Source organism: Streptomyces sp. NPDC054872 (assembly GCF_053610705.1).
On record NZ_JBSGYY010000017.1, the window covers coordinates 1 to 56933 of the forward strand.

The 56933-nt window shown below is 70.3% G+C and carries 48 protein-coding genes, 1 tRNA gene and 1 pseudogene (1 of these 50 running past the window's edge); 28 read left to right on the forward strand and 22 right to left on the reverse strand.

Annotation, left to right across the window (positions count from 1 at the left end):
* The first annotated feature begins 498 nt into the window (after window positions 1-498).
* Window positions 499-843, forward strand: coding sequence for a WhiB family transcriptional regulator (locus tag ACWGIH_RS21795; protein WP_167828965.1), 345 nt, complete (start codon window positions 499-501; stop codon window positions 841-843).
* A 69-nt stretch (window positions 844-912) separates the two neighbouring features.
* Here ACWGIH_RS21795 and ACWGIH_RS21800 read toward each other — a convergent pair whose 3' ends face one another.
* Entirely contained in the window at window positions 913-2340 is a 1428-nt protein-coding gene (locus ACWGIH_RS21800) for an ArsA family ATPase (RefSeq protein WP_453444537.1), read from the reverse strand.
* On the reverse strand, window positions 2337-3317 hold the full coding sequence (locus tag ACWGIH_RS21805) for an ArsA-related P-loop ATPase (RefSeq protein ID WP_453444539.1): 981 nt from the start codon (window positions 3315-3317) through the stop codon (window positions 2337-2339). The genes ACWGIH_RS21800 and ACWGIH_RS21805 overlap by 4 nt, the downstream gene beginning before the upstream one ends.
* A gap of 82 nt (window positions 3318-3399) precedes the next feature.
* On the opposite strand from ACWGIH_RS21805, the gene ACWGIH_RS21810 reads away from it, so the two are divergent.
* The 4 genes from ACWGIH_RS21810 (at window position 3400) to ACWGIH_RS21825 (ending at window position 5964) form a co-directional block, all read left to right on the forward strand.
* Window positions 3400-3561 carry a DUF4177 domain-containing protein gene (locus ACWGIH_RS21810; RefSeq protein ID WP_003975360.1) on the forward strand — a complete coding sequence of 54 codons (162 nt, stop codon included), beginning with the start codon at window positions 3400-3402 and terminating at the stop codon, window positions 3559-3561.
* Window positions 3558-4028: a RidA family protein gene (locus ACWGIH_RS21815; RefSeq protein WP_363210529.1), complete on the forward strand. Its 471-nt coding sequence runs from the start codon at window positions 3558-3560 to the stop codon at window positions 4026-4028. The genes ACWGIH_RS21810 and ACWGIH_RS21815 overlap by 4 nt, the downstream gene beginning before the upstream one ends.
* Window positions 4029-4139: 111 nt before the next feature.
* Window positions 4140-5006 (forward strand): NUDIX hydrolase, encoded by an 867-nt coding sequence (locus ACWGIH_RS21820; RefSeq protein ID WP_453444541.1) that lies wholly within the window; start codon window positions 4140-4142, stop codon window positions 5004-5006.
* Between the two features lie 127 nt (window positions 5007-5133).
* Window positions 5134-5964: an MBL fold metallo-hydrolase gene (locus tag ACWGIH_RS21825; protein WP_453444543.1), complete on the forward strand. Its 831-nt coding sequence runs from the start codon at window positions 5134-5136 to the stop codon at window positions 5962-5964.
* A gap of 163 nt (window positions 5965-6127) precedes the next feature.
* On the opposite strand, the gene ACWGIH_RS21830 is transcribed toward ACWGIH_RS21825, so the two are convergent.
* Window positions 6128-6802, reverse strand: a complete 675-nt coding sequence (locus ACWGIH_RS21830) for a Crp/Fnr family transcriptional regulator (protein WP_453444545.1) — start codon at window positions 6800-6802, stop codon at window positions 6128-6130.
* A gap of 311 nt (window positions 6803-7113) precedes the next feature.
* Here ACWGIH_RS21830 and nth point away from each other — a divergent pair, with 311 nt between their 5' ends.
* The 3 genes from nth (at window position 7114) to ACWGIH_RS21845 (ending at window position 10235) form a co-directional block, all read left to right on the forward strand.
* Window positions 7114-8061 carry an endonuclease III gene (gene nth / locus ACWGIH_RS21835; RefSeq protein ID WP_453444546.1) on the forward strand — a complete coding sequence of 316 codons (948 nt, stop codon included), beginning with the start codon at window positions 7114-7116 and terminating at the stop codon, window positions 8059-8061.
* Window positions 8062-8320: 259 nt separating this feature from the next.
* Window positions 8321-8983 (forward strand): NUDIX hydrolase, encoded by a 663-nt coding sequence (locus ACWGIH_RS21840; protein WP_453444750.1) that lies wholly within the window; start codon window positions 8321-8323, stop codon window positions 8981-8983.
* A gap of 49 nt (window positions 8984-9032) precedes the next feature.
* Entirely contained in the window at window positions 9033-10235 is a 1203-nt protein-coding gene (locus tag ACWGIH_RS21845; protein ID WP_453444548.1) for a MarP family serine protease, read from the forward strand.
* Window positions 10236-10362: 127 nt separating this feature from the next.
* Here the strand turns inward: ACWGIH_RS21845 and ACWGIH_RS21850 are convergent, their stop codons facing one another.
* The 6 genes from ACWGIH_RS21850 to ACWGIH_RS21875 all read right to left on the reverse strand — a co-directional run bounded on the left by ACWGIH_RS21850 (window position 10363) and on the right by ACWGIH_RS21875 (window position 18327).
* Window positions 10363-10551 carry a hypothetical protein gene (locus ACWGIH_RS21850; RefSeq protein ID WP_453444549.1) on the reverse strand — a complete coding sequence of 63 codons (189 nt, stop codon included), beginning with the start codon at window positions 10549-10551 and terminating at the stop codon, window positions 10363-10365.
* Window positions 10552-10702: 151 nt separating this feature from the next.
* The gene (locus ACWGIH_RS21855) at window positions 10703-11650 is read right to left on the reverse strand and encodes an alpha/beta fold hydrolase (RefSeq protein WP_453444551.1); all 948 of its coding nucleotides are present in this window, start codon (window positions 11648-11650) and stop codon (window positions 10703-10705) included.
* Window positions 11647-12153, reverse strand: a complete 507-nt coding sequence (locus ACWGIH_RS21860; RefSeq protein ID WP_453444553.1) for a phage holin family protein — start codon at window positions 12151-12153, stop codon at window positions 11647-11649. Before ACWGIH_RS21860 ends, ACWGIH_RS21855 begins: the two co-directional genes overlap by 4 nt.
* Before the next feature lie 98 nt (window positions 12154-12251).
* Complete coding sequence (gene nhaA / locus ACWGIH_RS21865) at window positions 12252-13661, reverse strand: Na+/H+ antiporter NhaA (RefSeq protein WP_453444555.1); 1410 nt, start codon at window positions 13659-13661, stop codon at window positions 12252-12254.
* 249 nt (window positions 13662-13910) lie between these two features.
* On the reverse strand, window positions 13911-15884 hold the full coding sequence (gene acs / locus ACWGIH_RS21870) for an acetate--CoA ligase (RefSeq protein WP_453444556.1): 1974 nt from the start codon (window positions 15882-15884) through the stop codon (window positions 13911-13913).
* 79 nt (window positions 15885-15963) lie between these two features.
* Window positions 15964-18327 (reverse strand): bifunctional SulP family inorganic anion transporter/carbonic anhydrase, encoded by a 2364-nt coding sequence (locus ACWGIH_RS21875; protein ID WP_453444557.1) that lies wholly within the window; start codon window positions 18325-18327, stop codon window positions 15964-15966.
* 399 nt (window positions 18328-18726) lie between these two features.
* Here ACWGIH_RS21875 and ACWGIH_RS21880 point away from each other — a divergent pair, with 399 nt between their 5' ends.
* A complete protein-coding gene (locus ACWGIH_RS21880; protein WP_453444559.1) occupies window positions 18727-20007 on the forward strand; it encodes a hypothetical protein in 1281 nt (426 codons plus the stop codon).
* 28 nt (window positions 20008-20035) lie between these two features.
* On the opposite strand, the gene ACWGIH_RS21885 is transcribed toward ACWGIH_RS21880, so the two are convergent.
* The gene (locus ACWGIH_RS21885; RefSeq protein WP_453444561.1) at window positions 20036-21016 is read right to left on the reverse strand and encodes an ATP-binding protein; all 981 of its coding nucleotides are present in this window, start codon (window positions 21014-21016) and stop codon (window positions 20036-20038) included.
* Window positions 21017-21117: 101 nt separating this feature from the next.
* Here ACWGIH_RS21885 and ACWGIH_RS21890 point away from each other — a divergent pair, with 101 nt between their 5' ends.
* Window positions 21118-21933 carry an oxidoreductase gene (locus tag ACWGIH_RS21890; protein ID WP_453444563.1) on the forward strand — a complete coding sequence of 272 codons (816 nt, stop codon included), beginning with the start codon at window positions 21118-21120 and terminating at the stop codon, window positions 21931-21933.
* 329 nt (window positions 21934-22262) lie between these two features.
* Here the strand turns inward: ACWGIH_RS21890 and ACWGIH_RS21895 are convergent, their stop codons facing one another.
* Window positions 22263-23102, reverse strand: a complete 840-nt coding sequence (locus ACWGIH_RS21895) for an HAD family hydrolase (RefSeq protein WP_453444565.1) — start codon at window positions 23100-23102, stop codon at window positions 22263-22265.
* A gap of 519 nt (window positions 23103-23621) precedes the next feature.
* On the opposite strand from ACWGIH_RS21895, the gene ssd reads away from it, so the two are divergent.
* From ssd to ACWGIH_RS21930, 7 genes and pseudogenes are all read left to right on the forward strand, one after another.
* A complete protein-coding gene (ssd, locus tag ACWGIH_RS21900) occupies window positions 23622-24782 on the forward strand; it encodes a septum site-determining protein Ssd (RefSeq protein ID WP_453444567.1) in 1161 nt (386 codons plus the stop codon).
* On the forward strand, window positions 24779-25954 hold the full coding sequence (locus tag ACWGIH_RS21905; protein WP_453444569.1) for a TadA family conjugal transfer-associated ATPase: 1176 nt from the start codon (window positions 24779-24781) through the stop codon (window positions 25952-25954). The genes ssd and ACWGIH_RS21905 overlap by 4 nt, the downstream gene beginning before the upstream one ends.
* Window positions 25951-26796, forward strand: coding sequence for a type II secretion system F family protein (locus ACWGIH_RS21910; RefSeq protein ID WP_453444571.1), 846 nt, complete (start codon window positions 25951-25953; stop codon window positions 26794-26796). Before ACWGIH_RS21905 ends, ACWGIH_RS21910 begins: the two co-directional genes overlap by 4 nt.
* Complete coding sequence (locus ACWGIH_RS21915) at window positions 26793-27578, forward strand: type II secretion system F family protein (RefSeq protein WP_453444573.1); 786 nt, start codon at window positions 26793-26795, stop codon at window positions 27576-27578. The genes ACWGIH_RS21910 and ACWGIH_RS21915 overlap by 4 nt, the downstream gene beginning before the upstream one ends.
* 72 nt (window positions 27579-27650) lie before the next feature.
* Window positions 27651-27854, forward strand: a complete 204-nt coding sequence (locus tag ACWGIH_RS21920) for a DUF4244 domain-containing protein (protein ID WP_453444575.1) — start codon at window positions 27651-27653, stop codon at window positions 27852-27854.
* A 133-nt stretch (window positions 27855-27987) separates the two neighbouring features.
* Entirely contained in the window at window positions 27988-28323 is a 336-nt protein-coding gene (locus tag ACWGIH_RS21925) for a TadE family type IV pilus minor pilin (protein ID WP_453444577.1), read from the forward strand.
* Window positions 28320-28661 (forward strand): annotated as a pseudogene (locus ACWGIH_RS21930) (Rv3654c family TadE-like protein); the annotation flags it as partial. The gene ACWGIH_RS21925 and the pseudogene ACWGIH_RS21930, both read left to right, overlap by 4 nt.
* 318 nt (window positions 28662-28979) lie before the next feature.
* Here the strand turns inward: ACWGIH_RS21930 and ACWGIH_RS21935 are convergent.
* Complete coding sequence (locus ACWGIH_RS21935; RefSeq protein ID WP_453444579.1) at window positions 28980-31439, reverse strand: DEAD/DEAH box helicase; 2460 nt, start codon at window positions 31437-31439, stop codon at window positions 28980-28982.
* Between the two features lie 80 nt (window positions 31440-31519).
* Between ACWGIH_RS21935 and bldG the strand changes: the two genes are divergently transcribed.
* The 11 genes from bldG (at window position 31520) to ACWGIH_RS21990 (ending at window position 47772) form a co-directional block, all read left to right on the forward strand.
* Window positions 31520-31861, forward strand: a complete 342-nt coding sequence (bldG, locus tag ACWGIH_RS21940) for an anti-sigma factor antagonist BldG (RefSeq protein WP_003975386.1) — start codon at window positions 31520-31522, stop codon at window positions 31859-31861.
* A 114-nt stretch (window positions 31862-31975) separates the two neighbouring features.
* Window positions 31976-32413, forward strand: a complete 438-nt coding sequence (locus tag ACWGIH_RS21945) for an ATP-binding protein (protein ID WP_453444581.1) — start codon at window positions 31976-31978, stop codon at window positions 32411-32413.
* A 329-nt stretch (window positions 32414-32742) separates the two neighbouring features.
* Entirely contained in the window at window positions 32743-35151 is a 2409-nt protein-coding gene (locus tag ACWGIH_RS21950; RefSeq protein WP_453444583.1) for a sodium-translocating pyrophosphatase, read from the forward strand.
* Window positions 35152-35350: 199 nt separating this feature from the next.
* Window positions 35351-35932: a small secreted protein gene (locus ACWGIH_RS21955; protein ID WP_363210554.1), complete on the forward strand. Its 582-nt coding sequence runs from the start codon at window positions 35351-35353 to the stop codon at window positions 35930-35932.
* Between the two features lie 134 nt (window positions 35933-36066).
* Window positions 36067-37599 (forward strand): DUF7059 domain-containing protein, encoded by a 1533-nt coding sequence (locus ACWGIH_RS21960; RefSeq protein WP_453444586.1) that lies wholly within the window; start codon window positions 36067-36069, stop codon window positions 37597-37599.
* Between the two features lie 307 nt (window positions 37600-37906).
* The gene (locus ACWGIH_RS21965; protein ID WP_453444588.1) at window positions 37907-38104 is read left to right on the forward strand and encodes a hypothetical protein; all 198 of its coding nucleotides are present in this window, start codon (window positions 37907-37909) and stop codon (window positions 38102-38104) included.
* 286 nt (window positions 38105-38390) lie between these two features.
* Complete coding sequence (topA, locus tag ACWGIH_RS21970) at window positions 38391-41222, forward strand: type I DNA topoisomerase (RefSeq protein WP_453444590.1); 2832 nt, start codon at window positions 38391-38393, stop codon at window positions 41220-41222.
* Between the two features lie 142 nt (window positions 41223-41364).
* Window positions 41365-44592 carry a dTMP kinase gene (tmk, locus tag ACWGIH_RS21975; protein WP_453444592.1) on the forward strand — a complete coding sequence of 1076 codons (3228 nt, stop codon included), beginning with the start codon at window positions 41365-41367 and terminating at the stop codon, window positions 44590-44592.
* 142 nt (window positions 44593-44734) lie between these two features.
* The gene (locus ACWGIH_RS21980; RefSeq protein WP_453444594.1) at window positions 44735-45940 is read left to right on the forward strand and encodes a DNA polymerase III subunit delta'; all 1206 of its coding nucleotides are present in this window, start codon (window positions 44735-44737) and stop codon (window positions 45938-45940) included.
* 107 nt (window positions 45941-46047) lie between these two features.
* Entirely contained in the window at window positions 46048-47595 is a 1548-nt protein-coding gene (locus ACWGIH_RS21985) for an alpha/beta hydrolase (RefSeq protein ID WP_453444596.1), read from the forward strand.
* A 103-nt stretch (window positions 47596-47698) separates the two neighbouring features.
* A tRNA-Thr gene (locus tag ACWGIH_RS21990) sits at window positions 47699-47772 on the forward strand.
* Between the two features lie 47 nt (window positions 47773-47819).
* On the opposite strand, the gene ACWGIH_RS21995 is transcribed toward ACWGIH_RS21990, so the two are convergent.
* The 10 genes from ACWGIH_RS21995 to ACWGIH_RS22040 all read right to left on the reverse strand — a co-directional run.
* A complete protein-coding gene (locus tag ACWGIH_RS21995; protein ID WP_453444598.1) occupies window positions 47820-49205 on the reverse strand; it encodes a tyrosine-type recombinase/integrase in 1386 nt (461 codons plus the stop codon).
* Between the two features lie 65 nt (window positions 49206-49270).
* A complete protein-coding gene (locus ACWGIH_RS22000) occupies window positions 49271-49474 on the reverse strand; it encodes a helix-turn-helix domain-containing protein (protein WP_453444600.1) in 204 nt (67 codons plus the stop codon).
* 468 nt (window positions 49475-49942) lie between these two features.
* Window positions 49943-51418: an ATP-binding protein gene (locus ACWGIH_RS22005; RefSeq protein ID WP_453444602.1), complete on the reverse strand. Its 1476-nt coding sequence runs from the start codon at window positions 51416-51418 to the stop codon at window positions 49943-49945.
* Between the two features lie 3 nt (window positions 51419-51421).
* Window positions 51422-52276 (reverse strand): bifunctional DNA primase/polymerase, encoded by an 855-nt coding sequence (locus ACWGIH_RS22010; RefSeq protein ID WP_453444604.1) that lies wholly within the window; start codon window positions 52274-52276, stop codon window positions 51422-51424.
* Window positions 52277-52363: 87 nt separating this feature from the next.
* Window positions 52364-52816 carry a hypothetical protein gene (locus ACWGIH_RS22015; protein ID WP_453444606.1) on the reverse strand — a complete coding sequence of 151 codons (453 nt, stop codon included), beginning with the start codon at window positions 52814-52816 and terminating at the stop codon, window positions 52364-52366.
* Window positions 52817-53019: 203 nt separating this feature from the next.
* Window positions 53020-55143, reverse strand: coding sequence for an FtsK/SpoIIIE domain-containing protein (locus tag ACWGIH_RS22020; protein WP_453444607.1), 2124 nt, complete (start codon window positions 55141-55143; stop codon window positions 53020-53022).
* 89 nt (window positions 55144-55232) lie between these two features.
* Window positions 55233-55400 carry a pRL2-8 gene (locus ACWGIH_RS22025; protein WP_453444609.1) on the reverse strand — a complete coding sequence of 56 codons (168 nt, stop codon included), beginning with the start codon at window positions 55398-55400 and terminating at the stop codon, window positions 55233-55235.
* A 2-nt stretch (window positions 55401-55402) separates the two neighbouring features.
* On the reverse strand, window positions 55403-55729 hold the full coding sequence (locus ACWGIH_RS22030; protein WP_453444611.1) for a hypothetical protein: 327 nt from the start codon (window positions 55727-55729) through the stop codon (window positions 55403-55405).
* Window positions 55730-55820: 91 nt separating this feature from the next.
* Window positions 55821-56726: a DUF2637 domain-containing protein gene (locus ACWGIH_RS22035; RefSeq protein ID WP_453444612.1), complete on the reverse strand. Its 906-nt coding sequence runs from the start codon at window positions 56724-56726 to the stop codon at window positions 55821-55823.
* Window positions 56723-56933 carry the 3' portion of a DUF6284 family protein gene (locus ACWGIH_RS22040; RefSeq protein WP_453444614.1) on the reverse strand. Its footprint extends 53 nt past the window's final position, so 211 of the gene's 264 nt are visible here — the last part of the coding sequence; its start codon lies off the right edge, out of view; it ends in the stop codon at window positions 56723-56725. Before ACWGIH_RS22040 ends, ACWGIH_RS22035 begins: the two co-directional genes overlap by 4 nt.

Sequence of the window (56933 nt, forward strand, 5' to 3'; positions counted from 1 at the left end):
TGCCTCCAGGCAGGCGAGCTGTTCGACGAACAGACCGCATACCCCACCCCAATCTCCGCCACCGCTTGACGAGTTAGGGCGCTGAGGTGTCTACGTTCTGATTCGCCGGACACGCCTCAATGCCTTGGCCTAAGCTGCTCTCAACTGTCACAGCAGTGCGGTTCGGCAACAACCCCTCCCTCGGTCCCGAATCCCGAACGGGGTCCCCCCTCCGCTCATCCGGATGGCCCGGGGAAGCGCCCGAATTCGCCTCATGCGGCATTCGATGCCCGTTGTGACTCAGCTGAAGTGCCCGCATTTGCCGGGTTAATCACGCATGTCGCCAGCTCACTCCGTCGGGTGATCTGCCGCTTACGCATAGTCCGTTCGGGCCATTCAAGATTGGGCCCGAAGGGGGTGTTGCGCTGTGCCCACCTTCCGTAACGTCCTCAACTGGCGGCGGTGAATATGCCGCTGCCGCCGTGGGGGAGCCTCGATTCGGGAGAGGACGGCGCCGGTATGGGCTGGGTAACCGACTGGAGTGCGCAGGCGGCCTGCCGCACTACCGATCCAGATGAACTGTTCGTTCAAGGAGCAGCGCAGAACAGGGCCAAGGCGGTGTGCACCGGATGCCCGGTGCGCACGGAGTGCCTGGCCGACGCGCTGGACAACCGCGTCGAATTCGGCGTGTGGGGTGGCATGACTGAGCGGGAGCGCCGCGCACTGCTGCGCAGGCGTCCCACGGTCACCTCGTGGCGCCGTCTGCTGGAGACGGCGCGCTCCGAGTACGAGCGTGGCGCGGGCCTGCTGCCCGTGGACTTGGAGGACGACGAGACGTACGAGAGCTACGCGGCAGTGGGTTAGCGCCCGTCAGCCGCGTGGCGGTGGGGGAGCGCCCCCACCGCCTGCGTGGCAGTGGGTGAAATCTGCTGCTCAGGCAGCTCCGGCCGAATCACCATCAACACCGGCCGCGAGCCGTTCCCCGATGGCCCGAAGGCCTGCCAGGTCGTGTACGTCGCCCGGCAGCGCCGTCACTTCGGCCACTGCCACCTCGGGGTGAAGCGCGGTGAAGCGATCGCGCGTGCGCTGTTCGCGTGCGAGCAGCTGCATGCGTTCCGCGTGCAGTCGCAGCAGACCGGCGGTCAGCTGTGCCACGGGCTGCTGAGCGTCATGAGGTTCGACGGAGGCTTCGGCGGAGGCGTCAGAGGCCTCTTCGGCTGCCGAGGCGTCTTCGGCGTCAGGGGTCTTTTCGGAAGGTGTGTCAGAAGGTGCGGGGGTCTCGGAACTGCCGGGGGCCTCGTGGGAGTTGCCGGGAGCCTCGTGGGAAGCCTCGCGGGAGCTACGAACACCTTCCTTCCCGTCCTCCTGATCCACAATGCGGCTCTCTTCAAGATTTTCCGCGGCGGCAAGCGCCCGCTCGGCCGAGAGCTGAGCGGCGCCACTGCTGTGCACCCTGTTCAGCACGAGACCGGCGAGCGGCATGTCGTCGGCCGCCAGGCGCTCCACGAAGTACGCCGCTTCCCTCAGCGCGTCGCGCTCCGGCGACGCCACCACGAGGAACGCCGTACCCGGCGCCTGGAGCAGCCGGTACGTGGCGTCCGCGCGGGTGCGAAAGCCGCCGAACATGGTGTCCATCGCGGCTACGAACGTCTGGACGTCCCGCAGCAGTTGACCGCCGAGCAGCTTGCCCAGGGCCCCCGTCATCATCGACATCCCGACGTTCAGGAACTTCATCCCGGCCCGGCCGCCCACCTTCGCGGGGGCCATGAGCACCCGGATCAGCTTCCCGTCCAGGAAGGAGCCGAGGCGCTTCGGCGCGTCGAGGAAGTCCAGGGCGGAACGCGACGGCGGCGTGTCGACGACGATCAGGTCCCACTCGTCACGGGAGCGCAGCTGCCCCAGCTTCTCCATCGCCATGTACTCCTGCGTGCCCGCGAAGCCCGCCGAAAGCGACTGGTAGAAGGGGTTGCCGAGGATCGCGGCCGCGCGCTCCTTGTCCGCGTGCGCCTCGACGATCTCGTCGAAGGTGCGCTTCATGTCGAGCATCATGGCGTGCAGCTCGCCGTCACCGGAGGCGCCCTCGATGGCCTTGACCTGGCGCGGGACGTTGTCGAGCGAGTCGATCCCCATGGACTGCGCGAGCCGGCGCGCCGGGTCGATGGTCAGGACGACGACCTTGCGGCCCCGCTCGGCGGCACGCAGGCCGAGCGCGGCGGCCGTGGTCGTCTTGCCGACGCCTCCGGAGCCGCAGCACACCACGATGCGGGTCTTCGGGTCGTCGAGCAGGGCGTCCACGTCGAGCGTGCGGGCCGGGTCCAGGGGGCGTGTCGTGTCCGGGTGTCGTGCCGGGTCCGAGGTCATGCGATCCCTTGCTTCCGCAGTTCCGCGGCGAGTTCGTAGAGCCCCGCCAGGTCCATTCCCCCGGCCAGCAGGGGGAGTTCGTGCAGGGGGAGGCCGAGATCGCCCAGAACGGCCCGCTGGGAGCCCTCCAGGGCGTGCCGCTCGGCGTACTCGGCGGCCTGCTCCAGGAGCGGGTCCACGAGGCGTTCGGCGACGCCGCCGCGGCGGGCCCCGCCGAGCCCGGCGGCGGACAGGGTCTTGGCGATGGCGGTACGCGGAGCCCGGTCGAGCCCGAGTTCCAGGGACGCCTCGTCGAGGAGCGCGGGCCGCACCATGTTCACGATGACGCGCCCCACGGGGAGCTTGGCCGCGCGCAGCTCCGCGATCCCGTCGGCGGTCTCCTGGACGGGCATCTCCTCCAGGAGCGTCACCAGGTGGACCGCCGTCTCCGGAGACTTCAGGACGCGCATCACGGCCTGCGCCTGATTGTGTATGGGGCCGATCTTGGCCAGGCCCGCGACTTCGTCGTTCACGTTCAGGAAGCGCGTGATGCGGCCCGTGGGCGGCGCGTCCATCACCACGCAGTCGTACGCGTAACGCCCGCTCTTGTCTTTGCGGCGTACGGCCTCGCAGGCCTTGCCGGTCAGCAGGACGTCCCGCAGACCGGGCGCGACGGTGGTGGCGAAGTCGATCGCGCCGAGTTTCTTGAGCGCGCGTCCCGCGCCCCCCAGCTTGTAGAACATCTGGAGGTAGTCGAGCAACGCCAGTTCAGGATCGATGGCAAGGGCATACACCTCCCCGCCCCCGGGAGCGACGGCGATCTTCCGCTCCTCATACGGCAGCGCTTCGGTCTCGAAGAGCTGCGCGATGCCTTGTCTGCCCTCCACCTCCACGAGGAGGGTGCGCTTGCCCTCCGTCGCGAGGGCGAGCGCGAGTGCGGCGGCCACCGTGGTCTTGCCGGTACCGCCCTTGCCGCTGACGACCTGGAGCCTGCTCACACTTCCGAGCCTAACCAGTCGCCGTCCGGGCTAAGCAGGAGGCCACCGTGAGCAGTGCCTCACAACGGCTACAGTCGGCCATATGACCAAGTGGGAATACGCAACCGTGCCGCTGCTCGTCCATGCCACGAAGCAGATTCTGGACACCTGGGGCGAGGACGGCTGGGAGCTCGTCCAGGTCGTGCCCGGGCCGAACAACCCTGAGCAGCTCGTGGCCTACCTGAAGCGGGAGAAGCAGGCATGAGCGGCAACGTCGAGGCGAAGCTGGCCGAGCTCGGCCTGACGCTGCCCGAGGTCGTGCCGCCGCTCGCCGCCTACCAGCCGGCTGTCCAGTCGGGTGTGTACGTCTACACCGCGGGCCAGCTCCCGATGGTGGAGGGCAAGCTTCCGATGACCGGCAAGGTCGGCGGAGAGGTGACCCCCGAGGAGGCCAAGGAACTGGCCCGCACGTGTGCGCTGAACGCGCTCGCCGCGGTGAAGTCCGTCGCCGGTGACCTCGACCGGATCGCCCGCGTCGTGAAGGTCGTCGGCTTCGTGGCCTCGGCCCCGGACTTCACGGGCCAGCCCGCGGTGCTCAACGGCACGAGCGAGCTGCTCGGCGAGGTGCTCGGCGACAAGGGCGTGCACGCCCGCAGCGCCGTGGGTGTGGCGGTCCTGCCGCTGGACGCGCCGGTCGAGGTCGAGATCCAGGTGGAGCTGACCGAGGCGTAGCAGTCCGGCCTCTACGGAGGCTGATCTCTTCGGCTCGCTGCCTGATCGCTGCCTTCTGGCACCCGATAGTTGCCTCTCGAACATCCGCCCACCAGGGGATAGCCTCCGCCCATGGCTAATGGGCAGTGGTACCCCCCGGAGTGGCCCGACCGCATCCGTGCGCTGAGCAGCGGCGAACTGACGCCCGCCACTCCGCGCCGGGCGGCCACGGTCATGCTCCTGCGGGACTCCGTGGCGGGCCCCGCCGTGCACATGCTGCGCAGACGCGCCTCCATGGCCTTCGCCGGAGGCGCGTACGCGTATCCGGGCGGGGGCGTGGACCCGCGCGACGACGACCGCCTCGTGCGCTGGGCGGGACCGTCCCTCGCGACGTGGGCGGCGCGCCTCGGTGTGGACGAGCCGGGCGCCCAGGCGATCGTGTGCGCCGCCGTGCGCGAGACGTTCGAGGAGGCGGGCGTACTGCTCGCCGGGCCGACCCCGTCGAGCGTCGTCGGCGACACCACGGGCGACGACTGGGAGGCCGACCGCGAGGCGCTGGTGGCCCGCGCGCTCTCCTTCGCGGAGTTCCTCGACCGCAGGGACCTGGTCCTCCGTAGCGACCTGCTTGCCGCCTGGGCGCGGTGGATCACTCCGGAGTTCGAGCCGAAGCGCTACGACACGTTCTTCTTCGTGGCGGCCCTCCCGGAGGGGCAGCGCACGCGCAACGCCTCCACGGAGGCCGACCGGACCGTGTGGATCGCTCCGGGGGAGGCCACGGCGGGCTACGACAAGGGCGACCTCCTGATGATGCCGCCCACCATCGCGACCCTGCGCCAACTGAGCCCCCACGGGTCCGCCGCGGAGGCCCTGGCCGCGGCTCCGGAGCGCGACCTCACCCCGGTCCTCGCGCAAGCGCGTTTCGAGGACGGCGAGTTGGTGCTGAGCTGGCCGGGCCACGAAGAGTTCACCAAGCACATCCCCACGAGGGGTTCCGCGTGACCACCGACGAGGGACCCCGCACGACCATCGACGAGGGACCCCTCGCGACCATCGACGAGGGACGACCCCTCGTGACCACTGCCACGCCTGATCGGCCTGCCACGAACCGGACGGGAGTCACCCCCGCATGACCGAAGCCGCCGCCCTTCCCGGGCAGCCCCGGGGCGGAGTCCTCAGCGGTCCCGCCACCGCCCGCGCGGTCAACGTCCTTGCCCCCAACGCGTCCGCGATGACGCTGGACGGGACCAACACCTGGATCGTGTCCGAGCCGGACTCCGGGCTCGCGGTCGTCGTCGACCCGGGGCCCCTGGACGACGGGCACCTCCGGCACGTCATCGCCACGGCCGAGAAGGCCGGGCAGCGGGTCGCGCTCACTCTCCTCACGCACGGCCACCCGGACCACGCGGAGGGGGCCGCGCGCTTCGCCGAGCTGACCGGCACCAAGGTCCGGGCCCTCGACCCCGCGCTGCGTCTTGGCGACGAGGGGCTCGGCGCGGGTGACGTGATCACGACGGGCGGCCTCGAACTCCGGGTGGTCCCGACGCCGGGCCACACCGCTGATTCCCTCTGCTTCCATCTCCCGGCCGATCAGGCGGTCCTGACGGGGGATACGGTCCTGGGGCGCGGTACGACGGTCGTGGCGCACCCTGACGGCCGCCTGGGGGACTATCTGGACTCCCTGCGGCGCCTGCGGTCCCTGACGGTCGACGACGGCGTGCACACGGTCCTGCCGGGCCACGGTCCGGTCCTGGAAGACGCCCAGGGCGCCGTCGAGTTCTACCTGGCCCACCGCGCGAACCGCCTGGCCCAGGTCGAGACGGCTGTGGAGAACGGCCACGCGGCCCCGTCGGACGTGGTCGCCCACGTCTACGCGGACGTGGACCGCTCCTTGTGGCCGGCAGCGGAACTGTCGGTAAGAGCGCAACTGGACTACTTGCAGGAACACGGCTTGATCTAGCCGCAACCGGCCCAGCCCACAGGGGCCATCCCACACCGCGGGGCAATCGGGTGGGTGGGCGGGAAAAGCTTGTGCGGAAGCACGGATGGGGCCCAGCCTCAAAGAGGCGGGACCCCATCCGCGTACGAAACAGCGTCAGCGAAGCAGCGTCAGCGCAACCGCGTCAGCGAGACCGCTTGGCCAGCCGCTCCACGTCCAGCAAAATCACCGCGCGCGCCTCAAGCCGGAGCCAGCCGCGCCCGGCGAAGTCCGCCAGAGCCTTGTTGACCGTCTCGCGGGACGCGCCGACCAGCTGGGCCAGCTCCTCCTGCGTGAGGTCGTGCACGACGTGGATGCCCTCTTCGGACTGCACGCCGAAGCGGCGCGACAGGTCGAGAAGGGCGCGGGCCACACGCCCGGGCACGTCGGAGAAGACCAGATCGGACATCTGGTCGTTCGTCTTGCGCAGGCGCCGCGCGACGGCACGCAGCAGCGCCGCGGCCACCTCGGGCCGTGCGTTCAGCCACGGCTGAAGGTCACCGTGGCCCAGGCCGAGCAGCTTGACCTCGGTGAGCGCGGAGGCGGTGGCCGTACGCGGACCCGGGTCGAACAGCGAGAGCTCACCGATGAGCTCGCCGGGGCCGAGCACCGCGAGCATGTTCTCGCGCCCGTCGGGTGAGGTGCGGTGAAGCTTCACCTTGCCCTCGGTGACCACATAAAGGCGGTCTCCGGGGTCACCTTCATGGAAAAGCGCATCCCCGCGCGCGAGCGTCACCTCACTCATGGAGGCGCGGAGCTCCGCGTCCTGTTCGTCATCGAGCGCCGCGAAGAGCGGGGCGCGCCGCAGAACGTCGTCCACGAGTTCTCTCCTTGTCGACCTGCATCAGGGGACCGCGGTCCCCATTTTGCCGGACCGTCCAAACAGTGTGATCAGTCACAAGTCTGCCGCACTGGCGTCGCATGCTGTGCGGGAGGGGGCCAATTGGGGGCCGATCCATGGGGTCCAGGGCGGATGTCAGTGTCGGGCTCTAGGCTGGCCGGGTGTCCAAAAAGCCGGTGAGAGCACAGGCCAGGAGTACCGGGAAGGCTACAGCCCAACCGAATTCCGCTGTGGGCGAACATACATCCACTGAGCCAGAGAATGCGACAAAAGGGACAAGGGTGCCACCGGTGAGCAAGCCTTCGGAGCAGAATCAAGCCACCGTCGCCGCGGCGAAATCCACCCCGGCCAAGAAGACGCCCGCAGCCAAGAAGGCACTCGCGGCCAAGAAGGCGCCCGCCGCCAAGAAGGCCGTCCCCGCCAAGAAGGCTGCTCCGGCCAAGAAGGCTGCTCCGGCGAAGCCCAAGGCCAAACCCGAGTCCCACGCAGCCCTCGTCCGCCGGGCCCGCCGCATCAACCGTGAGCTGGCCGAGGTGTACTCCTACGCCCACCCCGAGTTGGACTTCGAGAACGCCTTCGAGCTGCTCGTCGCCACGGTCCTCTCCGCGCAGACGACCGACCTGCGGGTGAATCAGACGACCCCGCGCCTCTTCGCCGCGTACCCGACCCCGGAGGACCTCGCGGCCGCGAGCCCCGAAGAGGTCGAGGAGTTGATCCGGCCGACCGGGTTCTTCCGGGCGAAGACGAAGTCGATCATGGGGCTCGCCACGGCCCTCAGGGACAACCACGGCGGCGAGGTTCCCGGCCGCATAGAGGACCTGGTCAAGCTGCCCGGCGTAGGACGCAAGACCGCGTTCGTCGTGCTCGGGAACGCCTTCGGAGTCCCCGGCATCACCGTGGACACCCACTTCGGGCGGCTCGTCCGACGGTGGAAGTGGACCGAGGAGACCGACCCGGTGAAGGTCGAGGCCGCCGTCGCCGACCTCTTCCCGAAGAGCGAGTGGACGATGCTCTCGCACCGCGTGATCTTCCACGGCCGCCGGATCTGTCACTCCCGCAAGCCGGCCTGCGGCGCCTGCCCGATCGCCGATCTCTGCCCGGCGTACGGGGAGGGCGAGACCGACCCGGAGAAGGCGAAGAAGCTCCTGAAGTACGAGATGGGCGGTCTGCCGGGCCAGCGCCTCAAGCCCCCGCCGGACTACCCGGGGAAGGCCGCACCCCCGCTGGGCGCCGCATGAGCGAGGAACCAACCGAGGGTCCACAGGCGTTGTCCACAGTTGGACGGGGGTGCCGATGACGCACGCGAGCGACACGAGTGAGACAACCGACACGAGCGATACGCACATGAGCGACGGGAACGGCTTCCGCAGGCCCGGCCAGGGACTCGGACAAGAACTGGGACAAGACCTCGGGCAAGAACTGGGGCAAGGACTCGGGCGAGAACTCGGCCAGGAGCGCGGCCACGGACCCAGCCCCACAGGCAGCCCCATCGGACACGTGCGCCTCAGTACCGAAGGCCTCCCCGCCTGGCTGGATCCGGTCGCACAAGCGGCCGAGACGGTCCGACCGACCCAACTCAGCCGTTTCCTGCCCCCGGAGAGCGGCGCCGGACGCCAGTCCGCCGTACTGATCCTCTTCGGAGAGGGCACACGCGGCCCCGAGCTGCTCCTGATGGAGCGTTCGGGGAGCCTGCGCTCGCACGCGGGGCAGCCCGCCTTCCCCGGCGGCGCCCTCGACCCCGAGGACGGCGATCCGCTCGACGACGGCCCCCTGCGCGCCGCCCTGCGCGAGGCCGAGGAGGAGACGGGACTCGACCCCCGGGGCGTCCAGCTCTTCGGCGTGCTGCCCAAACTCTTCATCCCGGTGAGCGACTTCGTGGTGACCCCGGTGCTCGGCTGGTGGCGCACACCCACCCCCGTGGGCGTCGTCGACCCGGCCGAGACGGCCCGCGTCTTCACGGTCCCCGTGTCCGATCTCACGGATCCCGACAACCGCGCGACGACGGTTCATCCGAGCGGCCACCAAGGCCCGGCCTTCCTCGTCGAATCCGCTCTGGTCTGGGGTTTTACGGCTGGAGTGATCGACAGAATCCTGCACTTCGCAGGCTGGGAGCGCCCCTGGGACCGCACCAAGCAGGTGCCGCTCGACTGGCGCGCATGACAAGGTTGCGGGGACGTGGCGACCGCGATGCGAGGCGAGGATTGAATCGGTGAACGTGCTGGACATCCTTTTGGTGGTCGCCGCCGTATGGTTCGCGGTCGTCGGTTACCGCCAGGGATTCGTCGTCGGCATCCTGTCGGTGATCGGGTTTCTGGGCGGCGGACTCGTCGCGGTGTACCTGCTGCCCGTCATCTGGGGCGCCCTCACGGACGACGAGGGAGCGGTGAGCACGACGGCCGCCGTCGTGGCCGTGGTCATCGTGATCGTCTGTGCCTCCATCGGCCAGGCCTTCACCACACACCTGGGCAACAAGCTCCGCCGGTACATCACTTGGCAGCCGGCCCGTGCCCTGGACGCCACGGGCGGCGCGCTGGTCAACGTACTGGCGATGCTCCTGGTCGCCTGGCTGATCGGCTCCGCCCTCGCGGGCACGACACTGCCGACGGTCGGCAAGGAAGTACGCAACTCCAAGATCCTGCTCGGCGTTTCACGCACGCTGCCCGACCAGGCGGACACCTGGTTCGCGGACTTCTCGTCGGTCCTCGCGCGCAACGGCTTTCCGCAGGTCTTCAGCCCGTTCTCGAACGAGCCCATCACCGAGGTCCAGGCCCCCGATCCCAAGCTCGCCAAGAGCGAGGTCGCCACGAAGGCCCGGCGCTCCATCGTGAAGGTTCAGGGCGAGGCGCGCGGCTGCGGCAAGGTCCTCGAAGGCACCGGCTTCGTCTTCTCCGAGCGCCGCGTGATGACCAACGCGCACGTGGTCGGCGGCGTGGACGAGCCGACGGTGCAGATAGGCGGAGACGGCAGGACGTACGACGCGAAGGTCGTGCTCTACGACTGGGAGCGCGACATCGCCGTACTGGACGTGCCGACGCTCGATGCGCCCGCGCTGCAGTTCACGTCGAAGGACGCGGCCAGCGGTGACAACGCGATCGTCGCGGGCTTCCCGGAGAACGGCCCGTACGACGTCCGCCCCGCGCGCGTGCGCGGTCGCATCACGGCCAACGGCCCGGACATCTACCACCGGGGCACCGTGCGCCGCGACGTGTACTCGCTCTACGCGACCGTCCGCCAGGGCAACTCGGGCGGCCCGCTGCTCACGCCCGAAGGCAAGGTCTACGGCGTGGTGTTCGCGAAGTCGCTCGACGACCCGGACACCGGTTACGCCCTCACCGCCGACGAGGTCCGCGAGGACATCAAGGCAGGCCGCACCGCCAACCAAGAGGTCGACAGCGAGGGCTGCGCGCTCTAGGCGGGCGCGCAGTCGGGGGAGCAGCCGGATCGGTCCGGATCAGTCGTGCGTACCTCTGGTCCAGCCGCGTACGTATGGTCCAGCCACGTACGCCTGGCCCGGACCCGTACGCCTCGCCAGGCCGCGTTCAGTCGCGCGTATGCCTCAGCCGCGCCGTGACCCAGCGGGCCCTGCGGCGCAGGATGCGGGGGATGCCGATGCCTTGAGCGGGGCCTTCATGGCCCGGATCATGGGGACCGCCCCTCTCACGGCTGTTCAGCGCGATGGCTGAGCGGCGGTTGCGTGCTGCGTCACTGTAGTCGTGCGTCCAGCCCATACCCCGACGTGTGCCCGTGCCCCAAGGTCGGTAATCGCGCTCACGGGCCCCAATTGGCCTATGCGGGAGGCAATTGGCCGTTCGAAGAACAGGTGTTCCCACGGCCTTCCTCCGGGCCCTTCCCCGACCCTGATTCAGGGCGTCGTACGGCCTACCGGTCCGGCTCGGGATCCTTCAGCCAGTTGACCAGTTCGGTGGAGAAGGCCACGGGGTCCTCCTCCTGCGGGAAGTGCCCCAGACCGTCGAACAGCCGCCACCGGTAAGGCGCTTCGACGTACTCGCCGGAGCCGGCGGCGCTGCGCGTGCGCATCACGGGGTCCAGCGAGCCGTGCAGATGCAGCGTGGGAACGCGCACGGGGCGCTTCATGCGCCGGTTGAACTGGATGCCGTCGGGACGGGCCATCGACCGCACCATCCAGCGGTACGGCTCGACCGAGCAGTGCGCCGTCGACGGGATCGTCATGGCGCGGCGGTACGTCTCCACCGACTCGTCGTCCGGCAGCCGCGGCCCCGACCAGTCCCGCACCAGACGCCCCACCAGAGCGGCGTCGTCGGCGACGAGTTGACGCTCAGGCACCCACGGCCGCTGGAAGCCCCACACGTACGAGGCAGCGGCGGTCTGCTTGCGGTCCGAGAGCATCGCCGAACGCCAGCGCCGCGGGTGCGGCATCGAGGAGACGGCGAGGCGGCGCACCAGCTTGGGCCGCATCACGGCCGCCGTCCACGCGAGGTAGCCGCCCAGGTCGTGTCCGACGAGCGCGGCATCGGGCTCGCCGAGCGACCGCACGACACCCGTAATGTCGAGCGCGAGGTTCGCCGGGTCGTAACCCCGCGGCGTACGGTCGCTGCCGCCCACACCCCGCAGGTCCATCGCGACCGCCCGGAAACCCGCGTCGGCGAGCGCCACCATCTGGTGCCGCCAGGTCCACCAGAACTGCGGGAAGCCGTGCAGCAGCAGCACGAGCGGCCCGTCACCCATCTCGGCGATGTGGAAGCGGGCGCCGTTGGCGGCGACGTCCCGATGGGTCCACGGTCCTTCGATGCGTACGAGTGACGCCGGTTGGGCCGGATGGGGGGCGGGCGTGCCGGGGTCCGTCATGAAGACGAGCGTGCCACAACCGCAGGCTTCTCAGTGCCACGGTCGAGGGTGGCGCCCACGGCGGGCGCGGGACCCACCGAACGCGGGTGCGGCTTCACGTTCTGCAGTACGGCAGCCGTCTGCTTGGCCGAAGCGGCGGCCTTCTGCGGCCCCTTGCCCTTCTTGGCCTTCTTGGCGAAGACGACGCCGATCAGCGCGAGCACGCCCGCGACCAGCACGTTCGCCGCGAAGGAGAGCACGAAGCAGATGGCCATGTTCCAGCCGCTCCAGGTACGGATGCCGTACGCCAGGGCGAAGCTCAGCATCGGCAGCGAGAAGAGCAGCACCGCCCCCGCGGCGGCGAACGCGCCACCGCCGACCGCACCCCGCTTGACGTCCTGCCGCAGCTGGGCCTTGGCCAGCGCGATCTCGTCGTGCACCAGCGCCGACATCTCGCTGGTCGCCGTGGAGACCAGCTGGCCGAGGCTGCGTTCGGTGCCGACGGGCCCGTCGGGTGCGCTCATCGCTTCTCCCCTTCTCCGTAAGCCTGCGTAAGCCTGCTCACATACGTCTGTTCCGGTACGACCGCTCAGCTCAGTCTGCGCAGTCAAGTCTGCTCAGATCATGCCGGACCGTCGTCTTCGGCGCGTGCCCCGGCCGACACTTCGGCAAGCCTGCGGTGCTCGGCCGCCTTCTTCTCATAGATCGCGGCCATCCGCAGGTGGTACTCCGGCTTGTCCTGTTCGTACACGTCCGGGATGCCGTCGAGGTCGTCGTCGCGCTCCTCGTGCTCGTACAGCGCGCGGTAGCGGGCGTTGCGCACCTTGAGCAGGATCCCCGAGAGCACGGCCGCGATGAGAGAGCCCATCAGGACGGCTGCCTTGATCTCGTCGGTGAGCAGCGGGTCCTCGGTGAAGGCGAGTTCGCCGATCAGGAGTGAGACGGTGAAGCCGATGCCGGCCAGCGAGGCGACGGCGAACACGTCCGGCCAGGCGAGATCCTCGTTGAGTTCGGCCTTGGTGAAGCGGGCCGCGAGCCAGGTGCCGCCGAAGATGCCGACCGCCTTGCCGACCACGAGACCGAGCACCACACCGAGCGTCTCGGGCTGGCTGAACACGTCCCCGAGCGCGCCTCCCGACACCGCCACACCTGCGCTGAACAGCGCGAACAGCGGTACGGCGAGTCCCGCCGAGAGGGGACGCACCAGGTGCTCGATGTGCTCGCCCGGTGAGTGCTTCTCGCCCTCGCGGCGGGTGCAGCGCAGCATCAGGCCCATCGCGACACCGGCGATCGTGGCGTGGATGCCGCTGTTGTACATCAGGCCCCAGATGACCAGGGCCAGCGGAACGTAGACGTACCAGCCGCGTACGTCCTTGCGGAGCAGCAGCCAGAAGACCGCGAGGCCGATGACCGCGCCGCCGAGCGCCGCGAAGTTGAGGTCGCTGGTGAAGAACACCGCGATGATCAGGATCGCGAAGAGGTCGTCGACCACGGCGAGCGTGAGCAGGAAGGCGCGCAGCGCGGACGGCAGGGAGGTGCCGATGACCGCGAGGACGGCGAGCGCGAACGCGATGTCGGTGGCGGTCGGCACCGCCCAGCCGTCGAGCGAACCGCCGCCGGCCGTGTTGACCAGGACGTACACGAGAGCGGGTGCGGCCATGCCGCAGAGCGCGGCGATGACGGGCAGCGCGGCGGCCTTCGGGTCGCGCAGGTCGCCCGCGACGAGTTCACGCTTGAGTTCGATGCCGGCGACGAAGAAGAAGACGGCGAGCAGTCCGTCGGCGGCCCAGTGCGCGATGGAGAGGTCGAGGCCGAGGGCGGAGGGCCCGATGTGGAAGCCACTCACGGACTCGTACGATCCGCCGGCGGTGTTCGCCCAGATCAGCGCGGAGACGGCGGCCACGAGGAGGAGGACGCCACCGACGGTCTCGGCACGAAGCGCGTCCGCGACGAAGTTCCGCTCGGGCAGCGAGAGCCGGCCGAGAACCTTGCGGTTGTTGCGGGGTGCGTTGCTGGGTGCGGGCGCGGCCACGGGGGTCGACCTCCGGTCGGTAGGCAGGACAAAACACTTGCCGACCAGACTTCCCGGCGCACCCAGATACTTCGTGTCTTCTTGTCGAGTCGTCTTCTTGTCGCGTTGTTGACGCGGTCCTTAGCGTACCTAACGTGTACCGGGGGTGCGCGAGACCTATCCGGTGATCTTCACCTTAGGCGCAAAAGGGCCACCCGGCGCGGTGCCGGGTGGCCCTTTGGTGCGAGGGGCACGAGGCGCCCCCGCGGATCAGTCCTCGCTCGGCGCGGCCGGCAGCTTGGTCTGGATCAGGTCCATCACGGAGGAGTCCGTGAGGGTGGTGACGTCGCCCAGCTCGCGGTTCTCGGCGACGTCGCGGAGCAGGCGGCGCATGATCTTGCCGGAGCGGGTCTTGGGCAGCTCGGCCACCGGGAGGATGCGCTTGGGCTTGGCGATCGGCCCGAGCGTCGTGCCCACGTGGTTGCGCAGGTCCGCGACGAGGCCCTCGTCGTCGGCGTCGGCCGTGCCGCGCAGGATGACGAAGGCGACGATGGCCTGCCCGGTGGTCTCGTCGGCGGCGCCCACGACGGCCGCTTCGGCGACCGAGGGGTGCGAGACGAGGGCGGATTCGACCTCGGTGGTGGAGATGTTGTGCCCGGACACGAGCATCACGTCGTCCACCCGGCCCAGGAGCCAGATGTCGCCGTCGTCGTCCTTCTTGGCGCCGTCACCGGCGAAGTACTTGCCCTCGAAGCGCGACCAGTAGGTGTCGATGAAGCGCTGGTCGTCGCCCCAGATGGTGCGCAGCATGGAGGGCCACGGCTCGGTCAGGACGAGGTAGCCGCCCCCGCCGTCCGGCACCTCGCGCGCCTCGTCGTCGACGACGGTCGCCGCGATCCCGGGCAGGGCGCGCTGGGCGCTGCCCGGCTTGGTCTCGGTGACGCCCGGCAGCGGCGAGATCATCATCGCGCCGGTCTCGGTCTGCCACCAGGTGTCCACGATCGGGCATGTGTCGGCGCCGATGTTCTTGCGGTACCACATCCAGGCCTCGGGGTTGATCGGCTCACCGACTGAGCCGAGGACCCGCAGGCTGGACAGGTCGAACTTCGCGGGGATGTCGTCGCCCCACTTCATGAACGTACGAATGGCCGTCGGCGCCGTGTAGAGGATCGTGACGCCGTACTTCTGGACGATCTCCCAGAAGCGCCCCTGGTGCGGGGTGTCGGGGGTGCCCTCGTACATGACCTGCGTCGCGCCGTTGGCCAGCGGGCCGTAGGTGATGTACGAGTGCCCGGTGACCCAGCCGATGTCGGCGGTGCACCAGTAGACGTCGCTCTCCGGCTTGAGGTCGAAGACCGCGTGGTGGGTGTACGCGGCCTGCGTGAGATAGCCGCCCGACGTGTGCAGGATGCCCTTGGGCTTACCCGTCGTACCCGAGGTGTAGAGGATGAACAGCGGGTTCTCGGCGTCGAAGGCCTCGGGGGTGTGCTCGGCCGACTGGCGCTCGGTCAGCTCGTGCCACCACACGTCGCGGCCCTCGGTCCACGCCACGTCCTGGCCGGTGCGGCGCACGACCAGGACATGCTCGACGGAGCTGTCCTCGCGCGCCACGGCGTCGTCGACGGCGGGCTTCAGGGCGGCGGGCTTGCCCCTGCGGTAGCCGCCGTCGGAGGTGATGATCACCTTGGCGTCGGCGTCCGCCACGCGCTTGGCGATGGCGTCGGCGGAGAACCCGCCGAAGACCACGGAGTGCGCGGCACCGATGCGGGCACAGGCCAGCATCGAGACGACGGCCTCGGGGATCATCGGCAGGTAGACGGCGACGCGGTCGCCCTGCCGCACGCCCAGCTCGGTCAGCGCGTTGGCTGCCCGGCTGACCTCGTCCTTGAGCTCGGCGTAGGTGATGGCCCGGCTGTCGCCGGGCTCACCCTCGAAGTGGATCGCCACACGGTCGCCGTTGCCCGCCTCGACGTGACGGTCGACGCAGTTGTACGCGACGTTCAGCTTGCCGTCGGCGAACCACTTCGCGAACGGCGGGTTCGTCCAGTCGAGCGTCTCGGTCGGTTCGGTGGCCCAGGTCAGCCGGCGGGCCTGCTCGGCCCAGAAGCCGAGCCGGTCAGCCTTGGCCTGTTCGTACGCCTCCGCGGTGACGTTGGCGTTGGCCGCCAGGTCGGCCGGCGGCGCGAACCTTCGCTCTTCTTTAAGAAGGTTGGCCAGGCTTTCGTTGCTCACGACATCTCCCATTCCCAGGGTGTCCGTTGTGTCCAAAGCCACAGCTCATCAGACCCGAACCCCTGGTGACAAGAGCTTGCCGAAAATTGGTTTAGACCTTTACTCGGCTCGGCGGCTCCTCGCGGGGTTCTCCCTGGTGCGGCGACGGCGTCACCTGGTCGAATACGTCGTCGGGGCTGTCGGTCAGCAGATAGGCCTGCGCCTCGCCGACATGGAAGTACATGCCATGCAGTTCGAGGGAGCCCTCGGCCAGGCGCCGCGCCACGGACTCGTGGCCACGCAGATGCGCCAACTGCTGGACCACATTGGTCAGGCAGAGCTGTTCCACCGCGTCGGCGGGCGCCCGCCCGGCGAGCCGCGCCCAGCCCTCCTGTTCGTGGGCCGCCATGCGCTCCAGGCTCGGCATCCCGTGCCGCAGCCACCGCTTCAGGGGTGTCTGGGCGCCCCCGGCCGGAGTGCTGAGCAGCGCCTGCATCGCCCCGCATCCGGAGTGCCCGCACACCGTGATGGACCGCACCTTCAGCACGTCCACCGCGTACTCGATCGCCGCGGCCACCGAGTCGTCGCCGCCCTCGGCGCCCGGCAGCGGCACCAGATTGCCGACGTTGCGGACGACGAAGAGGTCGCCGGGGCCGCTCGACGTGATCATCGAGGTCACGAGCCGTGAGTCGGCGCAGGTCAAGAAGAGCTGCGAGGGCTGTTGCCCCTCGCGGGCGAGCCGGGCGAGCTCCCCCCGCACGTGCGGCGCGGTGTTCCGCTGGAACGCGCTGATTCCGCTCGCCAGTTGATAGCCGCTGGGCCCTGTCTCGCCCTGCGGCGCCTCCTGGGGGCGGTCGCAGTGGTGATTGCGCCACGCCGTCCAGGGCCGGCAGCAGGAGTGCGACGAACTGGCGGGCTCGGCGATCCGCGTGCCGGCACGCCCGGTCACCTCGACGGCGCCGCCCTGCGCGGTGTGCGCGTCCTGCCAGCACTGAAGGGCTTCGTACGCCGCGTGGTCCATGAACGATCCGTCCAGCTCGATGACGGCCGAAGCGCCGTGCGGCACGAGATGCAGCGCCCGGCTGAGGCGCGGCACGGCCAGGAAGGTCAACTGCCCTCGCACGCGCACGTGATGGACGCCGTCCACCTCGGTGTGCGTGATCCGGGTGCGGGCGAGGCGGTGCAGCGCGACGGCCACGGCGACGGCGACGCCGATGGCCACGCCTTCGAGCACCCCGAGGAAGACCACGCCGAGCGTCGTGGTCGTGTACACGAGGATCTCGCGGTGGCGGGTGATGGTGCGGATGTGGTTCAGGCTCACCATCTGGATGCCGACCGCCATCACCAGGGCGGCGAGCGCGGCAAGCGGGATCAGCTCCAGGAGGGGCACCAGGAGCAGGGCGGCCACTACTACCCAAACGCCGTGCAGCATCGTGGAGTTCCGGCTGACGGCGCCCGCGCGCACATTGGCCACGCTGCGCACCGCGACCCCGGCGACGGGCAATCCGCCGAGTGCTCCGGAGACGGCGTTGGCGGCGCCCTGGCCGAGCAGTTCGCGGTCGAGGTCGGAGCGGACGCCGCCGGCGCGCGGGTCGCGCCGCGCGGAGACCAGCTTGTCCACGGCGACGGCCCCGAGCAGTGATTGCACGCTGCAGACCAGCGTCACCGTGAGGACGGCGGCCACGAGCCCGAGGGCGGGGCCCTCCGGCAGACCGACCAGCGCGTGACTGCGCCACGACGGCAGTTCGACCTTGGCCACGTTCAGTCCGGCGACCACGGCGACGGCCGTTGCGACGGCGACGGACACCAGGGGAGCCGGTACGACACGCAGGGCCTTGCCCGTACGCCCGGGGATGCGCGGCCAGAGGAGCAGCAACGCCAGGGTCAGCAGACTGATCGACAGCGCGGCCGGATGTACGTCGGCCAACTGGGCGGGCAGCCCACGGAGGTTGTCGAGCACGGAGCTCTGCGGGGTGCCGCCGAGCACGATGTGCAGCTGGGCGACGGCGATGGTGACACCGATGCCGGCGAGCATGCCGTGCACGACGGCCGGGCTGACGGCGAGCGCCGTGCGGGCCACGTGCAGGCAACCGAGGGCGAGTTGGCAGAGCCCGGCGAGAACGGTGATGGCGCAGGTGGTCCGCCAGCCGTACTGGTGGATGAGGTCGGCGGTGACGACCGTGAGCCCTGCGGCGGGTCCGCTGACCTGCAGCGGCGCCCCACCGACCCATCCGGCGACCAGGCCGCCGACCGCGGCGGCGACGAGGCCCGCCTGAAGCGGCGCGCCGGTGGCGAGCGCGATGCCGAGGGACAGCGGAAGGGCGATCAAGAAGACGGCGATCGACGCGGAGACGTCGGCGCCGGCGATGCGGAACTTACGGACTCTGCGGAACTTGCCGGGCGGCGGCGCGTGGGGCTCGTGGTCGCGTGAGGCGTGGGCCGAGTCGGTGGCATGGGTGGGGACGCAGGCAGACATGGTTTCCCGTCTCCTCCGGGGCAGCGCGGTCGCGGAACAGGGGGCCTTCCGGAGGGTCTCCGGTGGGCGGGGTCGCGGCCGTGGGTCACGGCGTCGCAGCGGCGGGATTTCTCAACTCTCGGTAAACGAATCGTAATGGAGAGTAAAGGCTATGGATAGACAAGCAGGGCAAATGGGGCAGTCGATCACTCTGAAGGGTGAATAAAGCATTTTGTCGGCTTGTCGTACCACGTGGCTCACGCCCCCGTGCGACGTTGGCGGCGCTGTGGTTCATTCCCGGGCAATTGCGGACTAACCGCGTTCCGGTGGTGACCCCTGACGTGCCCCCGTGGGCTCCCTGCAGTCCCCTGCAGCCGTGCCCCATTCGAAGCCGACTTGAAGGAAGAAGGTGGGCGGAAGATGGCCGCCACCCAGAGGACCCAGCGGATCGCCGCGGGCACCACCGCCCTCGTGGCATGCGTCGCGGTACTGGCCGGTTGTTCCGGCGGTGACACCGGCGCCAAGACAGGCGCCCCGGGCGCCAAGAAGGCATCTCCCGCCCCGGCACCCAAGAGCGCGGTCCGCATGATCGGCGACGGCTCCACCGCCTTCACCGGCCGTCAGCCGCACCTGCCGGAGCCCGCCCGGCTGAGACCCGGCCAGAAGCCGCCCCAGTTCGTGGTCTTCTCCTGGGACGGGGCCGGCGAGGACAGCCAGAAGCTCTTCTCGCACTTCCGCAAGGTGGCCAAGCGGAACGACGCCACGATGACGTACTTCCTCAGCGGCGTGTACATGCTCCCCGAGGCGAAGCGGAAGCTCTACGACCCGCCGGGGCACATGTCCGGCAGCTCGGACATCGGCTTCAACGACCGCAAGGGAATCAAGGACACCGTGGAGCAGCTCCGCGGCGCCTGGCTGGAAGGCAATGAAGTCGGCACCCACTTCAACGGCCACTTCTGCGGCGCGGGGCGCGGCGTGGGCGAGTGGTCGGTCGCCGACTGGAAGAGCGAGATCAAGCAGGCCAAGTCGTTCGTGAAGGCCTGGAAGACGAACACGGGCATGAAGAAGGCGCCGCCGCTGCCCTTCGACTACGACAAGGAACTCATCGGCGCCCGCACGCCCTGCCTCGAAGGCCAGAAGAACTTCATGCGGGCCGCCCGCGACCTGGGCTTCCGCTACGACACCAGCGGAGTCAACAACCAGGTCTGGCCCAAGAAGAAGGAAGGCCTCTGGGACCTGTCGATGCAACTGGTCCCCGTCCCCGGCCGCAAGTTCGAGACGCTGACCATGGACTACAACTTCATGGTGAACCAGTCGGGCACGACGTCACAGGGCGACCCCAGCAAGCACGAGTACTGGGGTGACCAGATGCGTGACGGTCTGCTCCAGGGCTTCGACCGCGCCTACAAGGGCAACCGCGCCCCGCTGATCATCGGCAACCACTTCGAGTCCTGGAACGGCGGCACGTACATGCGCGCCATCGAGGAGACGATCGAGTCGGTCTGCACCAAGCGCGAGGTGCGCTGTGTCTCCTTCCGCCAACTCGCCGACTGGCTTGACGCCCAGGACCCGCAGACCGTGCAGCGCCTCACCAAGCTCCCGGTCGGCAAGGCTCCGAAGGAGGGCTGGAAGTCCTTCCTCTCCGCCAGGCCCGCACCGGCCCCGAAGGGCGTACCGGGCGCTCCGGCAGCCAAGCCGTAGCCCTTCGCCGCAGCGCCCTCGGCATCGTTCAGGCCGTGGCGACGGTCCGCTCACGCAGTACGAAGTCGGGGTCGACCTGGGCAGCCAGGTCGGCACCCGTCCGTTCGTTGCCCCAGCTCTGCGCGTTCTTCAGGTGGAAGTGGACCATCTGACGGGTGTAGCGGTCCCAGTCCCTGCGGTCGTACGAGGTGTCGACGGCGCTCTGAAGTGTTTGCAGGGAACGGCGGTTGTCGTCCTCGAGGAACTCGAACCGGGGCGGGTGGCCCTTCTCCATGGCGCGCACCCAGTCCGAGTGCCCGACCGTCACCAGGAGGTCGTCGCCGACCTGCTCGCGCAGGAAGTCGATGTCGTCCTGGCCCTGCACCTTGTTGCCGACGACCTTGAGGTCGACGCCGAAGTCCCGTGCGTATTCCTTGTACTGGCGATAGACGGAGACCCCCTTCCGTGTCGGCTCGGCCACCAGGAACGTCATGTCGAAGCGGGTGAACATGCCGGACGCGAAGGAGTCCGAACCCGCCGTCATGTCGACGACCGCGTACTCGTCGCGCCCGTCGACCAGGTGGTTCAGGAGCAGCTCCACCGCGCCCGTCTTGGAGTGGTAGCAGGCGACACCGAGGTCGGCTTCGGTGAACGGCCCTGTGACCATCAAACGCACGGCTGCGTCGTCGAGTTCCACCGGCCGCGCACACGCGTCGTACACGGGGTTGTCCTCACGCACCCGCAGGATCCGCGAGCCCTCGCCGGGCGGTGTCGTCTTGATCATCGTGTCGGCGGAGGCGATCCGCGGATTGGAGCCCCGCAGGTAGTCCTTGATCAGGGGGAGGCGCGCGCCCATGGCGGGCAGGGCGGCGGCGTCCGCCTCGTCGAGGCCGAGCGCGGGGCCCAGGTGCTGGTTGATGTCGGCGTCCACCGCGAGGACCGGTGCTCCGGTGGCGGCGAGGTGTCGGATGAAGAGCGAGGACAACGTGGTCTTGCCGCTGCCGCCCTTCCCTACGAAAGCGATCTTCATGTTCACCAAGGGTAGCCGGACGATCACCTGCAGTATCGATGCGGCGTGAAGAACACCACTCCTTCGTGGGGCGGGCTCCCGGGGTGCGTAGGGTCGTACTCATGAGTACGACAGCCGATCCGCTCGCGGCCCTGGGCGCACTGCCCGGCGTGGCCGACTCCGTGGACTCCGTGCGCAAGGCCGTGGACCGGGTCTACGGGCACCGGATCATGCGGCGCCGCAGCAACGAGATCACCTCCGAGGCGGCGCTGCGCGGCGCACGCGGCTCGGCGGCGCTCTCCGGTGCCGACTGGGCACTCGAAGAGGTACGCCGCCGCAGCGACTTCGGCGGCGACGGCGAGGCCCGCACGATCGGCGCGGCCCTGCGGCTGACCGCGGAATCCGGTCAACTCCTGTCCATCTGGCGGCAGTCGCCGGTCCGGGTCCTCGCGCGCCTCCATCTGGTGGCCGCCGCCGAGAACGACGAGGCCGCGGGCCGGCCGCGCCTGGCGGGCGAGCCGGTCGACGAGCCGCTGGTCGAGCTGGCCGTGCCGGACTCCGACGAGGTGGCGGGCCGCCTGGAGGGGCTTTCGCAGCTGATCATCGCGGGCGGCTCCGCGCCTGCCCTCGTGACGGCGGCCGTGGTGCACGGCGAACTGCTCAGTCTGCGGCCCTTCGGCTCGCACAACGGGCTGGTCGCGCGGGCGGCCGAGCGCATCGTCCTGGTGGGCAGCGGCCTCGACCCGAAGTCCGTCTGCCCGGCGGAGGCGGGGCACGCCGAACAGGGGCGTGCGGCCTACGTGGGGGCGCTCGAGGGATACGCGTCGGGGACGCCGGAGGGGATGGCGGCCTGGATCGCCCACTGCGGGCGTGCGGTCGAACTGGGGGCCAGGGAGTCGACGGCGGTCTGCGAGGCGATGCAGCGCGGCGCCGCGTAGACCGGCCTCACGCGGAGGGCCGAGGGCCCCGCACAGGGATGCGGCGGTACGAAACTTCTCGTACCGCCGCTGGCATGTTCACCGTGTTACCAAGCGTCCTCGAAGGTTGCCCATCAGGTCGGGAACTTTGCCCGTCACCTGGTGCGGCTGGCCCGTAATCGACGGGTCGACGTCGCGTGGGTGCTCGGTGTTCATGCATCGGTCCGTGGGGCCTGGTTGCGTTTAAAGGTAATCCTCTCGGATGTCCTTGGTCTCGCGGGCCGTTGACTCCTTTGTACTCCTGTACTGGGACAAGCGGAAGTGCTGGCGCTACTTCTTTACTTTTAGGTTCAAACAAGGGTGAATCGGGCGCGTGTGGTCCGGCGATGGCTCACGAACCACACGAGCCCCGCTGTAGCCGCGGCGGCGCCCACGGCGGCCGCCGCGACGAGCGCGGGCCGGGAGGGCTTCTGGCGCCGCTCCTTGAGCCGGACCGGGCGGTGGAAGTCGAGAATCGGCCACCCACGCGCGAGAGCCTCGCGTCGAAGGGCCCGGTCGGGGTTGACCGCGTGCGGATGGCCCACGGATTCGAGCATGGGGACATCGGTCGCGGAGTCGCTGTAGGCGTGGCAGCGGTCGAGGTCGTATCCCTCGGACTCCGCGAGTTCCTTGATCGCGGCCGCCTTGGTGGGGCCGTAGGCGTAGTACTCCACCTCACCGGTGAAGCAGCCGTCGTCACCGACGACCATCCGGGTCGCCACCACCCGGTCCGCGCCGAGCAGTTCGCCGATCGGTTCGACGACCTCGGCGCCCGACGTCGAGACGATGACGACGTCCCGGCCCGCGGTGTGGTGCTCCTCGATGAGGGAAGCGGCCTCGTCGTAGATGATCGGGTCGATCAGGTCGTGCAGCGTCTCGGCGACGATTTCCTTGACCTGCTGCACGTTCCACCCTCGGCACAGTGCCGACAGATACTCGCGCATCCGCTCCATCTGGTCGTGGTCGGCTCCGCCGGCGAGGAAGACGAACTGTGCATATGCGGTTCGCAGAACCGCCCTGCGGTTGATCAGCCCGCCTTGGTAGAACGACTTGCTGAAGGTGAGTGTGCTCGACTTCGCAATGACCGTCTTGTCCAGGTCAAAGAAGGCAGCTGTGCGAGGCAAGGAGTGGTTTTCCACGAGGCCGAGCATAGGCGCCCACCATTCGGCGTAAGGTGAGGCGCGTGGGTTTGCCTGAGAAGGCTCTCGGGTACACCATGGAAGTCACGGATCGTTCGCGACCGTGCTAACCCGGTCTGGCTCCTCCCCCCCCGAGTCGGACCGTGGGGACGACCCCCGCTCTCCCCCCCGGCGGGGGTCGTCGCATGTCCGGATGGGTTTTCCGGACCCTCTCGATCCTCATCTGATCGCCTGGCGCCGCCTCGCGGCCGTTTTGGGCGATCTTTCGCATGTCCAAGATTCGTCACGGTGTGTAGTCGTCAGGCTGCTCTGTGGAAACCTTCGAGATGTCACAGGTATGGGTGAAGGGGATATTCACAGCCCTCGCCTTGTCCACAGTTATTGACCAAGATCCACACGTTATCCAGGACCGCTGCACGCTGATTCCGCTGCTTCTGCACGCGAAGTTCATGGCCGGATTGCTTTGGCCGGCTCATCGCCGATGTGGAACGCGGCATTCAACGGGCTTGCAGTGAGAGGGGGCTGGAGATCGTGGCTGGAGTGATGACACGTGACGGGACGCCGTCGTCCGACGGACGGCAGGGCGGACCGCTGATCGTCACGGAAGATGTGGACCTGCTGGACGATCTGCTGCGGCTGTGCGCCGCGGCGGGGGCGCGGCCCGAGGTGCAGCACGGCGTGCCGGAGCGCAGAGGCGGCTGGGACGCGGCGCCGCTGATCCTCGTCGGGGACGACGCGGTGGACCGGGTGCGGGGCGCCGTGCGCAGGCGCGGGGTCGTGCTCGTCGGCCGGGACCAGGACGACTCCGGGGTCTGGCAGCGCGCGGTGGAGATCGGGGCCGACCATGTGCTGGTCCTGCCCGACGGCGAGCGCTGGCTGGTGGACCGCATCGCCGATGTCGCCGAGGGAGTGGGGCGGCCCGCGCTCACGGTGGGCGTGATCGGCGGGAGCGGAGGCGCCGGTGCCTCGACGCTGGCGTGCGCTCTCGCCGTCACGGCGGCCCGCGCGGGGCGGCGCACGATGCTCGTGGACGCCGACCCGCTCGGCGGCGGGCTCGACGTACTCCTTGGCGGCGAGGCCGCCGACGGGCTCCGCTGGCCCGCCTTCGCGCAGTCCAGGGGCCGGGTCGGCGGGGGCGCGCTCGAGGAGTCGCTGCCCGAGCTGCACTCCCTGCGGGTCCTGAGCTGGGACCGGGGCGATGCGGTGGTCATCGCGCCCGAAGCGATGCGGGCGGTGGTCGCCGCGGCCCGCAGGCGGGGCGGGGTGGTGGTCGTGGACCTGCCGCGCCGCGTGGACGAAGGAGTGGCCGAGGCGCTGGCCCAGGTGGATCTGGGGCTTCTGGTGGTGCCCGCGGAGCTGCGCGCGGTCGCGGGCGCCCGGCGGGTGGCCTCGGCGGTGGGGATGGTGCTGCGGGACCTGCGGGTGGTGGTCGCCGGGAGCGGCTCCGGCCGCGCGGGAGCCGGCGGACTCGGCGGACTCGGTGGGCACGGCGGCCCCGGGGAATTCGACGCGGAAGAGGTCGCGCGGCTGCTCGGGCTGCCACTCGTCGGCGAAGTGCCGCGGGAAGCGGACCTGTTGGCCGCGCAGGCCGGGGGCATGCCGCCCGGAGGCGTCGCGCGGGGACCGCTCGCCCGGTTCTGCACGGCCTTCTGGGACCGGGTTCCGGTGGACGCCACCGGGGGCGGCTCATGAGCGCCGTCGTGGGGGCCCGGATGCTGGACGGGGTGCGCCAGTGGCTCGCGGAGAACGGCACGGAGCCGACCCCGGCCCGCGTCGCCGAGGCGCTGCGGGCCCAGGGCAGGGTGCTCGGCGACGCGGAAGTCCTCGGGACGGCTGCGCGACTGCGGTCGGAGCTGGTGGGCGCCGGGCCCCTGGAGACGCTGCTCGCGGACGACTCGGTGACCGATGTGCTGGTGTCCGCGCCCGACCGGGTGTGGGTGGACCGCGGCGGCGGCCTGGAGCTGACCGGGGTGTCCTTCGAGGACGCGGCGGCCGTGCGGCGGCTCGCACAGCGGCTCGCGGCCGTGGCGGGGCGACGCCTCGACGACGCCAGGCCCTGGGTGGACGCACGGCTGCCCGACGGCACCCGTCTCCACGCGGTGCTGCCCCCGGTGGCCGTCGGATCGACGTGCCTCTCCTTGCGTGTCGTACGCCCCCGGGCCTTCACCCTCGCGGAACTGACCGCGGCGGGGACGGTGCCGCCGGGCGGGGACCGGGTACTGCGGGCACTGATCGACGCCCGGCTCTCGTACGTGATCAGCGGCGGGACGGGTTCGGGCAAGACGACGCTCCTGAGCGCCCTTCTCGGTCTCGTCGGGCCGGGGGAGCGGATCGTGCTCGCCGAGGATTCGGCGGAGCTGCGTCCCGATCACCCGCACGTGGTGCGCCTGGAGTCCAGGCCCGCGAACCAGGAGGGGGCCGGTCAGGTGGGCCTCGACGACCTGGTGCGGCAGGCGCTGCGGATGCGTCCCGACCGGCTGGTCGTGGGCGAGGTGCGGGGAGCGGAGGTGGTCCATCTGCTGGCCGCCCTGAACACAGGGCATGAAGGCGGCTGCGGGACTGTCCACGCCAATGCCGCGGGGGACGTGCCCGCCCGCCTGGAGGCGCTGGGGACGGCGGCAGGGCTCGACCGGGCGGCGCTGCACAGCCAGTTGGCGGCCGCACTGTCCGTGGTCCTCCATCTCGTACGGGACCGGGCAGGGAGGCGGCGGATCGCCGAGGTGCATGTCCTGGAACGGGACCCCTCCGGACTTGTGGTGACGGTGCCGGCGCTGCGGTGGGGCGAGAAGGAGTTCGGACGGGAGCGGGGCTGGGAGCGGCTGAAGTCGCTTCTGGTGAGCGGCGGTTGGAGTGAGGTGCCATGAGCGCGATGGGCTTGGCGGCGGCTGTGTGCGCGGGAGGCTCGGCCTGGTTGGTGGTCGGGCGGGACCGTGAGCGGCGGCGGACGCGGGCGGTGCTCGGGGGTGAGGTCGCGGCGGAGCCTTCGGTAGGGCGGCGGGTACTGGCCCGCGTCGGCGGCCGGGTGGGGCACGAGTGGTGGGCGCTGGCGGGCGGGGCGGCGGTCGGGTTGCTCGGGGAGTCCGTGCTGCCGCTGCTCCTGGGGGCGGCCGGTGTGCCGCTGATACGGCGTGTGCGGCGGGGCAGGGACGCACGGCTCGAAGAGGAGCGCCGGGCCACCGAAGTGATCGCGCTGTGCGGGTCGCTCGCGGGCGAGGTGCGGGCCGGGCGGCAGCCGGGGGAGGCGTTGCGGACTGCGGCGGCCGGGACCGGTGCCGGGCTCGGTGAGGCGCGGGCCGGGGTACTGGCGGCGGCGCGGTTCGGCGGTGACGTGCCGGGGGCGCTGGAGGAAGCGGCGCGGGAGCCGGGGGCGCGGGGGCTTGTGGGGCTCGCGGCGTGCTGGCGGGTGGCGGTGGACCGTGGCGCCGGGCTTGCGGCGGGGCTCGAGCGGCTTGAGGGCGCGCTCCGGGTGGAGCGGGATCAACGGGCTGATCTTCGCGCTCAGTTGGCGGGAGCCCGGTCGACCGCGGTGATGCTCGCGGGGTTGCCGGTCCTCGGGCTGCTGATGGGGAGTGCGTTGGGTGCCGATCCTCTGCGGGTGTTGCTGCACACCGGGGCGGGGTTCGGGTGCCTGGCCGTGGGCGGAGTGTTGGAGGGGGCCGGCGTGTGGTGGGCGCTGCGGATCGTACGAGGGGCGGAGGAGCGATGAGCCTTGTTGCTGTGCACGGGCTGGGGATGGCCGTGTGGGGTGTGGCGGCTGTGTTGTGGCTGATGTCGGCGGCGCATGCTGCGCGGCGTGAGCGGGCGGTTCGGGGGCGCGCTGGAGTCGTCCTCGGGGTGGAGGAGCGGCTGCCGGGGGATCGGCGGAGGCATCGGTTCCGGTGGCGGGGCGCGGTGCGGGGGTGGCTGGCGGTGGCCGGGGCGGTGAGTGCCGGGTGGGTGTTGGTGGGCGGTGTCGCGGGATGCCTGGCGGGGGTGGGTGCCGGGTACGGGGTGTGGCGGTGGTGGCGGGGACGAGGCGCCCGCGGCGTTGAGCTCGATGCGGCAGAGGCAGCTCGGCAACTTCCTTTGGCAGCTGACCTGTTGGCGGCCTGTGTCGCCGCCGGCGCGGGGCCTGTCGTGGCCGCTCAGGCTGTCGGTGACGCGCTGAAGGGGCCGGTCGGCGAACGGCTGGCGCAGGGCGCCGCGGAGGTGCGGCTCGGCGGCGAACCAGCGGACGCCTGGCTGAGGTTGGGCGCGATACCGGGTGCGGCGGCGCTGGCCCGTCTGCTGGGGCGGGCGGGCGACTCGGGGGCTCCGGCGGCCGAGCAGGTGGCGCGTCTTGCCGCGGACTGCCGAGCGGAAAGAAGCCGTGCGGCGACGGCGGCGGCACGCAGGGCCGGAGTGCTGATGACGGCGCCGGTGGGGCTGTGCTTCTTGCCCGCGTTCATCGCGGTGGGGGTGCTGCCTGTGCTGATCGGCCTGGCAGGTGGGTTGTTGAGCGGCGTCTGAGCGGCTCGACCGATCAAGGTCGAGATGTGAAGTCTCGACGACAGAACGTACGGAAATTTCACGGGGGTTGTGATGTGGGGACAGCTGTGTGCGCGGGCGTTGGAGCGCAGGTCACGCGTGGTGCGAGGGGACGCGGGGATGGTCACATCGGAGTACGCGATGGGGCTCATCGCGGCGGTGGGCTTCGCCGGACTGCTCTACAAGGTGGTGACGAGCGGGCAGGTCAGGGCGGCGTTGCAGGCGGTCGTGGAGAAAGCGCTCGATGTCCAGTTCTGAGATGGCGAGCGCTGGGACCTCAAATGCCGAGTCCTCAAGTGCCGAGATCTCAAGTGCTGAGACCTCCGGTTCTGAGACGTCCAGTTCTGGGCGGAGGCGGGGCAGCCGGGGCCGCGGTGGGGACCGAGGCTTCGTGACGGCTGAGGCGGCTGTGGTGCTGCCCACGCTCGTGCTGTTCACGATGGCGCTGGTCTGGGTGTTGCTGACCGCGTCCGCGCAGATCCAGTGCGTGGACGCGGCTCGGGCGGGGGCGCGGGTGATGGCCCGGCAGGACCCCGAGAGCGCGGCCGTGGCCGCGGCTCGGCAGGCGGCGCCGCGGGGCGCGGCGGTGGCCGTGCGGCGTGACGGCGACTTGGTGCGGGTGGAGGTCATGGCGGATTCACCGGGGCCCGGGGCTCTGGGGCTCGGGCTGCGCCTGCGGTCGGAGGCGGTGGCGTTGGCGGAGGAGACGGTGGGGGTGGGCGCGTGAGTGGGCGGGACGGGTGGCGGGCTGCCGGGCAGGCGTCGGACCGGGGAGCCGCCACGGTGTGGGTGGTCGTCGTGATGGCCGTGCTGTGCGTCGTCTGTGGCGCGGTCCTCGCGATGGGGCAGGTGATCGTGGCCCGCCATCGAGCCGGAGGTGCGGCCGACCTGGCGGCACTGGCGGCCGCCGATCACTGGATGGAGGGACGTTCGGCGGCGTGTGCCACCGCCGGTCGGGTGGCCGAGGCCCAAGGGGCGGGCCTCGTGCGGTGCGGGGTGCACGGCGAGATCTCGGATGTCACGGCCGTGGTGAGCTTCGGCCCGTTCGTGACGGAGGTCAGGTCCCGGGCGGGCCCGGCGGGACCGGTCGCCCCGGAGCCGGAGCCGGAGCCGGAGGCAGAGCCAAAGCCGGATCCGGGTCCAGAGTCGGAGCGAGAGCCGGATCCGAAATCGGAGCAGAGGCCGGGAGCGGGGGCTGTGGCGCCCACGGGGTGGCCGCCGGAGGCGTGGTCGCCGCGTGGCGCCGGAGGGCGGTCAGACGCCCTTGTGGGGCTCGCTGAACGGAGGTCTGAGGCGAGGGCGGGGCCCGCGCCACTACGAACCGGCCGGGAGCGAGTCACACGGCACCGGGAGCGAGTCACGCGCCAGAGGGCACGCGGCCCCTCAGGGCGTGGGCATGGGCGCGTCCTTGAGGAGGGTGGTGAGGAGGCGGATCGCGCCGCGCTTGTGCAGGGGGTCGTTGCCGTTGCCGCACTTCGGGGACTGGATGCAGGAGGGGCAGCCGGCCTCGCACTCGCAGGAGGCGATGGCCTGACGGGTGGCCGTCAGCCATTCCCGGGCCGTGTGGAAGGCCCGCTCGGCGAAGCCCGCCCCGCCGGGATGGCCGTCGTACACGAAGACGGTCGGCAGGAGCGTGTCCGGATGGAGCGGCACGGAGACGCCGCCGATGTCCCACCGGTCGCAGGTCGCGAAGAGCGGCAGCATGCCGATGGAGGCGTGCTCGGCGGCGTGCAGGGCGCCGCCGAGGATCTCCGGGTTGACCCGGGCGGCGTCCAGCTGGTCCTCGGTGACCGTCCACCAGACCGCGCGGGTGCGCAGCGTGCGGGGCGGCAGGTCCAGCTTGGTCTCGCCGAGAACCTCGCCGGTGATCAGCTTGCGGCGCAGGAAGGAGACGACCTGGTTGGTGACCTCCACGGAGCCGTAGCAGAGGCGGCCGGAGCCCCAGGGGATCTCGGTGTCCGTCTCCAGGATGGAGATGGCCGTGGTGTCGCGGGCGGTCGTGGAGTACGGCGGGCCGGCCTCCTCCACCAGGGCGACCGAATCCTCCAGGTCCAGCCGGCGCACGAGATAGGTACGCCCCTGGTGGAGGTGGACCGCGCCCTCGTGGACGGCGGTGTGCGCGGCGGACGCGTCGACGGTGCCAAGGAGCCGGCCCGTGCCCTCCTCGACGATCTGGACGGGACTCCCGCCCTCGCCGCGGATGTCGGTGAGGTCGGCGGCCCGCTCCCTGCGGGTCCAGTGCCAGGCCTTCGTACGGCGGCGCAGCAGCTTCGCGGCCTCCAGCTGCGGCAGCAGGTCCTCGGTGGCCGGGCCGAAGAGGACCAGGTCGTCGTCGGTGAGCGGAAGCTCCGCGGCGGCCGCGCAGAGGTGGGGCGCGAGGACGTACGGATTGTCGGGGTCCAGGACCGTCGACTCCACCGGCTGCTGGAACAGCGCCTCGGGATGGTGGACGAGATACGTGTCCAGCGGGTCGTCGCGGGCCACCAGGACGGCCAGCGCGCCCTGCCCGGAGCGTCCGGCACGGCCCGCCTGCTGCCAGAGCGAGGCGCGGGTTCCCGGATAGCCGGAGATGATCACGGCGTCGAGACCGGAGACGTCCACGCCGAGTTCGAGGGCGGTGGTGGCCGCGAGGCCGAGAAGTTCCCCGGAGTGCAGCGCCCGCTCCAGGGCGCGGCGTTCCTCGGGGAGATATCCGCCCCGGTAGGCGGCCACGCGGCGGGCCAGGGAGCGGTCGACCTCGGATAGGCGTTCCTGGGCGATCACCGAGATCAGCTCGGCGCCGCGTCTGGACCGTACGAAGGCGACCGAGCGGACGCCCTGGACGGTCAGGTCGGTGAGCAGGTCCGCCGTCTCGGCGGTGGCGGTGCGGCGGACGGGCGCGCCCTTCTCGCCGTGGAGCTCGGTGAGCGGCGGCTCCCAGAGGGCGAAGACGAGGTCGCCGCGGGGCGAGGCGTCGTCGGCGACCTCCTTCACGGGAAGCCCGGTGAGGCGTTCCGCGGCGATGGCCGGCTCGGCGGAGGTGGCGGAGGCGAGGAGGAAGACGGGGTCGGAGCCGTAGCGGGCGCAGAGGCGGCGCAGGCGGCGCAGGACTTGGGCGACGTGGGAGCCGAAGACACCGCGGTAGGTGTGGCACTCGTCGATGACGACATAGCGCAGGGCGCGCAGGAAGGAGGACCAGCGGGGGTGGGAGGGGAGTATCCCCCGGTGCAGCATGTCGGGATTGGTCAGGACGTAGTTGGCGTACTGACGTACCCATTCGCGTTCTTCGACGGGGGTGTCGCCGTCGTACACGGCGGGGCGGATCGCGTTGCCGAGGGGCTCCGCGAGCACGCGTACGGCGCGGCGCTGGTCGGCGGCCAGGGCCTTCGTCGGGGCCAGGTACAGCGCGGTCGCGCCACGTCCGTTCGGGGCCTCGGAGCCGTCCAGGAGGGCCGAGAGCACGGGAGTGAGATAGGCCAGCGACTTTCCCGAGGCCGTTCCGGTGGCGACGATGACCGACTCGCCGTCCAAGGCGTGCTCGGCGGCGAGCGCCTGGTGGGCCCAGGGGTGCTCGATCCCGGCCGACTGCACCGCGGCGACGACCTCGGAACGAACGCGATCAGGCCAAACTGCATACCGGGCCTCGCGCGGGGGCAAGTGCTCCGTATGAGTGACGCGCGAAGCACGGCTCGGCCCCGCGGTGAGCCGGTCCAGGACCGTCCGTGGAGACGTGCGTATCGGGGCGCCCGAGGCGGGTCCTCCGGGCGGGGAAAAGTTGGCCATCGGCACCGAGTGTGTCACTGGCGGGATGGACAATGGTCCCAAGGCGTCGTGCACGCCTGCCGGTAAGTGATTGAATGCCATCGCGGCTGGCGATCCGTCCTGGGGGCTCTGCCGAGGTGTCCCGAGGGATGACCGCTCGATAGCAAGGTGCTGGAGGATCCGTGGACCTGTCCCTGTCGACCCGTACCGTCGGCGATCGTACGGTCGTCGAGGTCGGTGGCGAAATCGATGTTTATACCGCGCCCAAGTTGCGCGAACAGTTGGTCGAGTTGGTGAACGACGGCAGTTTCCACCTGGTCGTCGACATGGAGGGCGTGGACTTCCTCGACTCCACCGGGCTCGGCGTGCTGGTCGGCGGCCTGAAGCGGGTGCGTGCCCATGAGGGCTCGCTGCGCCTGGTCTGCAACCAGGAACGCATTTTGAAGATCTTCCGTATCACCGGCCTGACCAAGGTGTTCCCCATTCACACCTCGGTCGAGGAAGCGGTCGCGGCCACCGACTGAGAGCCGGATGTCCCGGGTCGCCTGCTTGCGCGGCCCGGGGGTGGCAGAACAGCAGGGGACCGGGCCCTCGGCCCGGCCCCCTGACAGCACGCGCGTATGTCCGAGGGGGAATGCATGGCCACCGTTGAACTCCGCTTCAGCGCGCTGCCCGAGCACGTCAGAACCGCTCGGCTCGTGGCGGCGGCGGTCGCCCGCAGGGCCGGAGTGGACGAGGCGGTCCTCGACGAGGTCAGGCTCGCCGTCGGCGAGGCCTGCACGCGCGCCGTCGGGCTGCACCAGAGCAGCGGCGTCTCGGCGCCGGTGCGGGTGGCCCTGATCGAGGACGAGAAGCAGTTCTCCATCGAGGTCGGCGACGAGGCCCCCCACGCGACTCCCGGCGACCGGACATCCGGCTCGGGGTCCGGTGCGGCCGACGATCTGGACGCCGAGGGTGAGGACGAGATGGGTCTCGCCGTCATCAGCGGACTTGTGGACGACGTGGAGGTCACCGCCGGCGAGGGCGGCGGTCTCATCCGGATGACGTGGCCGACGGCCCCGGTGCCGCTCGTCTGAGCCAATCCCTGAGCCCTTCACGCGCCGGTTCCGAGTCGGGCTCCGGCCGGGCAGTCTTCGCTTCTACCTCGTCACATCAAGGTCTTGCTCCCCGCTCGGGAGCAGGGCCTTTTGCTTTTTGGATCATTGCCTCGGTCAATTGCCTGCGGACTTCCGGCCGTCGTCAACGCTTTTGGGGCATTACCGCTTTCGGGTCCAATCTGTGGTCGCGATCATTTGGTGGGAAGCAATCTCCCGCCAATTCCGTTTGCGGCGCTCTGTTTTGATCAGGTTCCGCTACCTACAATCCGTCCACATCTTGAGCTCAGCACAGGCGTCAAGGAGGACGAATGGCGGGGCTTTCTACCCCTCATCAGTTTGACCATCCCTCAACCCTCGCAGCCGCGGTACTGACCGACGACAACCGCCTCATCGTGATGGTCATCGCGGCCGTCGCGGTGGCGGCTCTCGTGGTCGCCTGGGTACTCGTACGCCAGGTACTCGCGGCCGACGAGGGCACCGACAGCATGAAGAAGATCGCGAAGGCGATCCAGGAGGGCGCCAATGCCTACCTAGGCAGGCAGTTGCGCACTCTCGGTGTTTTCGCCGTCGTGGTGTTCTTCCTGCTCATGCTGCTGCCCGCAGACGACTGGAATCAGCGTGCCGGCCGATCGATCTTCTTCTTGATCGGTGCGGTGTTCTCGGCGACCACCGGCTATATCGGCATGTGGCTCGCCGTACGCAGCAATGTTCGTGTGGCGGCAGCCGCCCGAGAGGCCACTCCGGCGGAAGGTGAACCCGAAAAGGATCTCACCGCCGTTTCGCACAAGGCCATGAAGATCGCTTTCCGCACGGGCGGCGTTGTCGGCATGTTCACGGTGGGGCTCGGTCTTCTGGGCGCCTCCTGTGTGGTGCTCGTCTACGCGGCCGACGCGCCGAAGGTCCTCGAGGGCTTCGGCCTCGGGGCGGCGCTGATCGCGATGTTCATGCGTGTCGGCGGCGGCATCTTCACCAAGGCCGCCGACGTCGGCGCCGACCTGGTCGGCAAGGTCGAGCAGGGCATTCCGGAGGACGACCCGAGGAACGCCGCGACCATCGCCGACAACGTGGGCGACAACGTCGGCGACTGCGCGGGCATGGCCGCCGACCTCTTCGAGTCGTACGCCGTGACCCTGGTCGCCGCGCTGATCCTCGGCAAGGTCGCCTTCGGCGACTCCGGACTCGCCTTCCCGCTGATCGTTCCGGCGATCGGCGTCGTGACGGCGATGATCGGGATCTTCGCGGTGGCGCCCAGGCGCTCCGACCGCAGCGGCATGACCGCCATCAACCGCGGATTCTTCATCTCCGCGGTCATCTCGCTGGTGCTCGTGGCCGCGGCGGTCTACGTCTACCTGCCGGGCTCGTACTCCGACCTGGACGGAGTCACGGACGCGGCGATCGCCGGGCATGACGGCGATCCGCGGGTCCTCGCAGTCATCGCCGTCGCGATCGGCATCGTCATGGCCGCGCTGATCCAGCAGCTCACCGGGTACTTCACGGAGACCACCCGGCGCCCGGTGAAGGACATCGGCAAGACGTCCCTCACCGGACCGGCCACCGTCGTCCTGGCCGGTATCTCGATCGGGCTCGAATCGGCCGTCTACACCGCGCTCCTGATCGGGCTCGGCGTGTACGGGGCGTTCCTGCTCGGCGGTACGTCGATCATGCTCGCCCTGTTCGCGGTGGCGCTGGCCGGAACGGGCCTGCTCACCACGGTCGGCGTGATCGTCGCCATGGACACCTTCGGTCCGGTCTCCGACAACGCGCAGGGCATCGCCGAGATGTCCGGTGACGTCGAGGGCGCGGGCGCGCAGGTGCTCACCGACCTGGACGCCGTCGGCAACACCACCAAGGCCATCACCAAGGGCATCGCCATCGCCACGGCCGTCCTCGCGGCCGCGGCGCTCTTCGGCTCGTATCGCGACGCCATCGCGGGCGCGGCCAAGGACGTCGGCGAGAAAATGGGCGACGGTGCCCCGATCAACCTGGTCATGGACATCTCCCAGCCGAACAACCTGGTCGGCCTGATCCTGGGCGCCGCGGTCGTCTTCCTCTTCTCGGGGCTCGCGATCAACGCGGTGTCGAGGTCGGCCGGAGCGGTGGTCTACGAGGTGCGGCGGCAGTTCCGCGAGCACCCCGGGATCATGGACTACTCCGAGGAACCGGAGTACGGGCGCGTGGTGGACATCTGCACCAAGGACGCGCTGCGCGAGCTGGCCACGCCAGGTCTGCTCGCCGTGCTCACGCCGATCGCGGTCGGCTTCTCGCTCGGCGTCGGCGCGCTCGGCTCGTTCCTGGCGGGCGCGATCGGCACCGGCACCCTGATGGCGGTCTTCCTCGCCAACTCCGGTGGTGCCTGGGACAACGCGAAGAAGCTCGTCGAGGACGGCCACCACGGCGGCAAGGGCAGTGAGGCCCATGCAGCGGTGGTGATCGGTGACACCGTCGGTGATCCGTTCAAGGACACCGCGGGTCCTGCGATCAACCCGCTCCTGAAGGTGATGAACCTGGTGGCGCTGCTCATCGCGCCGGCGGTCGTCCAGTTCAGCTACGGGGACGACGCGAATGCCGGGGTGCGGGCGGTGATCGCGGTGCTCTCGATCCTCGTCATCATCGGCGCGGTGTACATCTCCAAGAGGCGTGGCATCGCCGTGGGCGACGAGGAGGAAGGTGATGCCGAGCGCGTAAAAAGCTCGGCTGACCCGGCCGTGGTTTCGTAACGCCGGGTCAGACTCTGCCCAACACGAGGGCGGGCGGCGCGTCTTGACGCGGCGTCCGCCCTTCGTGTGTGTCATGCGCTGTCTGGTGAGCCTTCTCATGCGCTCTCCCCTTGGTGCAAATGGCTTCAATAGGGGTGGTACCGGACCCCCGGCATGCGGTTGTAGCCCAGTTGGCGTGTAAGTTCCGGGGCCGAGAGCCATGGAAGGGACCAATCCGGTGAACAAGAAGCTTGCAGCCGCACTGTCCGGCGGTGCGGTACTGGTACTGGCGCTGTCGGGCTGCAGCGACGACGGCAACGAGAAGCTGGACTCCTGGGCCAAGGACGTCTGTGACTCGGTTCAGCCGCAGTCGAAGAAGATCGCCGCCGCCAACGCCGCGATCCAGAAGGAGACCTCGGACAACAGTTCGCCGGAGGACGTCCAGAAGACCGACTCCAAGGCGTTCCAGGACATGTCCGACGCCTACAAGGCGATGGGCACCGCGGTGAAGGACGCGGGCGCCCCGCCGGTCGACGGCGGCCAGAAGAAGACCGACGACGCGGTCAAGGAACTGAACGCCATCTCCAAGTCGTACGGCGACCTGAAGAAGAAGGTCGACGGCCTGGACACCAAGAACCAGGCGGACTTCGCGGACGGGCTCAAGAGCGTCGCGGGCGAGCTGGACAAGCTGAGCAAGAGCGGCAACAAGGCGCTGGAGAAGTTGCAGGAGGGCGAGGTGGGCAAGGCGATGAGCAAGCAGGACAGCTGCAAGTCGGCCAGCGCCACGCCTTCCGCCGCGTAGGGGGCACCCCTTCCTCGACCTGTTGCCCCGGAGCCGTGGGGAAGACCCCTCGGCTCCGGGGCAACGGTGTGTCCAGCCGTGCCCCGCCGTGGTGGACTCGGCGTGCGGAGGCGTATGCGGGTCACAATGAAGGGGTGAGTATCGCTAGCGCCCCCCTGCCCTCGTCCGATCGTGCCGACGTCTCCGCCCAGTTGCGGGAAGCCCTGCTGGAGGCCGACTTCACCGCTGACGGGCTGCTGGAGCTGCTCGGGGCGCCTGCCTACACGGCGCTCGCCCGCAGCGAGACCGTGCCCGCGCTGCGGGCCACCCGCGGCGAAGGGCCCCTTGAGACACTCGTACGGCTCTTCCTGCTGCAGCGTTCCGTGCCGCACGCGCGCGTGGCGGCCGTTCTGCCGGTCGGCCCTCTGCAGGAGAGCGGTTGGCTTTCCGCGGCGGACGGTGAGGGCGCGCTGAAGGCGACGGTGGACGTGCGGCCCTACGGCGGGCCGAGCGGCGAGGACTGGTTCATCGTCTCGGACCTGGGCTGCGCGGTCGGCGGCGCCGGTGGCATCGGCAGCCACGACGAAGGTGTCGTACTGGGAGTCGGCGGGGCATCGACGACGCTCGCCGGGCTCACCGTGCGTACGCCGGTGGGCAGTGCTCTCGACCTCGGCACCGGCTCCGGGATCCAGGCGTTGCACGCCGCGCAACACGCGACCCGGGTGACGGCGACCGACCTCAACCCCCGTGCGCTGCACATCACGCGGCTCACCCTCGCGCTGTCCGGCGCTCCCGAGGCGGACCTGCGCGAGGGCTCCCTCTTCGAACCCGTGGGCGAGGAGACGTACGACCTGATCGTGTCTAATCCGCCGTTCGTGATCTCTCCCGGAGCGCGGCTCACCTACCGCGACGGCGGGATGGGCGGGGACGATCTGTGCCGGTCGCTCGTTCAGCAGGCGGGGGAGCGGTTGAACGAAGGGGGGTATGCGCACTTCCTCGCCAACTGGCAGCACGTGGAGGGCGAGGAGTGGACCGAGCGGCTCCGGTCCTGGGTGCCGCGCGGATGCGACGCGTGGATCGTGCAGCGCGAGGTGCAGGACGTCACGCAGTACGCCGAGCTGTGGCTGCGGGACGCCGGGGACCACCGCACGGACCCTGAGGAGTACGCGGCGCGGTACGACGCGTGGCTCGACGAGTTCGACGCCCGCAAGACACGCGCGGTCGGGTTCGGGTGGATCACGCTGCGCAAGCCCGCGGCAGGGGTGGGTTCCGCCGAACCGACCATCACCGTGGAGGAGTGGCCGCACCCCGTCGAGCAGCCGCTGGGCGAGACGGTGCGGGAGTTCTTCGCGCGGCAGGACTACCTGCGGACGCACGACGACGCCGCGCTGCTCGCAGGGCACTTCAAGCTCGCGGACGAGGTCGTGCAGGAGCAGGTCGGGCTGCCCGGCGCCGAGGACCCCGAGCACGTCGTGCTGCGCCAGCACCGCGGAATGCGGCGGGCCACCAAGGTGGACACGGTGGGCGCGGGCTTCGCCGGCGTGTGCGACGGCACGCTGAGCGCCGGGCGGATCCTCGACGCCATCGCGCAACTGGTGGGAGAGGACCCCGTATTGCTGCGGGACCGCACGCCCGCGCAGATCCGGCTCCTCGTCGAGCAGGGCTTCCTGGTGCCGGTCGACATGTAGTCGGCATGGAGTTGACGGGTAGAGGGGCCGGCGGGCCGTTGGCGGTACGCGTACGGCGTGTCTCGTACGTTTCGCGGACATGGGTCCCGCGTTGTGGGTGGGATGGATGGACGTCGGCGACCGCCGGACGTACATCGAGAAGGTGGACTGTACGAGCCGGCCCCGCGGCGATCGATTCCGGTCGAGTCGGGCCGGGCGCCGACCGGTGTTTCAGGCCGGGCGCCCTCCGTTCACCCGAGGTTCGCGCCCCGGATTCCCGGGCGTGTCAGTTTGCCGATCCGGGAACTCGGTACGGGGAGGCAATGACATGGAGAGTGGACCAGCGATCTTCGCGGGCACGGTGTTCGCGCTGTTCGGAGCGGGACTGCTGCTGTGGACCGGAGTACGCGTGGCGCACCGCGCGCCTGTCGCCGACGGTGTGAACCCTGTCGCATCGGCGACACTCGCCGCGCTCGCCGGCTCGGGCGCACTGATGCTCGGAGTGTGGTGTTTCACTCGTCTTTGACCGGGAGCGGCCGGTGGCCGCGGGGCGCGTACGGGCCGTAGGCCCGGCGCCGGTGCCGAGCCGGTGGTGAAGCCGGGGGCGAACCCGGTGGTGAAAGGGCAGGTCGCCACTCCGGGCGGCAGGAATGGCGGTAGTCGGGTTACCGTTCGAGTGGCCGTTGCGGGCTTTTCCCGTTTGACACGGGGGCGGGATGTACCGTCACACTCCGCAGCGTCAGCGCAACTCAAGCGCACCGAGCGAGGCCACACAGCACGGCCCCGAGTACCGACCGGAGAGAAGAGCGAAGTTGTCCCCGACCAGCGAGACCGCAAAGGGCGGCCGCCGACTCGTCATCGTCGAGTCGCCTGCCAAGGCGAAGACGATCAAGGGTTACCTCGGCCCCGGCTACGTAGTCGAGGCGAGCGTCGGGCACATCCGCGACCTCCCCAACGGCGCCGCGGAGGTACCCGACAAGTACACCGGCGAGGTGCGCCGCCTCGGCGTGGACGTCGAGAACGACTTCGAGCCCATCTATGTCGTCAACTCCGACAAGAAGGCGCAGGTCAAGAAGCTCAAGGACCTGCTGAAGGACTCCGACGAACTCTTCCTCGCCACCGATGAGGACCGCGAGGGCGAAGCCATCGCGTGGCACCTCCTCGAGGTCCTCAAGCCCAAGGTCCCGGTCAAGCGGATGGTCTTCCACGAGATCACCAAGGCCGCGATCCAGGGCGCCGTCGCCAACCCGCGCGAGCTCAACAAGCGCATGGTCGACGCCCAGGAGACCCGCCGCATCCTCGACCGCCTCTACGGCTACGAGGTCTCGCCGGTCCTGTGGAAGAAGGTCATGCCGCGCCTGTCGGCCGGCCGCGTCCAGTCCGTGGCGACCCGCCTCGTCGTCGAGCGTGAGCGCGAGCGCATTGCCTTCCGCTCCGCCGAGTACTGGGACCTGACGGGCACCTTCGGCACCGGCCGCACCGGTGACGCCTCCGACCCCTCGCAGCTCGTCGCGCGCCTCACCACGGTCGACGGCAAGCGCGTCGCGCAGGGCCGCGACTTCAACTCGGTCGGACAGCTCAAGTCCGACACCCTGCACCTGGACGAGACCAACGCCCGTGCGCTCGCCGCGGCCCTGGAGAACACCAGGTTCGCGGTCCGCTCCGTCGAGTCCAAGCCCTACCGCCGCTCTCCGTACGCGCCGTTCCGTACGACGACGATGCAGCAGGAGGCCAGCCGCAAGCTCGGCTTCGGCGCGAAGGCCACGATGCAGGTGGCACAGAAGCTGTACGAGAACGGCTTCATCACCTACATGCGTACGGACTCCACGACGCTGTCCGACACGGCGATCACCGCCGCTCGCGCGCAGGTCACGCAGCTCTACGGCAGCGACTACCTGCCGGACAAGCCCCGCACGTACGCCGGGAAGGTCAAGAACGCGCAGGAGGCGCACGAGGCGATCCGCCCCTCGGGTGATCGTTTCCGCACGCCCGCCGAGACCGGTCTGACCGGCGACCAGTTCCGGCTCTACGAGCTGATCTGGAAGCGGACCGTTGCCTCCCAGATGAAGGACGCCACCGGAAACTCCGTCACGGTGAAGATCGGTGGCACGGCCGCCGACGGCCGCGACGCCGAGTTCAGCGCGTCCGGCAAGACCATCACCTTCCACGGCTTCATGAAGGCCTACGTGGAGGGCGCGGACGACCCGAACGCCGAGCTCGACGACCGTGAGCGCAGGCTCCCGCAGGTCAGCGAGGGCGACGCGCTGACCGCCGACGAGATCACGGTCGACGGCCACGCCACCAAGCCGCCGGCCCGCTACACCGAGGCCTCGCTGGTCAAGGAGCTCGAAGAGCGTGAGATCGGCCGCCCGTCGACGTACGCGTCGATCCTCGGCACGATCCTCGACCGCGGTTACGTCTTCAAGAAGGGCACGGCTCTCGTGCCCTCCTTCTTGTCCTTCGCCGTGGTCAACCTCCTGGAGACGCACTTCGGGCGCCTCGTGGACTACGACTTCACCGCACGCATGGAAGACGATCTCGACCGCATCGCGCGGGGCGAGGCGCAGGCCGTGCCGTGGCTGAAGCGGTTCTACTTCGGCGAGGGCGACGACTCCGGGGTCGCCTCCAGCGCGGGCAACGGCGACGGCGACCACCTCGGCGGGCTCAAGGAACTGGTGACCGACCTGGGCGCGATCGACGCCCGGGAGATCTCCTCCTTCCCCGTCGGCGACGGCATCGTCCTCCGGGTCGGCCGCTACGGCCCGTACATCGAGCGCGGCGAGAAGGACGCGGAGGGCCACCAGCGCGCCGACGTGCCCGACGACCTGCCGCCGGACGAGCTGACCGTCGAGTACGCCGAGGAGCTGCTCGCGAAGCCGAGCGGTGACTTCGCGCTCGGCACCGACCCCACGTCGGGTCACGAGATCATCGCCAAGGACGGCCGCTACGGCCCGTACGTCACCGAGGTGCTCCCCGAGGGCACCCCGAAGACGGGCAAGAACGCGGTCAAGCCGCGGACGGCCTCGCTCTTCAAGTCCATGTCGCTCGACACGGTGACGCTCGAGGACGCCCTGAAGCTGATGTCCCTGCCGCGCGTGGTCGGGGCGGACGCCGAGGGCGTGGAGATCACCGCGCAGAACGGCCGCTACGGCCCGTACCTGAAGAAGGGCACGGACTCGCGGTCCATCGACACCGAGGAGCAGCTCTTCAACATCACGTTGGAAGAGGCCCTCGCGATCTACGCCCAGCCCAAGCAGCGCGGGCGGGCCGCCGCCAAGCCGCCGCTCAAGGAGCTCGGCGAGGACCCGGTCAGCGGGAAGCCCGTCGTCGTCAAGGACGGCCGCTTCGGGGCGTACGTCACGGACGGCGAGACCAACGCGACGCTGCGGGCCGCCGACAGCGTCGAGGACATCACCGCCGAGCGGGGCTACGAACTGCTCGCCGAGAAGCGGGCGAAGGGTCCGGCCAAGAAGACCGCCAAGAAGGCGGCGAAGAAGGCCCCGGCCAAGAAGACCGCCGCCAAGAAGACGGCTGCCAAGAAAACGGCCGCCAAGAAGACGACGGCTGCGAAGAAGACCACTACGAAGACGGCGGCCGCCAAGAAGACCGCTGCTTCGGCCGCGAAGGCGTCCGACGCCGAGTAGTCGAGCGGCTGAGCAGTCGAACAGCTGTCAGCTGAGCCGTACGCGTCGTTCCGTGACGGCGCTGTGAATGTGTGAACCGAAGGGGCGCCCGTTTGTTCGGGCGCCCCTTCGGAGTGTCACACCGTGCGGATAGGCTGGACGGATGACGCGTGCCGAGCAGCCAACGGTCGGAAACCCGGCCCCCGACGACGCCCTGGTCGCAGATTCCCGAGAGCGTGCTGTCCGCGCCTTGCTGCGCGTGCCCCAGCTGAAGCGCCTCTACGGCGCCCAGCTCGTCGGCGGTGTCGGCGATGCCCTCGCCCTCCTCGTCCTGGTGGTGCTCGCTCTGCAAGCGGCCATCGCCGAAGGGGCGTTCGGGGGCGGTTATCGCGGGGTCGCCTTCGCGGTCACCGCCGTCTTCGGGGCGCGCATTCTCGCGACGCTGCTCTTCGGGGCGGTGCTCCTGGGGCCGCTGAGTTCGCTCACGTCACCGGACGGCCCGCTCGACCGGCGCTGGACGATGGTCGTCTCGGACGGCCTGCGGGCCGCGCTCCTGATCGTCGCGCCGCTGTGGATCGACTGGACCCCGGACAACGCGCTCGCGATGCTGCTCGTGACCGCCTTCGTGATCGGCGTCGCCGAACGCTTCTGGACGGTCTGCCGGGAGAGCGCGGCGCCCGCGCTGCTGCCCGCGCCGCCCCTGGAGGGCGCCACGGTGCGGCCGCTGCCGGACCACATGGACGCACTGCGGCGCCTGTCGCTGCGTACGGGCTTCGTGGCGCTGCCCATCGCGGCCGCCGCGCTCGTCGCCGTCACGCTGATCGGGAACCTCCTCGGCGCCGGGCTCGACTGGTTCGAGATCCACCAGGCGGGGCTCGCCTCGTTCGTCGCCGCCGGACTCTTCGCGGCATCGCTGTCGATCGTCTTCTTCCTCGAACTTCCCGCCACGCAGACGCCACGCGCGCGTAGCCCGCTCGAAGGGCTGCGCAGGCCGCGCACCGGCAGCGGCACCGACCGCGGCCGCACCGGCGCGATCCCGCTGCTCGTCGCCGCCTGCGCCGCGATCGCCGGTGCGATCGCGGCCTCCGTCGCGGTCGCCGTGCTGCACGCCAAGGACCTGGACGGCGGACCCGTCACGTACGGCCTGGTCGTCCTCGCGCTGACCGGCGGCACCGTCGTCGGCATCCGTACGGCACCCTCGCTGCTGCCCTCGCTCTCGCGCCGCAGGCTGCTCGCGCTCGCGATCGCCCTCACCGGCGTCGCACTGCTCGCCGCGGGCCTCGTGCCCGACGTCACGACCGTGCTGCTGCTCCTGGCGCTCGCCGGGGTGGCCGCGGGCATCGCCGCGCACACCGGGCACGCGCTGCTCGACCAGGAGGTCGAGGACTACCGCAGGGCGCGCACGACGGAGCATCTCCAGGCCGTCGTACGCCTCTTCATCGCGCTCGGCGCGCTCGTGGCCCCTGTGGTCGCGGCGGCGATCGGGCCGCACCGCTTCGTCAACGGCAAGTTCGTGTTCGACCACGGAGGCGCCGCCTTCACGCTGATGCTGGTGGGCGCGCTGCTGCTGCCGGTGGCCGCGCTGGTCCTCGCCAAGATCGACGACCGGCAGGGCGTGCCGCTGCGGCACGACCTGCGGGACGCGCTGCGCGGCGGCGACGACCCTGAGCAGGGGATCGCGGCCACGGGCTTCTTCATCGCCCTGGAGGGCGGCGACGGCGCGGGCAAGTCGACGCAGGCCGAGGCGCTCGCCGAGTGGATCCGGGCCAAGGGCCACGAGGTCGTCGTAACGCGCGAGCCGGGGGCCACGCCGGTCGGCAAGCGACTGCGGTCGATCCTGCTCGACGTGTCGTCGGCCGGCCTCTCGCACCGCGCCGAGGCGCTCCTGTACGCCGCCGACCGCGCCGAGCACGTCGACACCGTCGTACGGCCCGCCCTCGAGCGGGGCGCGGTCGTCATCTCCGACCGCTACATCGACTCGTCCGTGGCCTACCAAGGCGCGGGCCGTGATCTGTCCCCGACCGAGATCGCCCGTATCTCGCGGTGGGCGACGGCCGGGCTCGTGCCGCATCTGACGGTGCTGCTCGACGTGGCGCCGGAGGCGGCCCGCGAGCGGTTCACGGAGGCCCCCGACCGCCTTGAGTCGGAGCCCGCCGAGTTCCACGCGCGCGTGCGGTCCGGATTCCTGACGCTCGCCGCGGCCGACCCCGGGCGCTATCTGGTGATCGACGCCGCGCAGGAGCCGGAGGCGGTCACGACTGTGGCCAGGCACCGGCTCGACCTGATGCTGCCGCTCTCCGAGGCCGAGGTGAAGGCACAGGAGGAGGCCCGCAAGGCGGCCGAGGAAGAGGCCCGCCGCAAGGCCGAGGAAGAAGCCGCGCGCAAGGCCGAGGAGGAGCGGGTCGAGCGCGAGCGCCAGGAGCAGCTCGCCAAGCTCCGCGCCGAGGAGGAGGAGCGCAAGCGCCGCGAGCTGGAGGAGGCGCAGCGCCGCGAGGCCGAGCGCCAGGCCGAGGAGGCCAGGCAGCGCGCCGAGGAAGCCAAGCGCAAGGCCGAGGAGGAGCAGGCCCGCCTGCTCGCCGAGGAGAAGGTGCGCGCGGCAGAGGAGGCGCGGCGCCGCCGGGAGGCGGAGGAAGAGGCGCGGCTCCGGGCCGAGGCCGAGGCGCGCCGCGTGGAGAAGCAGCGCAAGGCGGAAGAGGCGCTGCTGCGGGCCGAGGAGGCGCGGCGGCTCGCGGCGGCTTCGGCTGCGGCTGCCGCCGCGGCTGCGGCGAGCGCGGCGGCTCCGGCTCCGAAGGCGGCCCCGGCTCCGAAGGCAGCTCCTGCTGCAAAGCCGGCCGCCGCGTCCAAGTCGGCTTCGGCCGCCGAGTCGACTGCGGCTCGGAAGGCGACTCCCGCGCGGTCCGCGTCCCCGTCGGATGCCGTGCCGGACAACGAGACGACGGTTCCCACGCCCGTCGTGAAGCCCGGTGCTGCTGCGCCGTCCGCGCCCGCGCCGGGTGCCGCCGACGAGACAGCGGTGCTCCCGCAGGTGCGCGACACCAGCGGCTCGGAGGAGACCGAGGTCCTGCCGCAGCCGCCGGTCCCGGGTGCCGCCGACGAGACGGCCGTGCTGCCTCCCGTACGGGAGGACAAGGTGCCGCCGGGGTACTTCCGCGACGAGCGGCCCGAGGCGGCGCCCGCGCCTTCGCGTGACGGCGGCGGCAATGACCGCACCCGCGAGCTGCCCCAGGTCGACGAGAACGGGGAGCCCGTCCAGCGGCCGCGCTCGGACTGGGCGGAGGAGACTCCGCTGGACGATCTGCCCTCCCTGGCGGACGAGTTGCTGGGCGAGCGGGACGACGACGAGGAGGGCCGGGACGGTGGCCGCGGCGGCCGGGGGCGCAACAGGCGCTGAGCCTCGCCGGGCGAGCGGACCGCGTTGTCAGTGGCGTGCTCCACAATGAATTCGACGGCGTGAATCAATGTGACGGCGTGAATCAATGTGACGGCGCGACGTGTGCGAGCGACGCAGGTGTGCAGGGCGGAGGCGGTGACCGATGACCGTATGGGACGACCTGGTGGGCCAGGAGCGGGTGAGTGAGCAGCTCGGCGCCGCCGCCCGGGACGCCGACACGCTGGTCACCGCCGTGGCCTCGGGCTCCCCGCGGCCCGAGTCGTCGAAGATGACGCACGCCTGGCTGTTCACCGGACCGCCCGGCTCCGGGCGGTCCACCGCCGCCCGCGCCTTCGCCGCCGCGCTCCAGTGCACGAGCCCGGACCGCGCGCTCGGCGGCGCCCCCGGCTGCGGGTTCTGCGACGGGTGCCACACGAGCCTGGTCGGCACGCACGCCGATGTCGAAGTGGTGCGTACGGACCTGCTGTCCATCGGCGTCAAGGAGACCCGCGAACTGGTCAGGCGGGCCCAGCTCTCGCCCGCCGGCGGCCGCTGGCAGGTCATCGTCCTCGAGGACGCCGACCGCCTCACCGAGGGCGCGGGCAACGTCCTGTTGAAGGCCGTGGAAGAGCCCGCCCCCCGCACCGTGTGGCTGCTCTGCGCGCCCTCACTGGAGGATGTGCTGCCCACCATCCGCTCCCGCTGCCGCCACCTGACGCTGCGTACGCCCCCGGTGGACGCCGTCGCCGACGTACTCATCCGGCGTGACGGCATCGAGCCGGACGTCGCCTCTGCCGCTGCGCGCGCCACCCAGGGGCACATCGGCCGAGCCCGCCGCCTCGCGACCGACCCGCGGGCCCGCGACCGCCGTGCCGCCGTGCTCAAGCTGCCCATGCGGGTGCAGGACATCGGTGGCTGCCTCAAGGCCGCGCAGGAGTTGATCGACACGGCGGGCGACGACGCGAAGCAGGTCGCCGAGGAAGTCGACGTCAAGGAGACCGACGACCTGAAGGCGGCGCTCGGCGCGGAGAAGGGCGGCCGGATGCCGCGCGGCACGGCGGGCGTCATGAAGGAGCTTGAGGACCGGCAGAAGCGCCGCAGGACCCGCACCCAGCGGGACAGCCTCGACCTCGCGCTCATCGAGCTGACCGGTGTCTACCGGGACGTGCTCACCCTGCAACTCGGCTCGCGCGTGGCCCTGGCCAATACGGAGGTGCTCGACATGCTGGAGCGCCTGGCACGCGGCACGACCCCCGAGTCCACCCTGCGCCGCATCGAGGCGATCAGCGCCTGCCGCACCGCGCTGGACCGCAATGTGGCGCCGCTGCTCGCGGTGGAGGCGATGACGGTGGCGCTGCGGGCGGGTTAGGGCGGGTTAGTACGCGAGGCCGCCGCTGCCCCTGGGATCCGTTCGACGAGGTCACTCGTACGAGCACATTGCGTAACGCAAACAACGCGGAGCGTTAGTCTCGCCTAATGCGCATCAGAGGACTCCGCACCCCCACGACCGTGTTCCTGGCGGCCGGACTGCTCATTTCCGGCTGCTCGGCCGGGAGCTCGACGGCGGACGCGTCCATGGCCGCGCTGCCCCGCCCCACCCCGCAGGAGCTGTCCCCGTACTACGGCCAGAAGCTGAGCTGGCGCGAATGCGGCGCCCCCGGCTTCCAGTGCTCCACGATGAGGGCGCCGCTGGACTACGCGAAACCGGACGGCAAGCAGATCAAGCTCGCCGTCTCCCGGAAGAAGGCCACAGGCCCCGGCAAGCGCCTGGGCTCGCTCCTGGTCAACCCGGGCGGCCCCGGCGGTTCGGCGATCGGCTACCTCCAGTCGTACGCGGCCCTCGGCTACCCCGAGGAGGTCCGCGCCCGGTACGACATGGCCGCGGTCGACCCGCGCGGTGTGGCCCGCAGCGAGCCCGTCACCTGCCTCGACGGCAAGCAGATGGACGCGTACACGCAGACGGACGTCACCCCCGACGACAAGCGCGAGACCGCCGAACTGTCGGACTCCTTCAAGAAGTTCGCGGCCGGCTGCGAGAAGCACTCCGGCGAGGTGCTGCCCCATGTCTCCACGGTCGAGGCGGCCCGCGACATGGACATCCTGCGCGCGGTGCTCGGCGACAAGAAGCTGAGTTACGTGGGTGCTTCGTACGGCACGTTCCTGGGAGCGACGTACGCCGGGCTCTACCCCGACCGTGTCGGCCGCCTGGTCCTCGACGGCGCGATGGACCCGTCCCTGCCGGCGCGCCGCATGAACCGTGACCAGACGGCGGGCTTCGAGACGGCGTTCAAGTCGTTCGCGAAGGAGTGCGTGAGCCGGTCGGACTGCCCCCTGGGCACGGAGGACGAGACGGACGCGGGCAAGCGCCTCAAGTCGTTCTTCGACGAACTCGACCGCACGCCGCTCCCCGCCGGCGACTCCGACGGCCGCCGACTCGGCGAGGCGCTCGCCACGACAGGCGTGATCGCGGCGATGTACGACGAGGGCGCCTGGCCCCAACTGCGCACGGCACTGTCCGCCGCGATGAAGGACAAGGACGGCGCTCCCCTTCTCTCCCTCTCCGACAGCTACTACGAGCGTGACGCCGACGGGACGTACGCGAACCTCATGTTCGCCAACGCCGCCGTGAACTGCCTGGACCTGCCCCCGGCCTTCAAGACGGCCGCCGACGTGAAGAAGTCGATCCCGGACTTCGAGAAGGCGTCCCCGGTCTTCGGCGAGGGCCTGGCCTGGGCCTCGCTGAACTGCGCCTACTGGCCGGTGAAGGCGAAGGGCGAGCCGCACCGCATCAAGGCGGAGGGCGCGGCTCCGATCGTCGTGGTCGGCACCACGCGCGACCCGGCGACCCCCTACCGCTGGGCCGAGGCCCTGGCCGGCCAGCTCTCCTCCGGCAAGCTGCTCACGTACGAGGGCGACGGCCACACGGCGTACGGCCGGGGCAGCAAGTGCGTGGACTCCGCGATCAACGCCTACCTGCTGGACGGCAAGGCTCCGGAGGACGGAAAGCGCTGCTCACAGGGTTGATGCGGGCCCAGGAGGTCCGCCCACCGGGGGTGTACGGAGCACCCCCGGAAACTGTGTAGACTTGGCGTCGCTGCTGATCGCACCATAGGTGCGGGACGCGTGCGCCGCCTTAGCTCAGATGGCCAGAGCAACGCACTCGTAATGCGTAGGTCTCGGGTTCGAATCCCGAAGGCGGCTCTGTAGAAGCCCCAGGACTCACTCGCCGTGACCTGGGGCTTTTGCTTTTAACGGATGCGGCGACGGCGCTGGGCACGAGCCGCGCGAGTGTCGACGGTCTCAGTTTTGGTCTCAGTGGGGCCAGCAGACGGGGGAGCGAAGAACTCTCCCATGCGCCGCATCGCATCCTTCGAGAGATGCGATCTGCCCTTCACGTAGCGCCTCGTCTGGCTGATCTGGGTGTGCCGCAGAATCTCCATGATCGTGGGCATGTCGACGCCCAACTCGTTCAGGATGGTGCCGGCAGTGTGGCGGCTCCCGTCGTAAAGGCGACGGTCATCGATCCCGGTTTCCTTGAGCAGCTCCTTGAACTCTTCGTAGTCGGCGCGAGGGTCAAGAGGGCGCCCGTCCGGCCGTGAGAACACGACGTCGTACTCCTGCCACAGCTCACCGGCCGCGCTCCGCATCTCGTCTTGCCGTGCCTTGTGGTCGAGCAGGAACGGGATGAACACGGGCGGGATCGGTACGGCGTTCTGACTCTTCTTGGTCTTGGGACGGGTGAAGACGAGACCGCCTTCCTTGCGCTCGGGGCACGCGCTCGCGTGCTTCGTGCACCCCTTGGCGCACGGCTTGGGGCACCCACGCTTGTAGCTCTCGTGCGTGGTGCAGTTCGGCGGGCACGGCGCGAAGCGGTGGAGACGTGATCCGCAGGCGTGCGGGTCGGGGCAACCGTGCCGCCATGTGAGGCGCTGTAGCTGCCACTTGGGGTGGAAGAGCTCTGCCTCCAGGTCAACGTACGACCAGCGCAGGCCGAGCGTCTCGCCCTGCCGGAAACCCATGCCGACGCCGACGATCCAGCGCATGAAAGTGGGTCGCTTTGAGGCCGCTTCGAGGAATGCCTTGGCCTCCTTCTGCGTGAAGGGGTTGGCCTCGGTCTCATCGACGCTCGGGGGGTCCACGAGCGTGGCGACGTTCTCGCCGATGAGGCGGCGGCGGTGGGCAATCTTCAGGGCGCGGGACAGGATGCGATGCACCTTTACCACGTGAGAGGGAGCGCGCCCGGCATCGAGCAACGCTCGGTACATCCGCTCCAGGTGCTCCGGACGGAGCTTGTCGATGCGGTGCTGACCGACGCCGGGGATGATGTCGTTGCGCGTCTTGGACCAGTAGTCATCCAGGGACCGCGGTTTGAGCTTCAGGCTGGCGATGTCGGTGAGGTAGGTCTCCATCCACTTCGCGACGGTCGGCTTGCGGCCTGCGATGGGGGCGCGTCCCTGATCGCGCAGGCGCTCCAACTCCCGGACCTTGCGCTTGATTTCCGGTTCGGTCTTGGCGCGGCGGTGGCGGCGGTCGGGGCTTCCGTCGTTCTTGACGCCCATCGTGACGCGGCCGTGGAACCAGCCGTCGGCGCCGAGGTAGATGGACGATTCCATGTTGGGCTTGCGGGGGCTCATGGGTTCCTCCATGCGGGAGGCGCCCCGCGCGGTGTGCTCGGGGCGCCTCAGGGCGTGTAGTCGGGTCAGTGGGGCAGGGGGGCGAGGTTCGCTACGTACGCCTCAAGATCCGCGCGACGGATGCGGCGTGTGCGGCCCAACTTGATGTACTTCAAGACGCCTGCGGCCATCAGCTCGTAGACGGTGGAGCGGCTGGTGGCGAGCGCTTCGGCGGCCTCTTCCGGCTTGTACAGGAGCCGGTCGACGGGGGCAGCGATCGCGGTGCTCATCCGGGGTTGCCTCCTGGGCAGTTCGTCTGTGCCTTCGGGGAGTTGGTCTCGGGGCCTATCCCTGTGTGTGTCCGAGGTGCGGATTTCTGCGTCATTGCGTCATCAACGTCACCCGGGTCCCTGACCTGCGGCTTCGTTCGACGCAGCGGCCAGGGGGTGCGTCATCGGCGCGTCATGGGCCGCGTCATCGGGTGACGCAGATGACGCAGGATGACGCAGAGGATGCCGTCTGCGTCATCGCTGTAACCGCAGGTCAGGAGCCGGTTTCGCGCGTGGGTGACGCAGGTGACGCAGCGTCTCTCCTCTTAGGACAAAAAGAGTGGGGTGTCTGTTGTGGTGTGGTGCGCGTCAAAGCGTGAAGAAGGAGCCGCTTCGCGGCGCGACCTGGGGGCGGCGTTCCGCCGAACAGCAAGAGGAGCACGCGGGGCCGATGGTGCTCCTCTTGCTTGTCCGGGCGAACGCGGCGGGTCAGAACATCCGCTTCTGCCCGGGTGGGGGCGGGGCGGGCAGGCGGGTCATTTCGAGGTAGCGGCCCTTGCTGGTGCGGCCGGAGTCGATGAGGACACCCCGGGCGGCGAGTGTGGGCTGGAGACGCTTGAGGCGGTCGGAGAGGACTTTGCCGGTGGTCGGCCAGCCCTTGGGCAGGGGACGCGTTCCGTCGTCGCTGTAGAGGCCGCTGAGGTGGTGCAGCCACTCGGTGGAGGTCATCCGCTGCTCTGCGCTCGGCTCCAGGGTGTCGGCGTGCCTCAGGACGGTCTGCGCGAGGAGGTCGCCCTCGATGACGTCGTCGTTGAGGTCGTCCAGGCTGGCCCGGTAGGCGCTCAGTGCTCCCAGGCCGGTGGCCGCGTCGAACTGCGCGCACAGGTGGGCGAAGTCTGCCATTCGCAGGTCGGTGGGGGTCTCCGCGTCGGCGGCGCGGACCTTGACCGCGAGGTCCAGGAGAGAGCCGAGGACCACGGGCAGGGCCTCTGTGTACTCCGTCCACAGTTCGGCCTCGGTGCGCCGGATGCGGGGGCGCTCCAGGCGCAGGGGCAGGAGCCGTTCGGCGAGGTCGGGGCGGATGACGCCGACGTCGATTCCGGTGAGCAGCATGGGGCGGCGGTAGCGGGCGCGGACCACGTCTCCGTCGGTGAACAGGGCGCGCTTGACGCTTTCGGCGCCGGTGACGATGCAGCACATGGCGTCGGAGAGGTCCGGGGTCATGTGGGAGAGGTTGTCCAGGGCGGTGACCCACCCGGCTGCTACCGCAGCGATCAGGTTTTCCTCATCCTTCGGAGCCCGGCGCAGGTCGCCGCTCATGCCTTCGATGATCCGCACGAGCATCCGCCCGGCGGTGGATTTGCCCGCGCCCTGCGGTCCGGTGAGGAAGGGGGCGGGGACGGGCACCGACGGTCCGAGGCAGCCGATGAGCCAGGCGATGGCCAGGCATTCGGTTTCCGCGGTGGCGAAGTTGCAGAGCCGGAGGAGGAGGTCGATGCCCTTGCCGTCGGTGTCTTTGGCGGGCAGGGGCAGTTCGCCGGTGAGCTGGGTGCGCCGCCAGCAGACTTCCTGCGGGTCGGGAGTGAGGATGTCCCAGCCGGTGGAGTGGATGCGGATGGACTGTCCGTCGTTGCGGCCCAGGTCCAGCCACGTCGCCCCGTCGAATCCGGGGGCGACGCGGATGTGGACGGGCTGCGTGTCTTCGGTCAGTGCGAGTGCTTCGATCAAGTCCAACGCCTCCTTGAGAGCGGTCCCGTTGAAGACGCCGCGCCCGTCTTTGAAGAGGCCGACCATGAGCTCCTGGCGGTGGCTGCCGGTGGTGCCCTGGGAGCGGATCGGGCGGGCCACGGGGTGGCCGTTCTTCTGTGCGTAGACGGTGCCGTCGGCGGTGCGGAAGTACCGGAAGTGCGTTTGCGCGTAGTCGGTGATGATCTCGCGGGCGGGGTTCTTTTCGTCCTCGGCCATGGCTCACATCCCCAGTGCGGTGCGGGCGTTGGTCCACGCGTCGATGCAGTGCCGGGCGGTCTCGCCCTTGGCCTGCGCGGCGGCGAATAGCCGCGTGGTGTGCGCTTCGGTGAGGCAACCGCACCGGCCGTGCGTGGACAGCACGGCGAGGAAGGTGCGGTAGACCGTGGCGTGCACCGCGCTTTGGGTCTCGGTGATGCGCTGCTCGGCCATGGCGATGCCACGGGCCAGATAGGTCGGCGTGCGGTGAGGGCACTCCCCGTTCCTGCCCCGCGCGGGCACGGCGACGGTCACCGGTCGGACCGTGGGAGGTTCCTTCACGATCAGCGCACGCACGATGTCCGGGAGGGCCGTGAGGTTGCCGGTGCCGGGACCGAGCCACCGCGCGTACTGCATGGACGACTTGATGTCGACGCCGGGCCGCACCGCGTTGGCGGACTGCATGGCGCCCCGGTAGATCCAGTGCTCACCTCGGGTCGTGGGCACGATCTGCGTGGCGGGCAGGGTCTCGCGGGCCCACGTGATCGCGTCGGCGTTGTCCAGGTCCACGACCGTCAGTCCCGCTCCGCCCGGGTGGTAGGCGATAGCGGCGGCCTGCATCCATGCCCGGCGCCAGATACCGGAGGTGATGACGCGGGGGTCGGTGGTGGCGGCGGCCCAGCCGTGGCAGGGCGCTGGGCAGGCGCACGAGCCAGGGATCTTCATGTTCGGTCGGCCACCGCACGCGGTGCCGGTGCAGCGGCGGCAGTTGCCGAACGGCACCTTCCCGGCTCGTAGCGGCAGTACGGGCACGCCGGAGGCTGCCAGGGCGAGAGCGTTACGCAGGCGCTCTCCCCGGATGTCGGTCGGTTGCGTCATGCTGGGAGACCTCCATCAGGTCTGTTGAGGACGGGTGGACAAGGGCGGCCCCAGGCTTTGGCGAGACGGGGGCCGCCCTTGGCGTAGCTAGCCGTGGAAGTGGTTGCGCTTGATCACGGCCTTGCGGATGTGGAAGGTGTTGCCGCCGCTGTGCGTGCTGAAGATCTGGATGGCGATCCAGCCGCCGAAGATGACGGCGGCCAGGATGATGAGCTGGGTGATCAGCGCGGTGAGTGCGGCGATGAACGTGGTGAGCAGGAGCAGCCCGCCGCAGACGGCACCGAAACCGATGCCTCCGAGCGCGATACTCACCGCCGTGCGCGAGATCGCCGGTTTGGAGGCGACCGGTTCGGGCTTGGCCGCGTCGATGGCATAGCCGGTGACCACGCGGCCATCGGGCAGCACGATGGACTGCACGGCCGCGACAGTGGACGGCTGGGCCGGTGCGAGCGGAACGCTGGGGATGACGGTGATGGGGGCGGGCTGGTGGAGGGTCACGGCCCGTTCGGCCGGTGCGTGGGCGGTGTGGTCGGGATACATGCGGAATCCCTTCGGGTGGGTGTTCAGGGAGGCGGATGCACCCCCATGTGGGGTGCGTGTGGAGGGGGTTTCAGGGGGCTGAGCTGCGGCGCCTCCCTGCCTCCCTGAGCGATCATTTGTGCAGGTCAGGGTCAGGGAGGTGGGTCAGGGAGGTGGTTAGGGAGTTCTCCCTGCCTCCCTGACCTGAAGCGGCTTGCCTCCCTCTACTTCGCGGCGGAAGCGGAACCATCGCCGTCGCGGTTCTTCAGGGCCCGGCTGAGGCGGTCGGCAGCGATGACCATGCGGCCGTCGGACTTGTAGGGCTCGGCCCCGGTGCCGTCCAGGACGCGCTTGAGGTCGATGAACGACCACTTGCCGTACGCGTCGTTGTTGAGCGCGGCGAGCCGCTTGAGTACTTCCTGGGTGAGCAGCCGCGGGGAGGTGCCGAGGACATCGGCGATGTCGGCGAGCGGGTCGCGGTCCTCGCCGCGCTCGATGGCGTGCAGGGTGGTGACGCCGTCGCGTAGGGCCTTGGCTCGGTCGGTGATGGCCTCGGCCGCGTCGTCATTGATGTAGTGCGTGCGCACCGTGATGGACGACTGCCCCTGGGGGATGTCGATCCCGGACGAGGCGACAACCAGGGTTCCCTGATCCAGGCCCGGACGCAGCAGGTTCGGCGCGGCGCCGCCGTCGACGGCCTTGTCCCCCAGGGCCATACGGGCCTGCGACTCCGTGCCGAGGGCGAGCGAGGCGCGAGTGTGGGCGCCTTCGCGCACCAGCTTGGGCAGGTTCTCGTTGGTGGGGTCCTGGGTGCCCTGCCACATCAGGACGTTCACCGCACGCCCCTGGTTGTGAATCTTGCGGACAGCCATGAAGTACCGGGAGTTGGCCTTCGAGCCGCCGTAGGGCCGCTTCTCGTCGTCCTTGGCCGGGCACATGAACGCCACCTGCGCCTCATCCACCAGCACGATCAGCGCCGGGAACACAGTTCCGGGCGGGGCCTGGATACGGCGGTTCATCTCCTCCACCGCGCCCTCAACCATCTCCGTGACCTGGATGACATGCTCGTCGGTCGGGCCCTGGATCAAGGTGGTGGCCAGTCCGTCGAACATGGCCCAGTCGCCCACGCCCTTGAGGTCGCCCATCAGGAACTGCACCGACCGATCCAGCGCCAGCCACAGGGCCAGGGAGCGCAAGGCGACGGTCTTGCCCTGGTTCGACAGGCCCGTGATGAGCAGGTGCCGCTGGTACAGGCTCAGCGCGGCGGCGTCGCCGCGCAGGTCCTGGCCCCACGGGGCGCGGCCCTTGGTGTAGTCGGCGGTCATCGTCTCGTCGGTGACCAGCGGCGACGGCCCGATCGGCTCATCCAGCGCGCCACTGTCGGCGATCCACAGCCGGACTGTCCGCGCGGCCTGCGGGATGGTGATGAACACTTCGTGCTCGTGCCGGGTCAGGTTCTCCGCCAGCTTGCGGCGCTTGTTCTGTACCTCGATCGTCGACACCCCCGAGGGGAGCGTCACGTCGACTTCGACGCCGCATCCGGCAATCGTGATCGGGCCGAGCATCGCGGCCCCGGCATCGCCCATCTCCTTGATGGCGTTACGCAGGGCGGGCACCCCGAGGTCGCGCAGAGCCTTGACCACGATCGACGGAGTGATGGGCTCCCCCTCGCCGTTTCGGACCCGTTCCGGCAGCGCCCAGTTCGGAGCAGCCTGCTGGCGCCGTCCTACGCCCCACACCGCGAGCAGCGCCACGAAGGGGCCCAGGGTGACCAGCGGTCCCCACACGACGGTGATGATCGTGATGAGCAGCTTGATGAGGTCGATCACGGCCATGAGCGGGGTGACGGTGTCGGTGATGTCCTCGTTGGCGATCGCCAACGCGACCCCGAGGGCGATCAGGGCGCCGATGCTCATGCCGGTGCCGACCGCGACGCCCTTGGCCGCGTCCACGGGCGAGCGGAGCAGATCCATGCGGCGCTGGTGGCGGGCCGCGCGAAACTGCCGGCCGCGCTCCTCCCACTCGGCCGCCACCTCGTAGTTCCCGGCGGCTTCGGCGGCGCGGAGCATGCGTTCGTAGCGGGAGGCGGTCCGGCCGTCCCAGGCGCGGCGGGAGACGATCCGCGTGCCGCCCATCACGTACATGGTGTGGCGGGCTGCCAACCGGCCCACGCTCTTGGTGCGTTCGTGCGTGACGGCCGTCTTGATGGCCCGCCCGGAGCGCACCCACAACGCCACCACCGCCGGTGGCGCAGAGTCCGGCAGGGGCGGGACAACGGTGAGGTGCGGGACGGTGTCGGCGGCGGGCGGATCGGGGTTCTTGTGCAGGTGAACGACGTTTTCGCTCATGACGGAGAAACTCCTGACTACGCGTGCACGGAGGAAAGTCCAGGGCCGCCGGGGCGGCGTGGAAGGGGCCGCCCCGGCGGGGGTTGCGCTCAGAACCAGCGGGATTTCTTGGGCACGAGGGAGGGGCAGCCGTTGACCATGTGGTTCACGCACTGCGGGCAGTCCTCGCGCGGTTTGAGGCGGCGGTGAATGCTCTTGTCGTGGGCGTGCTGCCAGCACTGCGGGCACTCACCGGGAGGCGCCGGTTTGGCGGCCATGCTCACCACCACCCCGACGACTTCTTGCCGACCTTGGTGGCCTTGGCGGTAGCGGCCTCGTTCACCAGACGCTGCCGCTCGACCTGCAACGCGGCGATCTCCGCCTGAAGCCGGGTCGTGGCCGCGTTCCACGCGGTATCAGCCTTCTCCTCGCTGCGGGCCCCGCTCCGGTGCCGGGCGACCTCGTACGAGCCGCCCGCCGCGGCGGCGAGGATCGCGCGCCGCTCACGGCCGGTCAGCGGCCACATCTGACGTCCCTGCGCGGCTTCGAGCTTGCGCGTCGTCTGCCGGATCTCACGGTCGATGCGGCGGGTATCGGGCTTGGCCATGGTCAACCCCTCCTTGGGGAGATGCGGTGGGCAGACTCGTACGGGGTGGTGAAGCGGGCGCACGGCGAGAGCACTTGAAGCCGTGGCGCCGTCATGCGGCTACCGCCTCAGGTGCGGCGCCGTCAGCGCGCTCCGCCTTCAGCGCCTCGCGCAGCGCTCGGGCGTTCTTCGGCGATGTGTGCACGGCCAGCCGGATACCTTCGGCAGTCAGCTTCGCGTCCGGCCAATCGGCCGTTGCGGCGCGCGCCTCAGCGAGCAGCTCGACAGGGGTGCGCTTGGGGCGAGACGATCGGGCCACGTCGGGAACCCGACCAGTCGCCGCCCGACGGGGCCGGGTCGATTCTGCGGCCACCACACGGGACTCGGTCGGTGCCGCCGTAGTCGGCTCGATCGCCGGGACGGGCTTGAGCGGCAGAGCCGACTTGAGGAAACCGACTGCCACCGGAGTCGGCAGCACCACGGGGTTCGCAGCGAGCGGCTCGGGGGCCGATTCGGGGAGGTCAGAGGTAGACCGATTGCTCACGATCTCAGTCGATTCCTCCGCATTTACGGCCGGTGGGTCGATCGGGGCGGGGCGGTGGTGCAGGACCTTGGCGACCAGATCGGATCCGAAGTAGATCGAGCCGACCGGCAGCGAGGTAGCCAGCAGCACCAGAGCCCAGTTGGCCGGGTCCCACTCGGCCAGTCGCCCCCACTGGATCGTGCGGCCGTGCAGACCCGGCACCAGCCCGTGCACGTAGTTGAGCACGAGCGAAGCGCCGGTGTAGGTGCCCAGCACGCGCAGCGCGAACGTCCGGTCCTTGCCCGCGAGTACGAGCGTGGCGACCAGCGCGAGCGCCATCAGACCGTCGACCACGAAGGGGTACAGCGTCGCCGCAGTGCGGTCGGCGCCGACCGCGCCAGCGATGTCGCGCAGCGCGTTCCAGGAGACGCGGAACGCCATACCGACTACCGCGACCAGCGCGGTGATCAGGAGGATCTTTCCGGTGCGGTTCACGCCCCCACCCCAGCAATCGTGGCGGCGGCGTTGGCGAGGGTCACGCGGGCGGCGAGGGCCTTGCGGCGGGCCCGGCGAAGGCGCCGTGTGTCCAGCTCGTTCGGCGTGCGGTCCAGCGTGATGATCTGTGCGTCCAGGAGCTCGACGTCCGCCAGGATGACGGGCATCTCCTGCTCGATGGCGTCCAGCTCAGCGGCCGTGGGCTCC

Coding starts and splice junctions, on each gene's coding strand:
- ACWGIH_RS21890 (WP_453444563.1), top strand. CDS start 21,118: ATGAGTACGACAGCCGATCCGCTCGCGGCCCTGGGCGCACTGCCCGGC.
- ACWGIH_RS21795 (WP_167828965.1), top strand. CDS start 499: ATGGGCTGGGTAACCGACTGGAGTGCGCAGGCGGCCTGCCGCACTACC.
- ACWGIH_RS21915 (WP_453444573.1), top strand. CDS start 26,793: ATGAGCCTTGTTGCTGTGCACGGGCTGGGGATGGCCGTGTGGGGTGTG.
- ACWGIH_RS21885 (WP_453444561.1), bottom strand. CDS start 21,016: ATGAAGATCGCTTTCGTAGGGAAGGGCGGCAGCGGCAAGACCACGTTG.
- ACWGIH_RS22005 (WP_453444602.1), bottom strand. CDS start 51,418: ATGGCCGAGGACGAAAAGAACCCCGCCCGCGAGATCATCACCGACTAC.
- ACWGIH_RS21850 (WP_453444549.1), bottom strand. CDS start 10,551: ATGGGCTGGACGCACGACTACAGTGACGCAGCACGCAACCGCCGCTCA.
- ACWGIH_RS21875 (WP_453444557.1), bottom strand. CDS start 18,327: ATGTCTGCCTGCGTCCCCACCCATGCCACCGACTCGGCCCACGCCTCA.
- ACWGIH_RS21800 (WP_453444537.1), bottom strand. CDS start 2,340: ATGACCTCGGACCCGGCACGACACCCGGACACGACACGCCCCCTGGAC.
- ACWGIH_RS21995 (WP_453444598.1), bottom strand. CDS start 49,205: ATGAGCCCCCGCAAGCCCAACATGGAATCGTCCATCTACCTCGGCGCC.
- ACWGIH_RS22010 (WP_453444604.1), bottom strand. CDS start 52,276: ATGACGCAACCGACCGACATCCGGGGAGAGCGCCTGCGTAACGCTCTC.
- ACWGIH_RS21920 (WP_453444575.1), top strand. CDS start 27,651: ATGTGGGGACAGCTGTGTGCGCGGGCGTTGGAGCGCAGGTCACGCGTG.
- ACWGIH_RS22000 (WP_453444600.1), bottom strand. CDS start 49,474: ATGAGCACCGCGATCGCTGCCCCCGTCGACCGGCTCCTGTACAAGCCG.
- ACWGIH_RS21935 (WP_453444579.1), bottom strand. CDS start 31,439: ATGGCATTCAATCACTTACCGGCAGGCGTGCACGACGCCTTGGGACCA.
- ACWGIH_RS21855 (WP_453444551.1), bottom strand. CDS start 11,650: ATGACGGACCCCGGCACGCCCGCCCCCCATCCGGCCCAACCGGCGTCA.
- ACWGIH_RS22015 (WP_453444606.1), bottom strand. CDS start 52,816: ATGTATCCCGACCACACCGCCCACGCACCGGCCGAACGGGCCGTGACC.
- ACWGIH_RS21980 (WP_453444594.1), top strand. CDS start 44,735: ATGACCGTATGGGACGACCTGGTGGGCCAGGAGCGGGTGAGTGAGCAG.
- acs (WP_453444556.1), bottom strand. CDS start 15,884: ATGGGAGATGTCGTGAGCAACGAAAGCCTGGCCAACCTTCTTAAAGAA.
- ACWGIH_RS21950 (WP_453444583.1), top strand. CDS start 32,743: ATGGCGGGGCTTTCTACCCCTCATCAGTTTGACCATCCCTCAACCCTC.
- ACWGIH_RS22030 (WP_453444611.1), bottom strand. CDS start 55,729: ATGGCCAAGCCCGATACCCGCCGCATCGACCGTGAGATCCGGCAGACG.
- ACWGIH_RS21895 (WP_453444565.1), bottom strand. CDS start 23,102: ATGCTCGGCCTCGTGGAAAACCACTCCTTGCCTCGCACAGCTGCCTTC.
- ACWGIH_RS21860 (WP_453444553.1), bottom strand. CDS start 12,153: ATGAGCGCACCCGACGGGCCCGTCGGCACCGAACGCAGCCTCGGCCAG.
- ACWGIH_RS22025 (WP_453444609.1), bottom strand. CDS start 55,400: ATGGCCGCCAAACCGGCGCCTCCCGGTGAGTGCCCGCAGTGCTGGCAG.
- ACWGIH_RS21820 (WP_453444541.1), top strand. CDS start 4,140: ATGGCTAATGGGCAGTGGTACCCCCCGGAGTGGCCCGACCGCATCCGT.
- ACWGIH_RS21825 (WP_453444543.1), top strand. CDS start 5,134: ATGACCGAAGCCGCCGCCCTTCCCGGGCAGCCCCGGGGCGGAGTCCTC.
- ACWGIH_RS21955 (WP_363210554.1), top strand. CDS start 35,351: ATGGAAGGGACCAATCCGGTGAACAAGAAGCTTGCAGCCGCACTGTCC.
- ACWGIH_RS22020 (WP_453444607.1), bottom strand. CDS start 55,143: ATGAGCGAAAACGTCGTTCACCTGCACAAGAACCCCGATCCGCCCGCC.
- ACWGIH_RS21905 (WP_453444569.1), top strand. CDS start 24,779: ATGAGCGCCGTCGTGGGGGCCCGGATGCTGGACGGGGTGCGCCAGTGG.
- ACWGIH_RS21910 (WP_453444571.1), top strand. CDS start 25,951: ATGAGCGCGATGGGCTTGGCGGCGGCTGTGTGCGCGGGAGGCTCGGCC.
- ACWGIH_RS21810 (WP_003975360.1), top strand. CDS start 3,400: ATGACCAAGTGGGAATACGCAACCGTGCCGCTGCTCGTCCATGCCACG.
- ACWGIH_RS21985 (WP_453444596.1), top strand. CDS start 46,048: ATGCGCATCAGAGGACTCCGCACCCCCACGACCGTGTTCCTGGCGGCC.
- tmk (WP_453444592.1), top strand. CDS start 41,365: ATGACGCGTGCCGAGCAGCCAACGGTCGGAAACCCGGCCCCCGACGAC.
- ACWGIH_RS21815 (WP_363210529.1), top strand. CDS start 3,558: ATGAGCGGCAACGTCGAGGCGAAGCTGGCCGAGCTCGGCCTGACGCTG.
- ACWGIH_RS21945 (WP_453444581.1), top strand. CDS start 31,976: ATGGCCACCGTTGAACTCCGCTTCAGCGCGCTGCCCGAGCACGTCAGA.
- ACWGIH_RS21880 (WP_453444559.1), top strand. CDS start 18,727: ATGGCCGCCACCCAGAGGACCCAGCGGATCGCCGCGGGCACCACCGCC.
- ACWGIH_RS21965 (WP_453444588.1), top strand. CDS start 37,907: ATGGAGAGTGGACCAGCGATCTTCGCGGGCACGGTGTTCGCGCTGTTC.